This is a genomic window from Gilliamella sp. Nev3-1 (genome assembly GCF_001690435.1).
GTDB lineage: Bacteria > Pseudomonadota > Gammaproteobacteria > Enterobacterales > Orbaceae > Gilliamella > Gilliamella apicola_C.
The window spans coordinates 1-57,671 of the sequence record NZ_LZHN01000044.1 but is presented as its reverse complement, the minus strand read 5'-3'; the positions used below and the strand labels follow the sequence as shown (position 1 = coordinate 57,671).

Sequence of the window (57,671 nt, the reverse complement as noted above, 5' to 3'; positions counted from 1 at the left end):
ATCCAACAAACTGTTCGTGAAGTATTGCCTGAAGGATTTCAACGGAGTGAGTTTTTACTTGAAAAAGGCGCCATTGATATGATTATTCATCGTAAAGATATGCGACCTAAGATTGCCAGTTTAATAACAAAGCTGATGAAACTGCCAGATCCTTTTAATGATGTTACTCTAAACGAGACAGTTTAATTGAGTATGCAAAACAAACAACCCAATGCCATGTCCGATTTAAGTACATGGCTTTGTTATTTAGAGCAATTACATCCTACAACTATTGATTTGGGTTTAGAACGAGTCAAAACGGTAGCTCAACGCCTAAATTTATTGCAACCTGCACCTTATGTTTTTACCGTTGCAGGCACTAATGGCAAAGGCACAACATGCCGAACTCTTGAAATGATATTGCTTGAGGCTAACTTACAAGTTGGTGTTTATAGCTCACCTCATTTATTACGGTTTACAGAACGTGTACGTATTAATAATCAAGAGTCAAGTGAACAAAACACCATAAAAGCCTTTGTAGAAATAGAAAAGGCCAGAGACGATATATCGCTTACTTATTTTGAATATGCAACACTGGCTGCGCTTTATCAATTTAAACAAGCAAAATTAGATGTTGTTATCTTAGAAGTTGGGCTTGGTGGGAGGCTTGATGCAACTAATATTGTTGATGCTGATGTAGCCGTAGTTACCACAATTGGCATTGATCATGTTGATTATTTAGGGGAAAATCGTGAAAGCATCGGACGTGAAAAAGCAGGTATTTTCAAGCCGAAAAGTATTGCTATTGTAGGCGAGCCAGAAATACCTGAATCTATCTTAAATGCAGCTAAATTAGCCTGTTGTCCTATCCATGCGGTCAATGGCGATTGGCACTATCAACAAGTTAGCAAAGATGCTTGGGCATTTAAATCACCAATAAAGCAATATGACAATCTACCTATTGCCGATGTCCCTTTAGCTAATGCCGCAACCGCAATTGCTGCTTTAAGTTACTCACCACTTAAAATAACCAAAGACCAAATAACTAAAGGTTTGGCAAAATCTAAATTGATTGGGCGCTTTCAAATTATTCAGAAAAAGCCTCTTGTGATCCTTGATGTCGCGCATAATCCACATGCCGCAAGCTATTTAACACAACAATTGGAAAAACTAAAAATGGAATATCCAAGTATTAGTGAAGTTAGATTTGTTGTTGGCATGCTTAAAGATAAAGATATTAAAAGTACGTTGTCCATTTTAAAAGGCGATAAATGGTATTGCGCTTCACTTTATGGTGAGCGAGGTTGTAGCGCAGCAGTATTAAAACAGCACTTATTAAGTAAAGGTGAGCTTAATATATCAACATTTGATACGGTTTCTACTGCTTATCAAACAGCAATACAAGATGCTAAAGAGGATGATATTATTGTGGTATGTGGCTCATTTCATACGGTATCAGAGGTTTTAGCTGAAACAGAGCATTAAGTGAAATTGAACATGGTGAACAATCAAAAAATTAGCCCCAAAAACCAAAATAGAGTAAGGAATCGCCTTGTAGGTTTTGCTACATTATTGCTTATTATCGCAGCAATTATCCCTTCCATTATAACGGATAAATCCAACTTACGAACTTCGACAACACCTATTTTGCAACCAGAAGTGATTACTCAGCAAAACCGTGAAGTAGAATCCTCAGATGATTTCGATGGTAATTTAACCAATGATATGTCAAAGGATCCTTATATCTCTGACTCAGAGCAAAATCCAAGTTCATTTGTTTCGCCAGATATTGTTGATAATGATATCGATACTTCAACAACGATAGCTAATTCTTCAGCTTCGCAACAAGAACTTAAACCTTATATGATCCAGCTTACCGCTTTGAAAAATAGGCAAAAAATAGAAGAATTAGTTGCATTATTAAGGTTAAATAATTATAACGTTAGAACAATACCTCAAAAGCCTGAACCGAATCAATTAATAAAATTACAGGTTGGTCCATATGCTAATAAAAAGCAAGCAGAACAAGTCATTATTAACTTAAATAACCTAACAAAATTAAAAGGTATGATCGTTGCTAATTAATTGCTGTTTTATTGGTTGCTATCGTTTTTTTATGTTGTAAATAGTAATTAAAATAAAATATTATTAATATAAAATTGTGAATTATTATGTTGAATTGGATTGATTTTACGATTATCGGAGTGATTGCATTCTCGGCATTGATTAGCATTGTGCGAGGATTTATACGAGAAGCATTATCATTAATTAGTTGGATCTTAGCTTTTTTTATTTCCAGCCGATTTTATATCTATATTACCGATTATTTAACTTATTTTGATAGCGATATAATACGTATTGCTGTGGCTATTGTTCTCCTTTTTATTACTACACTATTGGTTTGTGCGATAGTGTCTTATGTTATTGGTCAATTAGTTCAAAAAACGGGATTATCTGGCACTGATCGCATATTAGGTATCTGTTTTGGTGTGCTACGAGGAGTTTTGGTTGTTGCAGCAATACTCTTTTTAGTTGATACCTTTACGCCGTTATCGCAATCACCTTACTGGGTGCAATCACAGTTAATTCCACATTTTCATTTTATTATTCGTTGGTTTTTTGATTTTATACAGCAGTCTTCTTCTTTTTTAGTACAACAAATAGAGGTAACTATAGCATGTGTGGTGTTGTTGGTATTGTAGGGTATAGTACAGTTAATCAATCGATCTACGATGCATTGACTGTTTTGCAGCACCGAGGGCAAGATGCCGCAGGGATTGTGACTATTGATAATCAAAATCGCTTTCGTTTACGCAAAGCAAATGGCTTAGTTAGAGATGTGTTTCAAGAACATCATATGCAACGGTTGCAAGGTAATTTGGGCATAGGGCATATTCGTTATCCAACAGCAGGTAGTTCCAGTCCATCCGAAGCGCAACCATTTTATGTTAATTCACCTTATGGTATTGCTCTTGCCCACAATGGAAATTTAACCAATACTGAACAAATACGCAATAAAGTATTTGAGCTAGCAAGAAGGCATATCAACACGAATTCTGATTCTGAAGTTTTACTCAATATTTTTGCTCATGAACTCGACAAATTCCCAACTTATCCACTAACCGCAGATAATATTTTTACCGCAATACATAATGTACATAATATTATTAAAGGCGCCTATGCTTGTGTTGCGATGATTATTGGTCATGGCCTTGTTGCTTTTCGTGATCCTTATGGGATTCGCCCTTTAGTGATAGGCAAACGTACTCTTGAAAATCAAAAAGTCGAATATATGGTTGCATCTGAAAGCGTCGCATTAGATATTCTTGATTTTGAATTTATGCGCGATGTCGAACCAGGCGAAGCTATCTATATTACTCAAGATGGCCAATTATATTCTCAACAATGTTCTAACAACCCTCAATATTACCCATGCATTTTCGAATATGTTTATTTTGCAAGACCAGATTCATTAATGAATGGCGTATCGGTTTATCAATCACGTATTTTGATGGGGCAAAAGCTTGGGCAAAAAATAGCGAGAGAGTGGAAGGATATTGATATTGATGTTGTCATCCCTATCCCCGAAACATCATGCGATGCGGCTTTTGAAATAGCACGTATTTTAAACAAACCTTATCGCCAAGGATTTGTTAAAAATCGCTATATTGGTCGCACTTTTATCATGCCAGGACAAAGCGCACGTAAATTATCAGTAAGAAGAAAACTCAATGCGAATAGTATTGAATTTGAAGGTAAAAATGTACTATTAGTTGACGATTCTGTTGTTCGTGGCACAACCTCAAAAGAAATCCTTGAAATGGTGCGTTCAGTTGGTGCCAAAAAAGTTTATTTAGCATCTGCTGCACCAGAAATTAGACATCCCAATGTTTATGGGATCGATATGCCTGTTGCCAGTGAACTTATTGCCTATAATCGAACGGTTGATGAAATAGCAAAAGATATTGGTGCTGATAAACTTATTTTTCAAGATTTATCTGATTTAATTGATTCAATTACACAGCAAAATCCCAATATTCATCATTTAGAGTGTTCTGTTTTTGATGGAAAATATATTACTGAAGGGATTGATGATAACTATTTGTCATTATTAGAACAAAAAAGAACTGAAAGTAAAAAATCTTCAGAATCTAAAGAGCCTGAAAACTTAGAGATTTATAATGAAGGACAATAAAACAACAATAGCTGTTGTAAAAGAGCAGAAATATTATATAAAGACCTAATCCCAAAATTTAAGTTTTTATTGAAATAGTATTTTTAGCTTATTATTTTTAACTCTTTTTATATTATGCTAGGTAAAACATGGGTGTTATTTAATCATTATTTTTCATAAAGATATAATCAAATGTAATGAAATTAACAAAAAAACACAAATTAATGGATTGAATTATATTGATAAATTCTAAACTATTAAAAAAAGATCAAAAAAAAGTAATAAAATATTTTGATAAATGACTTTTTTGTAATAAAATTGCAAAACTTAAGAAAGCTTTGTAAAGAAATGTAAAGCACAAAAGAATAAACTGTACTCTAAAATATATTAATAAATAATAACATTGATATTTAATAAAGATAAATTGATATTGGCTATAAGTTTTATGTTATGACCATTGTCGGTGGAATATAAGGACTATTAAGATGAGAAAGAATCTTAATTTAACAATTATCTCTGCATTTGTAATTGCCACATTAGGTTGGCAATCTGCTTATGCTACTGATGCTCAGGTATCGCAAGGTCCTGTAGATAGCAATACGATAATTGAATTAAAAGATGGCTCAAAAGCTCGTGAAATGATTAATAATCAGCAACGTAGTCTTTATCAGATTGCGCTTTTAAGTAGTATCTCTATTTCAGAATTACGTGCAATGAACGCAGGGCGTTTTGATAAAAAAGATGTTGTTAATGTCGGTGAGCGTATTGTTTTGCCTGAAAACTCTCCTTTATTGCCAGCAATTAAAATAAAAGATGACAAAGATGACAAACATGTTAATTTGCCTCAGCTTGGTTCAGATGATAACTATGATGTAAAAAAAGACAAAGATGCACTTTCAACGCAAATTGCTTCAACTTTGCAAACTTTAGCTAGTCAGGATTGGAAACAGATAACTTCGCCAGACAACGGTGGTATATCAGGGCATTTAAAAAATAAAGGTAGAGATTACGCCGAAAGTTATGTACGCAATGGAGTTAAAAGCCAAGTAGTTGATCCAGTTCGTAACGCTGTGCAGGATTTTTTAGGACGGTTTGGTACCGCTCAGTTGCAATTTGATCTGAGTGATAAAGGGCAATTTAATAACGTTAACCTAAAATTATTTAGTCCATTATATGATTCTGAAGATACGTTAATATTTAGTCAAATATCGTTTCAAGAATATGAACATAAGCGCCGCATAGGTAACTTTGGTATTGGTCAACGTTGGGATGTTGCTGATAAAACATGGTTACTTGGTTATAACGTATTTTTTGATCATGATTTCCAGCGTGATCACAACCGCTTAGGTATTGGTGCTGAAGCGTGGAGTGATTACATGAAATTTGCGGTTAACTATTATCACCCCTTATCTGATTGGAAAGATTCTAAGGATTTCGATGATTATTTAGAGCGTGCAGCAAGAGGTTTTGATATTCGCTTCCAAGGGTATTTACCACAATATCCACATTTAGGTGGATCATTGATGTATGAGCAATACTATGGTGACAAAGTAGCTTTATTTGGTAAAGATAATCTACAAAAAGATCCAAGAGCAGTTACTGTTGGCCTTGATTATACGCCAGTTCCTCTTTTCACGATTAAAGCTGAACATAAACGAGGTCAAGATAATAAAAAGGCAACTAAAGCAGAATTAACGATGAACTATCGTATAGGCACACCATTAAAAGATCAACTGGATCCAGATATGGTTCAATCAGCTCGTTCTTTAAAGGGTAGCCGTTATGATTTAGTTGACCGCAATAACTATATTGTTCTTGAATATAAAGAAAAGAAAATGTCTGTCGATCTAGGGCTTGAACAAACGCAGTTGATCGAAGGACAAACTTATCCATTAAGTATTAGTGTGCATAATGCTAAGAATCTATCTAGCTTATCGTGGACAGGCGATATGCTGGAAATAGATGCAGGTGGTGGTTTTTTGTGTGTAGCAACAGGTGCATGTACTGCTTCTTCGTGGCTTAATCCGCCAGTTGACACGAATAACTGGCAAATTGTTGCACCGAGTTATGTTGATCAAAATGGCCAACGTCGCCCAGTGAGTACAAATGGTAAATATTCTTTATCGGTATCGGTTACAGATAGTCGTGGTAAATCCGCAACATCTAATGCAGTCAGCTTTGAGGTATTGCCCGATCCAGCAATGCGTAAAGTTGGCGTCTGGGCAGTTGATAGTTCAGGGAATAAAACAACCTTGGCGACTCAAAGAGCTGATGGTTTAAGTAGTTTGACAGTATTGGCAACGCTTGTTAAGCCAAAGGTAGATAACGGTTCAGTCAACTCATTTGATGATGTAGATGGCTTTAGTGATAATGAAATAATGGATCGTATACCAGGAACATTTAATGAATTTTCAGCGTTATGGACTGCAACGAGTAACGGTGAAAAAATAGCTTTAATTAATGGTACATCGGGCGATGTGAACGAGTGTCCAGAACAAAAACCTTGCGTGATTGTTAAATCATTTGAAAAAGTTGCAAAAGGTCAAAAAGTGTCATCTGATGCATCAACAGCTGCGGGTATAGAAGTGATTGGTGACAGTTATACTTTAGATGTGGCTTCAAATATTGAGGGAATAGTTGATTTTTCAATTTCGTTAGATCAATACGGTTTTGGTTCATCATTTAATAAAGCTGCTGTTAATTTTTCTGGCGGTAAATCAGGTTACATTGAAGTTTGGAAGGCAGATGGAACATTAGTTGCTAAAAGTGAAGGGGCTATACTTCAGTTTACCCCAGCAGGACCAAAAGAATGGTTAGTTGGTCATGAATACTATGTTAAAGCGTTTACCACAAACAATACACCAATTGCTGATCCGTTTGTTATTTGGTCATTAGTTGGTTCAAATGATAAAGCTTGTCCTGGTACTCATGCGACTTTATTGGAACATGATGTTATTAGTCATCCTAAAGGACCATGGTTTAACGTTGCTATGGGTAAAGATGCACCTTACAAAATAAGGGGGATAAATGACAGTTATGCAACATCAGGCACTAGTATTCAAGCTGTAGCAGATGCGCCAACCAGTTTATTAGATTTCAGCCCAATTTCGGCACCATCTTCTGCGTGTGCAGGCGATCAAGGATTTAAATTACAAGTAACTGTCTTGTAATAGAACAAGAATTTTGATTACCGAGCCGTATCGTTAATCAAAAGGAAACACCAGTAAAAGTGGTGTATTTATATAAATACAACATGTTAATTGATAGAAAAATAGGAAGTTAAACATGAAAAATTTTACAGTAAAAAAAGTTGCGTTAGGCTTGCTTTTGGCTGGCTATGCAGCAAGTAGCGCATTTGCAATAGGTGGGACAACCCAAGCAGTTATCGCCGGTAATGCACCTGTAATGAAAGCTGACGACTCATCAGCAGAGCATACAATGGCGGTCTCTTTCAAACGTGATGGACGTCTTCTTACTAGCAACGACACGCTTAAAGTTAACGATACAATTCACATTCAATATAAATTGATCGATGCAGATGGTGATACAGATACTTCAGGAATAAAAGACTCCTTAAAAGTTTTTGTTAAAGATACAAATGGTCAATGGCTTCCTGTAGCTATAACAGCCAGTACAACGTATAATAATGACGGAGTAGGTGAAATTTCATTCGCTATTACTAACGATTTTGCTGGTAAAACTGAAATTGGTTTTAAAATTTTAGAAAGAACAGATTTTGGTTACCCTCTATCAAACCAATGGATAACTGTAAGTGATATTTTTGCTAGTAATCCTCCAGATGTAACGCCAACTGATCCGACTAACCCGGGTCCAGGCCCAGAAAACCCAGGCAACCCACCACAACCAACAGGTCCTGGTAAGCCTAATCCTGATCACCCTAGACCTGGACCAATCGAATCTGATTCGTATAAAGTTTATATTTACAAGCTAGATGTAGCTGGTAATCTAGAAGAGGCTGTTGACTATGCATCTACAGCGGTTAGTCCTAAATATGGTGAAAAATTTGCTGTAGTAGTGAAAGATACAGCGGATAATGGGGATTATACCTCAAGATTTACTTATGAATGGTACGTGACTGGTACATATGAGACAGTAGAAGCAGTAGATACAGCTCTATCTGGCGCATATAATAAAGTAGGGGTTAACGATGCTATCTTATTAGGTTCAGATTCTGGAGCTAAGCATAATAGCCTGTACTCAACAGATTATAAGGCTGGTATTCAAGGTTATAAACTTGCAGTTAGAACAAAGTAAGTTAAGCCATGTTGCTATCAAAAACCACTCTTTTGAGTGGTTTTTTTGTTAGTGATGAAGCATTACTTTGTATGCTTTATATTATCGAAGCTTTGTTATAAAATAATTATAATTTGAATTTATTGTTATAATATATGATTATTCCTTGGCAAGACCTCGATCCACAAACATTAACTAATCTAATTGAATATTTTGTATTACGCGAAGGTACTGACTACGGTTTACAAGAAAAATCACTACAAGAAAAGGTTGATGAAGTTAAACTGCAATTAATTAATGGCTCTGTTGCAATTTTTTGGTCGCAATTGCACGAAACAATGGATATTAAGCCAATCAAATAATGGTTAAAATGATTGTTTGTATATAATTTATTGTGTAACTTTGTTATAGTGTTATTGTTGTAAATTAAATGGAGAGGTGGGAATAATGATTGGTAAACAGCAATCGGATACAACGTTAGAATGGTTTTTATCTCATTGCCATATTCATAAATATCCAGCTAAGAGTACTCTTATACATCAAGGCGAAAAAGCAGAAACTCTCTATTACATTTTAAAAGGTTCTGTAGCAGTATTGATTAAGGATGATGAAGGTAATGAAATGATTTTATCTTATTTAAACCAAAATCAATTTTTGGGCGAGTTGGGACTTTTTGAAGAAGGTACTGAGCGAACTGCTTGGGTTAAAGCCAAAACAAGTTGTGAGGTTGCAGAAATTTCGTATAAAAAATTTAAACAGCTTGTTCAAGTCAATCCAGATATTTTAATGCATCTTGCCAGTCAAATGGCAAGTCGATTACAAGTCACATCTGAAAAAGTCAGTAATTTAGCCTTTTTAGACGTTGCTGGGCGTATTGCGCAAACGCTTTTAAACCTTGCTAAACAACCTGATGCTATGACACACCCTGATGGTATGCAAATAAAAATTACACGCCAAGAAATAGGTCAAATTGTTGGTTGTTCGCGTGAGACGGTGGGGCGAATTTTAAAAATGCTTGAAGATCAGCATTTAATCTCAGCTCATGGCAAGACAATTGTTGTTTATGGTACGCGTTGATTGACCAAGATGATATAATTAATACAATGATTAATACAATACGAGATATCGCATGACACAAAAAAGAGGTATTCCAAGTCATGTGGCTATAATTATGGATGGTAATGGTCGTTGGGCTCAGCAACGTAACCAGTTACGCGCTGTTGGTCATCGGGCAGGATTAAAAACGGTACGGAAAATTGTGGCTTACGCGGCAACTTTAAAAGTTAAAGTTCTTACTTTATATGCATTTAGCAGTGAAAACTGGAGGCGCCCACCCAATGAAGTTTCCGCTCTAATTTCCCTTTTTATCTATGCATTAAAACGAGAAATCAAAAGTTTGAATAAAAATAATGTTCGCTTGAATATTATTGGTGATATATCTCGTTTTAGTGATAATTTACAAAATATGATTATTCAAGCGCAAAATTTAACCAAAAACAATTCGGGTTTAGTACTAAATATTGCCGCCAACTATGGTGGGCGTTGGGATATTTTGCAATCGGCAAAAAAAATGGCTACCCAAGTGACTAAGGGGGAGATCACTTTAGATGAAGTAACAGAAGATCGTTTTGCTTCAATAATGTGTATGGGAGAATTTCCTAATGTTGATTTAGTTATCCGTACTGGAGGCGAATATCGAATCAGTAATTTTTTGTTATGGCAGATTGCTTATTCTGAACTCTATTTTACCGATACCTTATGGCCTGATTTTAACCAAGCTTTATTTGATGAAGCAATCAATGCTTTTAATGCCAGAGAGAGACGCTTTGGCGGCATTCGCAATTAAGGATCATTTATGTTAATTCATCGTATACTTGCTGCAGCTGTGCTTATTCCACTTGTCATAGTCGTTCTTTTTTTTGTTCCTTTATCTGTATTTTCTCTAACTATTATTTTGGTTTGTGGATTAGCTGCATGGGAATGGGCTCAGTTTCTTCATATTACTAAAAAACATTCAAAATTAATATTTGCTCTTTCAATCGTTGTTTTATTAACTATACTTTATTTGATTCCAAATTCAGTTGAATTAAAAATAAAGCTATACACCGTGATTTTATCTTTATCAATTATATGGTGGCTAATTGCTTTGTATTTGGTGGTTAGCTATCCAGATACAACCAAATACTGGAGTGATTCAACGGTTATTCATTCAACTTTTATAAAGCTACTATTTGCCTTTTTTACGATAGTGCCATTTTTTATTGGTATGATTGAACTAAGAGCAATTAACTATATGTCTAATTCTTATACTGGTGCAGTTTGCTTACTTTATGTTTTTGTGTTGGTCTGGGCAACAGATACAGGTGCTTATTTTGCAGGACGCGCATTTGGTAAACGAAAATTAGCTGCAAAAGTTTCTCCAGGTAAGACCATAGAAGGGTTTATCGGTGGTATAAGTGTGGCTATCATAATTAGTATCATTGCCTATATGCTTAATTTATTTGATATGACATTTAGTACATTTTTTATTAGCTCTTTATCGGCAATTTTTGTTTCGGTTTTAGGTGATTTAACTGAAAGCATGTTTAAGCGTGAAGCAGGTATAAAAGATAGTGGTCACTTAATTCCAGGGCATGGTGGAATTTTAGATCGTATTGATAGTTTAACTGCTGCTGTTCCTGTTTTTACTACATTATCTTTTTATTTATTATAAATGGAGATTGATTTTGCTGTGGTCACTGTTATTATTTGTTATTACGATTAGTATACTAGTTACTATACATGAGTTTGGGCATTTTTATGTTGCTCGCTTATGTCAGGTTCAAGTTGAATGTTTTTCAATTGGTTTTGGTAAAAAATTATGGTCACATAAATTTTCAAGTGGAACAGAATTGGTAATTGCTATGATTCCACTTGGTGGTTATGTTAAAATGTTAAATACCAGATCAACAGCATTATCAAGCAATAGCAATAGCAATAGCAATAGCAATAGCAATAGCAATAGCTTGGCATTTGATCAAAAGAAAATTTGGCAAAGGGCTTCAATTATTTTTGCAGGTCCGTTTGCTAATTTTGTGTTAGCTTTGATAAGCTATTGGATTATTTTTTTAATGGGTGTAAATGTTTATCCCGTTAAAATAAAGGAAGTGATACCTAACACACCTGCTTCCACAATAGCAATTCCAGTTGGTGCTGAATTGGAAACTATTGATAATATCAAAATTGAAACATGGCAAGATGTAAACTTGGCTTTAATCTCTCTAATGGGAAAGAATGATATGTCTTTCACCTATATTGATGGTACCAATAATAGCGATCAAAAAAAAGAAGTTAAGAAAAGTGTAGATATTAGTAATTGGTATTTTGATATAGAAAAAGACTCAGCTATTACCGCATTTGGTTTTGTTCCTAAAGAGGTGGAAATTTATCCAATTGTGAGTAAAATTGTATCAGGTTCGGCAGCAGAACGTGCGGGTTTGCGTGTTGGCGATAAAATTATTGGTTATAATGATCAGCTATATACAAATTGGCATGATTTTTCCAACACGATTAAAAAAGCTCAAACAATGACGTTGAAGGTTAATCGAGAAAACAAAGAAATTTATCTTACACTCGAGCCAACCGTTCAAAAAAACGGGGAAGGTGTTGTGGGCTTATATCCTACAACTGATGTAAAAGTTGTGCAGTATGGTTTTTTCGAAGGGTTTAATAAAGGTATAGCGCAAACGGCGTTAACTACAAAGTTAACTATTCGTTCGCTTTATCAATTATTAACGGGGGTTATTGGTCTAGAACATATATCTGGCCCAATAACAATAGCAAAAGGCGCAGGGCAAACAGCAAGTTATGGTTTTACTTCTTACTTATATTTTCTAGCCTTTATAAGTATAAGTTTGGGAGTTATCAATCTTGTTCCATTACCTATATTAGATGGGGGACACCTTGTTTTTTTATTACTTGAAAAGATAAGAGGGCGAACCTTATCAAATAAAGCACAAGAGCGTTTTTCTCGTATTGGCTTTTTTTTATTAATGGTAATAATGGGAATTGCACTATTTAATGATATTTTACGGTTGTGATGGAATGAGGGCATAAATATTTACGATGAAAATAAATAAATTACTTATAGCATCTTTGTTGCTTAGTACTACAGCAGTATATAGTTCTAACGCATTTTGTATTGATGATTTTGTGGTAAAAGATATCAAATTTGAAGGTTTACAGCGTGTTACTGTTGGGGCAGCATTGCTTGAAATGCCAATCCAAGTTGGTGATTATGTTAATGAAGCGGATTTAGGGCGTATAATTAAATCGCTTTATTCTAGTGGAAACTTTGATAATATTACTATTTCTCGTGATGGTGATCGGTTAATTGTTCATGTTCAAGAACGCCCAACTATTGCTAGTATAAGTTTTTCTGGTAATAAGTCAGTTAAAAATGACATGCTTAAGAAAAATCTAGATAGTTCAGGCATTCGTGAGGGTGAAGCATTAGATCGCACTATGCTTTCAGGTATTGAAAAGGGCTTAGAAGATTTTTATTACAGTGTTGGTAAATATAATGCTCAAATTAAAGCTGTTGTAACTCCATTATCTCGTAATCGTGTCGATTTAAAATTAGTTGTTGCTGAAGGTAAATCAGCATTAATTGATCAAATCAATATTGTTGGTGCTAAGGCTTTTTCATCAGAAGAACTTATTTCGCGTTTTACCTTGCGTGATGAAGTACCTTGGTGGAATATGCTTGGTGATCGTAAATATCAAAAACAAAAATTAGCCTCCGATTTGGATGAATTACAAAGTTTTTATTTAAATCGTGGTTATGCTCGTTTCAATATTGAGTCAACACAAGTTAGTTTAACGCCAGATAAAAAAGGTATTTACGTTACAATTAATATCCATGAAGGTGAACAGTATAAGCTTTCTAAACTTGAGTTTATGGGTAATTTTGCAAACTATAAAGAAGCAATTGCTAAAATCGCTAACGAAAAAGTAACCATTGGTGAGCTTTATAATGGTAAAAAAATTACTGAAATTGAGGATAGCATTAAACGTTTACTTGCTAATTTTGGTTATGCATATCCAAAAGTTTCCATTCAGCCAGAAATGGATGATTCAGAACATACGGCTAAATTAGTTGTTCTTGTTGATGTTGGTGAGCGTTTTTATGTTCGCAATATTAAGATAGTAGGAAATACCATAACAAGCGAAAGCGTAATCCGTCGTGAACTTCGGCAAATGGAAGGAGCTTGGTTAAGTAACGGGTTAGTCGAATTAGGTAAAGAACGTTTAAATCGACTTGGCTTTTTTGATACTGTTGAAGCAAACACCGAGCGTGTGTCTGGTGTTGATGATCAAGTTGATATTATTTATAAAGTTGCTGAACGTAATACGGGTAGTATCAAATTTGGTGTTGGCGTCGGTTCTGATAGTGGTCTTAGCTTCAATGCCGGTATCTCTCAAGATAACTGGTTAGGCACAGGTAATAGTGTCTCATTTGATATTAACACTACTGATACAGATAAAACAGCATCTGTTTCTATTGTTGATCCTTATTTTACTGTTGATGGTGTAAGTTTAGGCGGTAGCATTTACTATAACACCTATAAAAACGATGATAAAGATGATGAGTCAGAATATGCGAGCAAGACTTGGGGCGCTTCAGCTAATTTAGGTTTCCCTATTAGTGAAAATAATTTTGTTCGTTTTGGCACTGAATACGCTAATCATAATTTGTCCGATATGCAAGCGCAATATAGTATGTGGCGTTATTTTGACTCCATGGGTGAAAATTTGAAAAATAAAAATTCTATTTCTTTCGATACCAATGATTTATTGCTAAGTGCTTATTGGACATATAATTCTTTAGATCGTGGGTTCTTCCCAACTGATGGCTTAAAAATGACAGCTAGCGCTAAATTCACTGCGCCATTATTTGATAACCGATTCTATAAACTAGTTTCAGATGCCTCTTACTATTATCCGATTGACAATGACCATAATTGGATATTCTTAACTCGGGCAAGAATTGGCTATGGAGGTGGTTTTGGTGGTAAAGAGTTACCATTTTACGAAAACTTTTATGCTGGAGGAGCATCAGTATTACGTGGTTTTAAATCCAATACTGTTGGTCCTAAAGCAGTATATCTTAATAAAAGTGGTGTGTGTGATAGTTTAGATAATACCTCTGGGTGTACAAAATCAAAAGATGCAGTAGGCGGTAATGCTATAGCTTTTGCTAGTACAGAGCTGATTGTTCCAACCCCATTTGCGGGTGAAAAATATGCTGATAATATTAGGACATCGTTATTTTTTGATGCAGGGACTGTATGGGATACCGAATGGAAACTAAAAGGAAATAATATTCCAGATTATAGTTCTCCATCGGATATTAGAATGTCGGCTGGTATTGCAGTGCAATGGATGTCACCATTAGGTCCTTTGGTCTTTTCTTATGCTCAACCACTTAAGAAATATGAGGGTGATTCAGCACAACAGTTCCAATTTAATATAGGTTCTACATGGTAATTCCATGTTATAAATAAAAAACACATAGGTGATTAAAGTGAAGAAAATTATATCTATTCTTGGTGTTAGTTTAGCATTTCTTTTTGCAGGCGTTGCAAATGCAGAAATTAAAATTGGTGTGGTTGATGTTATGTCAGTTTTACAACGTATGCCTCAACGTGAATCGGTCGGTAAGGCGTTGGATAATGAATTTGAAGCAAGAGCCAAATCATTACAAGTCGAAGAAAAGAAAGCTGGTGATGCCGCTGCTCGCCTAAAAAAAGATGGCTTAACTTTGTCTTCTTCTGAAAAAGCTAAACTAAATAAGGTGATTTCTGATTTTGAAAATAAAGCGAAAGCTTTTTCAGCTGATTATCGTAAACGTGAAACAGAAGAAGCAGGCAAATTATTAACTAAAATCCAAGAAGCTGTTAAAGATATTGTTGAGACAGAAAAGTACGATCTTATCTTAAAAGCCGAAGCTACATTATCAGCTTCAGATGCGGTTGATATTTCAGATAAAGTATTGGCAAAGGTTAAAAAATAATGTTTGCTTTTCGTTTAGAGCAACTAGCTAAGCAACTTGATGCTAAATTACACGGTGATGCTGATTTAACTATCACTGGTATTGCATCAATGAAAAGTGCAATGTCAGGTCAAATTACTTTTTTATCTGACAAAAAATTACAAAATAATTTGTTAGAGTGCAAGGCTTCTGCTGTTGTAATGACAGCAGAAAGCCTTAAGTTCTGGCATGGTGCAGCTCTGATTGTTAAAGATCCATATCTTGCATATGCAAAATTGGCACAATATCTTGATACTACGCCTGCTCCAGCTAAGGATATCGCTAGCTCAGCAGTGATTAATTCAACAGCTAAATTAGGTTGTAATATATCAATAGGCGCTAACGCAGTTATTGAAAGCGGTGTAGTGTTAGGCGATAATTGCGTTATAGGTGCTGGTAGTTTTGTAGGTAAAAATACCACAATAGGTGCAGGAACAAAATTATGGGCTAATGTTTCTGTTTATCATAATTGTGTTATTGGCGACAATTGCTTAATTCAATCAGGAACTGTAATTGGTGCAGATGGATTTGGTTACGCTAATGATAAAGGTAAGTGGATTAAAATTCCTCAACTAGGTCGAGTTGTTATTGGTAATAACGTTGAAATTGGAGCTTCAACGACAATCGATCGGGGAGCGCTTGATGATACTATTATCGGTAATGGCGTTATTATAGATAATCAATGCCAGATTGCTCATAACGATATTATTGGGGATCATACAGCGGTTGCTGGTGGCGTTATTATGGCAGGGAGCTTAACTATTGGCCGTCATTGCTTAATTGGTGGTGCAAGTGTTATTAATGGGCATATGGAAATATGTGATCAAGTTACCATAACTGGTATGGGTATGGTTATGCGCCCAATTACTGAACCAGGGGTTTATTCATCAGGTATTCCATTGCAAGAAAATAAAGTTTGGCGAAAAACGGCTTCATTAGTTTTACATATTGACGAAATGAATAAACGTTTGAAGGCACTTGAGAAGAAACAGTGAAATGTCTCGACGTAAGCGGTTGCGATCGGTATAATGCACGCCTATTTTTAAATTTTTTAGCTCAGTTATCGTTTTTATATAAATATGGGCAGATAATATTCAATAATTTCGAGGTATAAAGATGCAAGTTTCGGTAGAAACAACACAAGGTTTAGGTCGACGTTTATCAATTACAATTAAAGCTGAAGATATTACGAAAGCGGTTGATAAAGAACTTATTAATACGGCAAAAAAAGTACGTATTGATGGCTTCCGTAAGGGAAAAGTGCCTTTAAAAATTGTTGAACAACGTTATGGTGCTTCTATTTTACAAGATGCATTAAGTGACTTAATGCAACGAAATTTTATTGAAGCAATTATTCAAGAAAAATTAAATCCGGCTGGTGCTCCAACTTATACACCACAAGAATATAAAAAGGGCGAAGATTATACCTTTACTGTTGAATTTGAAGTTTATCCAGAAGTCAAAGTTGAAAATTTAGATAAAATTGAAGTTGAAAAACCTATTGCTGAGGTAGCTGATGCGGATGTTGAAACTATGATTGAAACCTTACGCAAACAGCAAGGTGTTTGGAAAGAAACTGGTAAAGAAGCTAAAGAGCAGTATCGTGTCACTTTGGATTTTGTTGGTAAAGTTGATGATGCCGAATTTGAAGGTGGTAAGGCTAATGATTTTGCATTAGTATTAGGGCAAGGTCGTATGATTCCTGGTTTTGAAGATGCAATTATAGGGCATAAAGCGGGTGATCAGTTTGAAATTAATGTGACTTTCCCTGAAGATTATCATGCTGAAAATCTAAAAGGTAAGCCAGCTGTATTTGCAACAACACTTAAAAAGGTTGAAGAGTTAGAATTGCCAGAACTTACTGAAGAGGTCATTAAACGCTTCGGTATTGCTGATGGCACTATTGAAAGCTTACGATCTGAAGTTCGTAAGAACATGACAAGAGAGCTCAATGCGACAATTCGCAATAAAGTCAAAATTCAAGCTATTGATGGTTTGGTTAAAAATAATGAAATTGATGTGCCTGAGGCATTAGTTAACCGTGAGGTTGATGTATTACGTCAGCAAGCTTTATCTCGTTTTGGTGGTAATGTAAAACCTGGTATGGAATTACCAAAAGAATTATTTGAAGCTGAGGCTAAAAAACGCGTTGTTACTGGTTTGTTGTTTAGCGAAATTATTGAAAGCAATAAATTAACAGCAGATGAATCGCATGTTCAGGCATTAATTGATGAAATTGCAACTGCATATGAAGATCCAAAAGAAGTTTTAGAATATTATCGTAAAGATAAAAAAGCGATGGATAATATTCGAGCGGTAGCACTAGAAGATCAAGTTGTCGATCTGTTGTTGGCTAGTGCCAAAGTAACAGAAAAGAATTATTCGTTTTCCGAATTAATGAATCAGCAAACAGCTTAACTTACTAGTCTTTTCATTTTATATAAAAAGATCACTATAAAGCCCAAATAAGAATTGTCTGTTTGGGCTATTTTGTTAATTAGGAGATAAAAATGCCTTTAGAATCATATATGGGTGTTGTTCCAATGGTTGTTGAGCAAAATTCTCGTGGTGAGAGAGCTTATGATATTTACTCACGATTATTAAAAGAGCGAGTTATATTTTTGACTGGGCAAGTTGAAGATAATATGGCAAATCTGATTATCGCTCAAATGTTATTTTTAGAAGCTGAAAATCCTGATAAAGATATCTATTTATATATTAATTCACCTGGTGGTGTCGTTACTGCTGGCATGGCTATTTATGACACAATGCAATTTATAAAACCCGATGTCAGCACGATTTGTTTAGGACAAGCATGTTCAATGGGATCATTACTTTTAACAGCAGGCACTAAAGGTAAACGTTATTGCTTACCTAATGCCCGTGTAATGATTCACCAACCATTAGGTGGCTTCCAGGGGCAGGCTTCAGATATCCAAATACATGCACAAGAGATTTTACAGGTAAAAAACCGCTTAAATAATATTTTAGCCATGCACACCGGCCAAGATATTAGTGTGATTGAAAAAGATACCGATCGTGATAATTTTATGTCTGCCGATAAAGCAGTTGAATATGGTCTAGTTGATGCCATATTTAGTAAACGATCTTAATATTAGGTAGGTGGTAAAAGTGAATAAGAAAAGTTCAGAAAAATTACTTTATTGCACTTTTTGTAGTAAAAGTGAGCATGAAGTCCGTAAACTTATTGCTGGGCCAGAATCTATTTATATTTGTAACGAATGTATAGGCTTATGCAATGAGATATTAAAAGAAGAAACGAAAAGTTCTCTTTCCTATGAAGAATTTATTAATAAGACACTGCCAACACCACATGAAATCAGAGAACATCTTGATGAATATGTAATTGGTCAAGAGAAAGCCAAAAAAGTTTTATCTGTCGCTGTCTATAATCATTACAAACGATTACGTAATCATGTGAGTCGCAGTGATGTTGAATTAGGCAAAAGTAATATCTTGCTCATAGGACCTACTGGTAGTGGCAAAACGTTATTAGCTGAAACACTAGCTCGTTTTTTAGATGTGCCTTTTGCCATGGCTGATGCGACAACATTAACTGAAGCTGGTTATGTTGGTGAAGATGTAGAAAATATTATTCAAAAATTATTACAGAATTGTGATTATGATGTTGAAAAAGCCCAGCGGGGTATTATCTATGTTGATGAAATTGATAAAATTTCACGAAAATCAGATAATCCATCTATTACCAGAGATGTATCAGGCGAAGGCGTTCAACAGGCTTTATTGAAGATTATTGAAGGTACTATTGCTTCAGTTCCTCCAAAAGGTGGGCGTAAGCATCCTCAGCAAGAGTTTCTACAAGTTGATACTTCAAAAATTCTATTTATTTGTGGTGGTGCATTTAGTGGATTGGATAAAGTTATCGAAAATCGTGTATCAACTAATACAGGAATAGGTTTTGGTGCTGAGGTTAAAAGTACTAAAAATAAAGTTTCTGAATCGGAACTATTAGCTCAAATCGAGGCTGAAGACTTAGTTAAGTTTGGCTTAATTCCAGAGTTCATTGGAAGATTACCTGTTATTGGTACATTATCTGAATTGGATAAAAATGCCTTAATTAATATACTAACTGAACCTAAAAATGCCCTCACTAAGCAATTTAAAACGTTAATTGAGTTAGATGGTGTAGAGCTTGAGTTTACTAAAGAAGCTCTAGATGCTATTGCTATAAAGGCGATGCAACGAAAAACAGGAGCACGAGGTTTGCGTTCAATTGTGGAAAATATATTATTGGATACAATGTATGACTTACCATCAATGAATACTATTAAAAAAGTGATTGTAGACAAAGACACTGTTGAAAGATCTCAAGTTCCGAAATTAGTACATAGTGAAGATGATGAACTTTCTGCTTAAAATATAAATTTGCCATCATAAGTATGATGGCAAAATATGTAAACTAAGAATTAATATTAAAGTTGCCAATACTGCTAATAATGTTTCATAACTAGTGTAGTTTTAATCAAAAAAGATAGGCTTGAATATCTAAAAACGATCCCAATATTTATCTAATGGGTTTGTACTACTAGAGAGAATAAAATGAATATAAAACGAACTAAACATATAATTATGCCTATTTTACCATTACGTGATGTTGTTGTATTTCCACATATGGTAATCCCTCTCTTTGTTGGTCGAAGTAAATCAATACGTTGCTTGGAAAAGGCAATGGAAATGGATAAACAAGTCTTTCTTGTAACCCAAAAAGATCCATCTCAAGATGATCCTGCTATAGATGATTTATATGAAGTTGGAACTGTAGCTAATGTTTTACAGCTACTAGAATTACCAGATGGAACAGTGAAGGTTCTTGTTGAAGGTATTGAACGGGCAAAAATGCTTGATTTAGTTGAGCATGATGACAATGAATTTTTTATTGCCGAGGTTAAACCATTAAGTGAAACAAAAATGGCTTCAGATATAAGTGAGGCTATGATTCGCTTAACTTTATCTAATTTTGATGAGTACTCAAAGTTTAATAAAAAAATAGCTCAGGAAGTGGTTGATTCTATTCGTTTACTTAAAGAGCCATCTCATTTAGCTGATTCTATTGCTGCTACTCTATTTTTAAAAGTTAATCAAAAACAAGAGATTTTAGTAACAGTTAACCTTGCTAAGCGTTTTGAATTGCTTATTTCATTAATGGAATCAGAAATTGAATTATTACAAGTTGAAAAAAATATACGGCAACGTGTTAAACAGCAAATGGAAAAAGCTCAAAAAGAGTATTATCTCAATGAGCAAATTAAAGCTATCCATAAAGAATTAGGTGATATAGATAATAAGACTGATGAATACGAAGAGCTAAAAGAAAAAATCACTAAAGCTAAAATGCCAAAAGAGGCTGAGGATAAAGCATTAGCTGAACTTAATAAGTTAAAAATGATGCCAGCAATGTCCGCAGAAGCAACGGTTGTTCGAGGTTATATTGATTGGATGATTCAAGTTCCTTGGTATAAGTGTAGTAAAGTTAGAAAAGATATTGAAGGGGCACAAAAAGTTTTAGATAAAGATCATTATGGGCTTGAACGTGTAAAAGATAGAATTTTAGAATATTTAGCAGTTCAAAGTCGCGTTAATAAAGTGAAAGGACCTATTTTATGTTTGGTTGGTCCCCCAGGAGTAGGTAAAACATCACTGGGTCAATCGATAGCTAAAGCAACAGGACGTCAGTATATTCGTATGGCATTAGGTGGCGTGCGCGATGAGGCTGAGATTCGAGGGCATAGGCGCACTTACATTGGTTCGATGCCAGGTAAATTGATTCAACGTATGGCAAAAGTGGGGGTTAAAAATCCATTATTTTTACTAGATGAAATTGATAAGATGGCAACTGATATGCGTGGTGATCCTGCATCAGCATTATTAGAAGTACTTGATCCAGAACAAAATAATGCATTTAGTGACCATTATTTGGAAGTTGATTACGATTTATCAGATGTAATGTTTGTTGCAACTGCTAATTCTATGAATATTCCAGCGCCATTATTGGATAGAATGGAAGTTATTCGCCTTTCTGGTTATACGGAGGACGAGAAGCTGAATATTGCTAAGCAACATTTGATCGCTAAGCAGATAGAAAACAATGGTTTAAAATCAAGAGAAATTAGTATTGATGACTCAGCCATTATTGGAATCATTCGTTATTATACGCGCGAAGCAGGCGTTCGAGGCTTAGAAAGAGAGATTGCAAAAATTTGCCGTAAAGTTGTTAAACAATTAGCGTTAGATAGCAAATTGAAGAAAGTTATTGTGACACAAGGTAACTTAAAAGATTTCTTGGGGATACAGCGTTTTGATTATGGTAAAACGGATAATGAAAACCGTATCGGTCAAGTTATTGGTCTTGCATGGACAGAAGTAGGTGGGGACTTACTTACTATTGAATCAGTAAGTGTAATTGGTAAAGGGAAATTAACTTATACAGGTTCATTAGGTGATGTAATGCAAGAGTCAATTCAAACGGCATTGACAGTTGTTCGATCTCGTGCAGAAAAATTGGGTATTAATAATGATTTTTATGAAAAACGCGATATCCATGTGCATGTGCCTGATGGCGCAACGCCAAAAGATGGACCAAGTGCAGGTATTGCAATGTGCACTTCACTTATTTCCACATTAACTGGTAATCCTGTTCGTTCTGATGTTGCGATGACGGGTGAAATAACATTACGTGGAGAGGTATTACCTATTGGGGGACTAAAAGAGAAGTTATTAGCTGCTCACCGAGGCGGGATTAAAACGGTATTGATTCCAATGGATAATGTTAAAGATTTGGAAGAAATCCCTGATAATGTGAAATCTGAAATTGATATACACCCAGTAAAGTGGATTGATGAAGTGCTCACAATTGCGCTAAAAAACAATCCATTAGGTATAGAGTCAATAGATAAAAAAGTCACATTGAAGCAACCAGCGAAAAAAGCTATAAAGAAAGTAAAAAATAATGTTGGGAATTCTGTTAGATTAAATTAATCTATCTTATAATTTCAAAAAAGATCAACTTATGTTGATCTTTTTTTTGAGGCTTAACATTCTGGCAATAGCCAATTTGGTTAAATATGCTATACTTTCGAAATTCAACATTAGGTATATGGAGAATCGCAAGAAATGATGGAAACAATCCGAACAGCAGCAAATAATATTTTTGTTAAGATTATTTTTGCAATAATTATTTTATGTTTTATTTTCACAGGCGTCGGATTTTTGGGCTTTGGCGGCGGTAATAGCCCACGAGATCAGCAGCTGTACATTGCAAAAGTTGATGGTGAGGGCATTAGTAGAGCCGAATTTGAAGCCCAAGCAAGGGCTGTAACAGCAAATGCTGGCGGTGATAGTTCTTTTATTAAACAGCTACGCCGTAATGTATTATCTCATCAAATTGATAATTATTTAGCTTATAAGTTTTCGCAAAGTATTGGTGTAGCTATTAGTAATGATCAGATTAAAAAGTTTATTAAGAAACAAAGAGACTTTTTCAAAAATGGTAAATTTGATAATCAAACTTATTTAAATCTTCTTGCTGAAAATCATTTCACTCCAGATAGTTATGCCGAAATTATAAGAACCGTATTACAACAACAACAAACTGTTGATGCTATAGTAAATAGTGGCTTTGTTTTGCCAAATGACTCCGAAATAGACTCACTCAAAAATCAAACTAGAAGTGTATACGCTACTTTAGTTGATACTTCTATAGGTGGTATTGATGAATTAAATGTTACGTTAGATGATGAACAAAAATATTATGATGAACATCCCAAAGAGTTTTTTAAAAGTGAACGAGTAAAAGTTAAATATATCGTGGCTTCTGAAGACTTAATAAGAAAAACAATTGTTGTTACTGAAAGTGATTTAAGAAATGAATATGATAAAAACATTAAAAATTATTCATATCCAGCAAAGAAAGCTTACAGTATAATTTTTGTAACCGATAAAGAACAAGCTAATAAAATTGCTAAAGAACTTTCTTCTGGAGCTGATTTCGAAAAGATGGTTAAAACGAACCAACAAGATAATCATATCTCTCCATATGGTGAAAAGAGTTTTTTGGGCTGGTTTGCTGATGATGATTCTTTACCTAAATTTCTTAAAGATGCTAAGTTGAATAAAGTAGGTAAAACTTCCTTGCCAATCGCTGTGGATGATGGGTATGTGATAGTAAAATTGGATGGTATGCAACCTAAAAAATTTATGGATTATGATTATGCAAAATATCAAATTGATTCAAAGTTAACTAAGCAAAAAATACAACAAGCTTTAGAAAAGCAAGAAAAAATGATTAATGCTGCTTTGAAAAAATCTCCTAAGAGCATTGAAGAACTTGCTGAAAAAGTTGGTCTTGAAGTAAGAACTTCGGATTGGATCACTTTCAATGATAAGTTTTCGATTGCTTCTCATCCTGAAGTGAGAGATGTCATTTTTAGTGACGAAATGATTGTTGATGAGAAAGCAACTAATAAAATTTCTGATTTAATAACAGCGGATAGAAATTATGGAAAGTATGATTTTGTTGTACAAACCGTTGATTATCGCCCTGAAGGCATTGCCTCTTTTGATGAAGTTAAAGATGAAATCCATAAAAAGCTTTTTGCAGAAATGGCTAAAAAACAATTTAAATCAAATATTGATAATGCATTGGTTCAACTAAATGAAAAAGGAAGTGCTAAAAACGTACAGTTTGCAAAAAAATATACGTTGAATCGAAATTCAACCGAAATTGATCAAAACGTTGTTAATATGGTTTTTAATTTACACCCTTTAGCATCAGGAAAACCTGTTTATGGTGCGGAACTTTTGGATGATAAAACAGCGTATATTGTTGCGCTAACTAAGGTAGATACACCAAAAGAATACAAAGATCTTTCTTCAGAACTATTACCTATATTACTTAATGATATGCGTTATTATCTTGCCGCAGATATACGTTCTAAGGCTAAGATAGAAATTATGCCCGATGCTAATTTGTGATTTAACTTCCAAAATAGTAGAAATAATAGCAAAAATGGAAAGTCACTTAGGTGACTTTTCTCATTTTTATTATTCATGAAATTTTTTCATTTGATTAAGTGAGATAGTTGTAAAGCAAATTTATTTGCGTAACTATGTTAAGAGGTTAATCAAATGAAAGTATTTCCATTATTATGTATTATGCTATCAAGCTTTATTTTTTCAAACACAAGTTTTGCCGATTCGGCTTCTACAACACCAGAGCCAATAAAAAAGGAACAAAAACAAATTGTTCAAGTGAATATAAATACTGCAACAGCAGAAGAGCTATCAAAAGTGTTGAGTGGAATTGGTCCGAATAAAGCTCAGAAGATTATAGAATATCGAGAAAAATTTGGGCCTTTTGTTTCAGTTGAGCAGTTAAAAGAAGTTTCAGGTATTGGGCAGGCAACACTGGACAAAAATGCTGGTAAAATAACATTATAATTTATTATTTCCACCAATTGGTATTGGTGGAAATAATATTACGCTAATTATCGATAGGATCTACATCAATACTCCATTTCAATTTTGATGTTTCACTCCATTTAGCGATTGTTATTAATAATTGATCTAATATTTGCTGTAATTGTTGTCTATTTGTATGTTGAAGGAGTAATTGCCAACGATGGTAACCTGCTTTCTTTGGTTGGCTAGCTGGCATTGGTCCAAGTTGCCATAAAGCAGGCTCATAATGTACTTTTAACCAATCATGAATATGCTGTAAAAATGCAGGAGCATAATGGTTATTCCGATCTGCAGCACGAATTAATACTTGATAACTAAATGGCGGTAATTGTGTTTGTTTCCGTTCTTGCAGTGTTAGTTTAGCAAATTGTTGATAGCCTTTAGTTAGTAAAATGTTCAACAAAGGGTGATCTGGATGATGAGTTTGTAAAATAACTTCCCCCGCTTTTGCTTCACGACCAGCCCTTCCTGATACTTGAGTATAAATTTGAGCAAATCGTTCAGTTGCTCGAAAATCGCTTGAAAATAAAGCACCATCGACATCAATAATTCCAACTAAAGTAATATCGGGAAAATGATGTCCTTTAGCTAAAATTTGTGTACCAACTAAAATATGTGCACCACCTTGTTGAATAGTTTGTAGATAGGTATTTAATGAACCTTTTTTACTTACTGTATCGCGATCAATACGGCTGATCTTGATGTAAGGAAAAAGCACTTTAAGCTGTTGTTCAAGTTGTTCCGTTCCAAATCCAATTGGCATTAAATGTGTAGAGCCACATTTTGGACACTGTTTGGGCACTGCTCTTGGCGTATCGCAATAGTGGCAAATCAGTTTTTTTTGTTTTTGATGAAATGTGTAAGGCCTATCACAACGAGGGCACTCGGCAATCCAACCGCAATCATGGCATATCAATAGTGGTGAAAATCCTCGACGATTTAAAAATAACATTACCTGATTATTGTTAGACAAATGTTTTTTTATTTGTTCAATTAAAGGTTGAGATAAGCCAGAAGTAAGCACTAACCCACGTATATCCAAAATCGATTGTTTAGCTAGTGTTGCATTACCTGCTCTTTCCGTTAATTGCAATAAATGGTATTTTTTGTTTTGCGCATTATTAAGTGTTTCAAGAGATGGGGTTGCTGAACCTAAAATAATTGGAATATTATCAAATTTAGCTCGAATAATAGCTAAATCTCGTGCATGATAACGCCAACCTTCTTGCTGTTTATAGGAATTATCATGTTCTTCATCAATAATAATCATTCCTAGTTTTTTAAATGGGGTAAAAAGTGATGAACGAGTACCAACAACAATAGCATTTTCTCCATTTTTACTTCTTAGCCAAACAGATAGCCTTTCTTTATCAGTTAATCCTGAGTGTAAAATATCAATTGGCGCATTAAAACGTTGTTGAAAACGTTTTATTGTTTGTGGTGTTAAGCCAATTTCTGGAACTAATACTAACGCTTGTTTCCCTGCTGCTAAAATAGTCGATAGTACATTTAGATATACTTCTGTCTTACCCGATCCAGTCACTCCTTCTAGCAAAAATACCTTAAATTGGTTATTTTCCTCATTCACTGCATTTATAGCATGGGCCTGTTCTTTATTTAGTTGAATAGAGCTAGCATTAGTTGAAAAATTTGTTTGCCATTGAACATTACTTGGCAGATAGGTGACTTGTTCTATAAGCTGTTTCTTTTGTAATTCGTTATACGTGGCACTACTTACATTCGTGTCAGGTATAGTATTATTTCTAAATGAAGATAATAATAACTTTTGTTTTGGAGCACGAGATAGCGATTGCAGATCTATATGCTTTCCCAATGCAGTTAATTGCCATCGTTTTGCCTCATCTTTGACCGCTTGGTGCCCTTGTCTGAGTAAAATAGGCATAGCATGAAATAAAACTTCACCAATAGGATAATGGTAATAACTAGCCGCCCACTCTAATAATTGCCAGATAGAAGGGGGGAAAACAGGCTCTGTATCAATAATTGCTGTAATTGATTTTAAGTTTTTAATATCAAACTCAGTTTTTTCATCAATACTAACAATAATTCCTATTATATTACGTTTGCCAAAAGGCACTTTCACCCGCATTCCAATCTGAGCAGGCTTCGTCAATTGATAATCAAACAGCTGGTAAAGTGGTACAGGCAAGGCTATATGAGCAATAAGCATCAAAATCACAAATATTACGGTTAATATAAAGCTATATTGTACGCAGTTTTTACTTAACCCGCAAAAGCCATCAAGGGTAATTTATTATTACAGATAAATTTGTTTGCTCAACGATATATATTAGTTGGTAAATTAATATGCAATAGTGGTAACTATTAGTAAAATTTGCTATCTTGGCTATAGTTAATGAGAATAAATTGTAAAGGATTAAATAATGCTCGAATCATTTTCGCATATTAATCAGCGTGGTGATGCTCATATGGTTGATGTTTCAGATAAGCAGATAACAATGCGAGAAGCAAGTGCTGAGTCATTGGTTTTAATGAAAACTGAAACACTGAATATGATTATTGATGGTAAACATCATAAAGGAGATGTTTTTGCAACGGCAAGAATTGCCGGTATTCAAGCGGCTAAAAAAACATGGGAGCTTATCCCGCTTTGCCATCCGCTTTTTTTGAGTAAAATTGAAATTAAGATCGAGCCAGATCGAATAAACAATTGTGTTAAAATTCAATCTTTTTGTCGATTAAATGGGCAAACCGGTGTCGAAATGGAAGCAATGGTTGCCGCCTCTGTCGCTGCTTTAACTATTTATGACATGTGTAAAGCTGTACAAAAAGATATAGTGATTTCTCAGGTGCGCTTACTGACCAAAAGTGGTGGTAAGTCGGGTGATTTTATAGCCTAAAAAGTTAGTAGAGATAAGATGAATAAAGTTATTTTTTTTGCGCAAATTAGAGAGTTAGTGGGTGCTACGTGTGTTATGTTAGATGCTAATGAACTTTCAGTTTCTCATCTTATTGAGCAGTTAAGTCTACGCGGTGAACGGTGGCTATTGGCCTTTAAGGAAAGTACTGTTTTATGTGCAGTAAATCAAACTTTGGTTGATCTTGATTATATTATTCAAGAAGACGATGAAATTGCATTCTTTCCACCTGTAACAGGAGGATAGTATTATGGATCTTATCAAAGTTAACAACGAACCTATTGATGTTAATCAGCTTAATGATTGGCTTTCACAATTACCGCAAGATGGAGCTATTGTCACTTTTACGGGCAAAGTTCGTAGTCTTGAAAAGCAAACGATAAGCCTATTTTTAGAACATTATGCAGGTATGACAGAAAGGGTGTTAGCTAATATCGCAGCTCAAGCGAGAGAACGTTGGCAATTAAGCCGAATAGCAATAATTCATCGGGTAGATGAAATTAATGCCAATGAGCAAATTGTTTTTGTGGGCGCGAGTAGTGCACATCGCTCAGATGCATTTGCTGCCACAGAGTTTATTATGGATATATTAAAGAGCGAAGCACCTTTTTGGAAGAAAGAACGAACGTCTCAAGGAGAAAATTGGGTTCAGACAAAAAAAACGGATAAAGAAGCATTGAAAAAATGGTATTAGTATTTATTTAGGATATAATAATACCCAGTTATATCATTCTTTTTTAATGAGAGGTAATTAATGAACAATTATTCACCTAATGGTTCAATTATTGAACAAACAGGTAGTCGAATTCAAACGTATATGAGCCATGTTTATGGTTGGATGACTGTCGGTTTAGTCTTAACAGGGATTGTTGCTTGGTTTGCCTCGTCTAGCCCTGCAATGATTCAATTATTGTTTACTTTCAATCCAAGAGGTTATATTTCTCTTAGTGTATTTTCTTGGATTTTAATTGTAGCCGAATTAGGTTTAGTTTTTTTCTTGTCTGGTATGATTGGGCGTTTGTCAGGTAGTACTGCAACAACATTATTTATGCTTTATTCAGCTGTCAGTGGATTAACATTAACTTCTATTTTTATTGTATATTCTCATTCGTCTATTGTTAGTGTATTTTTTATCACGGCAGGCATGTTTGCTGCATTAGCTTGTTATGGTTATACCACTAAACGTGATTTGTCTGGTTTTGGTCGTTTTTTCTTTATGGGATTAGTGGGTATTGTAATCGCTTCACTAGTTAATATCTTTATGCAAAGTCAACCTTTAATGTGGGCAATTACTTATATTGGAGTATTTGTTTTTGCTGGGTTAACAGCTTATGATACGCAAAAACTGAAAGAATTAGGTAATCAATTATCACAAGATGATCCTAATATGTTTAGACGATTTGTTATTTTAGGTGCATTAACCCTTTATCTTGATTTTATTAACTTATTTTTAATGTTATTAAGAGTTCTTGCAGACCGTCGATAATTTTATTTAAACTAAGATAAAAGGGCTCTAAATTGGGCCCTTTTTGTTAAGATATTATTAGTAATTTATTTCCGTAGTGCTAGTTTGTTAAAAAATTTGAGGAAAGCGCTAGGGTTAAGTATAAAATGCTGTAAGATTCTTATATGTAGAGTCAATTATTTAATAGCAGATACTATGAAAAAATTATACCTCTTTGTTCTAATTAATATCTTGATTTCATCAATAATAGCAATTCGTTTCTTCCTTGTCCCTGGAATTGCATTTTATTGGGTTGGGGTAACATTTTCTGTGCTTGCTGTTTTGGGGCATTTTTTCTCAGCCTATCTATTACTTTTAATTGTTTGCATCCCTTTGCTGTGGTTACAAAAATCTGTGCGTACTATTATTCTTGCTATACTCTTCAGTTTTTTTCAAATTGGGTTATATGTTGATACTATTGTTTTCCAGCAATACCGTTTCCACATCAATCAATCTGTTTTATCGATGGTTTTTTCTGGTCAGATTGTTGATTTTTCAATGTTGACTTACCTTTTAATGCTTGTGCTTATTGTTATTTCATTTTGTGCAGAGTATTTCATTCTTTATTTTGTTAATAATAAATTGGTTTTATCGCAAAAAAAATCAAAGATTATCTTACTATCAACAATATTTCTTTTTAGTTCATTTTTGATTAGTCATGTAGTGCATATGATCGCATTTTATTATGCTTATTCGCCTATTATGGCGGTAAAAGAATATATTCCACTTTATCGCCCATTTACATCAAAAAAAATTATGAGTTTTTTTGATGCAAATGGGCAAAGAAAAGTTGTGTATAATAAGGACAATAGTAATGCTAGTGTTTATTATCCAAAAAAACCACTGGTAATTAATCCAGATAATAATAAACCTAAAAATATTATGTTTATTGTTTTAGATTCTTGGCGATATGATACATTTAGTGAAGAAATTTCTCCTAATACATTTCGTTTTGTTAAGCAAAATAATGGTGTAGTTTTTGATAACCATTATTCAACGGGTAATGCAACACGTACTGGTATTTTTGGATTATTTTATGGTATTCCTGGTACCTATTGGGATGCGTTTTTACGAAATAGTATTCCTTCACTATTTATTACTACATTACAGAAAGAAAATTATAATATTGGCATCTTTACGTCAGCTAAAGTTTCTGCTCCTGAATTTGATCGAACCGTATTTGTCACTATCAAAAATTTAAGAATCAGTAGTAAAGATGGTTCGGCATCAAATCGAGATAAGCAAATCACAGACGATTGGTTGGCATGGTATAAAACACGAGATGCTTCTAAACCAACATTTTCATTTTTATTTTATGATGCTCCTCATGCTTATGATTTCCCTGCCGATTCATTGGTAAAATTTAAACCTATTGGTGATTTAAATTATATGACATTGAATAATGACACCGATCCTTTGCCAATTTTTAATCGCTATAAGCAAAGTGTTTATTATGACGATTCTTTATTGCAAAATGTCTACGATGAACTAGTTAAATCAAACTCATTAGAAGACACAATAGTAGTCATTACTGGCGATCATTCTCAAGAGATGAATGATAATAAATTAGGATTTTGGGGGCATAATGGTAATTATACGGATGCGCAAACAAAAGTTCCTTTTATTATCATTGGAGGAAAAGAGTTAGAAAAAATCAAAGGTAATAGCAGAAAACTAACCAGTCATGAAGATGTTGTTCCAACCTTAATGAAACACTATTTATATGTGAAAAATGATATAAGTGATTATTCGACAGGTTATGATTTATTTAGCTCCATCGTCGATCGTAACTGGCTTTTGATGTCAAATTATAGTTCTTATGCGGTAAAGACATCTAGTGATATTTATCTTGTGAATCGATTAGGTATTAGTCATCATATGGATTTACATAATCGTGAAATTAATGAAATACCGAATTATCAATACATTTATGAGGCCATGAATCATATGCGCTATTTTTTTCAACCAGAGAAAAATAGTTTAAGCAATAAATTAGATTAAATTAGAGGAAATATCCGCCATTAGGCGGATAAATTATTACTAACGCACATCGGCGCAATTCAAGCAGTAAATATATCGATTTTGAGAGTCGTGAAACTTATTCCATAAAGAAACCTGCTGTTTAAGTTGTTTTGCTTCAGGTAGTTGTTCAAAAACTATTTCAGCAGTTGATTGAGGCAACATCGCTATCATATTTGAATAAAATGCATTAAACCAATTTCCATTTGGTTTTTGCCAGTCAATTTCGTAATCGGTTATATGAGCCAATGTTGCAGCCGTTTCAATGGCGTCATCGAAGTCGCCTAACTTATCAACAAGCCCAATTTTGTTTGCCTCTGAGCCTAACCAAACTTGGCCTTGTCCTATTTTATCAACTTGCTCAGTCGTCATATTCCTTGCGTTTGCTACTAAAGAAATAAATGTTTGATAGCCATTGTCGATATTCATTTGAATTAGTTGATTCATTTCGCTAGGTAGTTCTTGCGTTGAGCTATTTCCCGCTAACGGTGAGGTAGCTACTCCATCACTGTAAACACCAATATGAGATAATGACTTTTCAAATGTTGGAATAATACCGAAGATACCAATAGAGCCTGTAATGGTATTTGGGCTTGCAATAATGTAATCAGATGCGGTTGATATCCAATATCCACCTGATGCAGCCATTCCTCCCATAGAGACGACAACAGGAATTTTATAGCTACGTAATGCATCCAATTCACTACGGATTGCTTCTGATGCATCTACGCTGCCTCCAGGGCTATTTACTCGCAATACTACTGCTTGTATGTTATGTTTAGTTAAATTTTTACGAATATTTCTTAATTGTTCTACAATGTCTTGACTACCAGCAATATTACTACTGTTTTCTCCATCGCTAATAGTACCGTTGACAAAAACAACTGCAATAAGTGGCTTGTTATCATTATCTGGCTCTTTATCTTTTGATTTAAGTTGATAATCATAAATGCTTAATTGATGTTTCTGAGTCAATTCGGACTCAAATTGGTAGTTAGATGCAATGACATCAACTAATCCATTAGATATAGCATATTGAGCCATGTTTCCATTCGCTGCTTTTAAATTAGCTAACATAGTATCTGGTGCCGGAACCAATTGTGTGTTAGTTTTTTTTCGTTGCGTTGATATATCGTCAAGATAGTTATTCCACATAAGTGTTAGCCAACGAGTCGTATTGCTTTTTGCTTCTTCAGACATATCATTACGAATGAATGGCTCAATGGCAGACTTATAAGTACCCACTCTAAAAACGTGTGTGTTGATTTTTAAATTATCAAGTAGGGTTTTATAGTATAGGTTGTTGGCTGCTAATCCATATACATTAACAGCGCCAATAGGTGTCAAATAGATTTTATCTGCATAGCTTGCTAAATAATATTGGCTTTGATTAAAGCTCGAACCAAAAGCGTAAATTGGTTTATTAGCTTCGCTAAATTTAGCCAAATATTTACCCATATATTGAAGAGCGCTCATGTCTGCGCCAACAAAATTATCTAATTTTAGGACCATACTGGTAATCTTTGGGTCATTTGCCGCTTGAGCTATTTTTTGCGTCAATTCGAATAAACTATTTTCACGGGAGCTATTTATTTTTTTGCCGTAAATTTTATTTTGTAAGGCATAAATTTCATCACTATAGAGTGTGTTATCAACAATAATCCCTTCAATATCCAAAACCAAAGCTCCATATTGTGGAACAATTTCTTGTTTTTGTGTTTCTTTGATTAATGTGATAACACTAAAAATTAAAATAATAATAATTAGAAATATTAGATTAAGAAATATTTCTCTAATAAAGTTAATTATTTTCCATATTGATTTAATGACAGATAAAGTAGACATCATAATTGGTCCTTTTTAGTAGTAACTTTAACTTTTTGTTTCAATATTACGTTTCTTGAAATATTTTTTATCTTCAAATCGTAAGCATGTTAATTTTCCGCCCCAACAACACCCTGTATCAAGTGCGTAAATGGTTTCAGGTGTGCCTTTTCCGTTTAACGCAGCCCAATGCCCAAAAACAATACTATATTCTTTTGGAATTTTACTTGATAATAAGAACCAAGGTTTAAGCTTTGAAGGTGCTTGCTCTGGCGACTTTTTACAATAAAAATCTAAGCGACCATCCTCATAGCAAAAACGCATACGAGTTAATGCGTTAGCAATATAGCGCAGTCTATCTAAACCTTTTAGTTCAGGTGACCATTCATCAGGAAAGTTACCATACATTTTATCAAGGAATAAGGCATAAGAGTCACTAGATAACATAATGTTCAAGTCATTGGCACATTTTTTTAGTGTTTCAAGATCCCATTGTGGTGAAATACCAGCATGGGCCATAATTAGTTTTAGTGACTCGTCAATTTGAACCAATGGTTGTTTACGTAGCCAATTCATTAATTCATCAAAATCAGGCGCATTAATTACGCATTCAAGATTATCTTTCTTTTTAGAAACAGTAACACCTGCATAAATTGATAATAAATGTAAGTCATGATTACCTAATACTAATCGAATTTGATTGCCATTATGTTTAACAAACCTTAGGACGTCTAATGATTTTGGTCCTCTGGCAACGAGATCACCTGTTAGCCATAAGGTGTCTGATGATGAGAATTTTGCTTTTTCAAGCACTCGCATAAACTCATCATAACAACCATGAATATCGCCAATAAGTAAGTTTGCCATACTGTTAATTCCATGAATTTGCAAGTTGACAATATTGTTGAACTGTTAAATTTTCAGCACGTAAACTTGGATCAATATTTAAATCCTCTAGCTGTTCAGCAGTAAACATGTTGCTTAAACTGTTACGAATAGTTTTACGTCGTTGATTAAATGCTTCCATCGTAATACGAGAAAGTATTTTTATATCATTAACAATATAAGGCTTTTCTTTATAAGGAATTAATTTAACAACAGCTGAATCAACCTTTGGTGCTGGCTTAAATGATGTTGGTGGAACTTCAAGAACAGGTATGATCTGACAATAATATTGAGCCATGACGCTCAATCTACCATAATCTTTACTATTAGGAGCGGCAACTAAGCGAGTTACTACTTCTTTTTGTAGCATAAAATGCATATCAGTAATGATATTTGCATATTCGAATAAATGAAACATTAAAGGTGTTGAAATATTATAAGGTAAGTTTCCAAATACTCTTAATGGTTTGTCTAATTGCTCAGCTAGTTGATTAAAGTCAAAGGTCAGTGCATCTTGTTCAATGACAGTTAGTTTATTTTTCAATAGTGGGTTTTCCACTAATCTGTTGGCTAAATCTCTGTCGATCTCTATAACGGTCAAATGATCAACACATTGACTTATAGGTACAGTTAATGCTGCAAGGCCAGGGCCTATTTCGACTAGAGCCTGCTCTTTTTTGGGCTGTATAGCTGCAACTATATTTTCGATAATATAATTATCATGTAAAAAGTTTTGCCCAAATCGCTTGCGGGCAAAATGCCCTTGATGAACACGGCTATTCATGTTTATCTTCACCTGTAATTTTAATATAGGCATCACCTTTTATTTCTTGAATCCACACTTGGGCCTCTTCAACAAATTTACGATTAAAAATAAGTTGATAAGCTTGTGCCTTTTCCATGGCATTCTTCCCATCAATCCGCCTTGTATCGATTAATTCGATTAAATGCCAACCATAAGATGATTTTATTGGTTGACTTATTTCCCCTTTTTTTAATTGAGCTAGTGCATTTCTAAAACCGCTATCATAAATCTCAGGACGGTTCCAACCTAAGTTTCCCCCTTTACTCGCTGTACCTGTATCCTCAGAATTAGCTTTAGCAGCTGCTTCAAAAGTTGTTGCACCACTAGTAATTGATTTACGAATATCAGTAAGTTTTTGTTTTGCATTTTGGTCTGTGACTAACACATTTGTTTTAATCAAAATATGACGAGCATTTACTTCTTGAACTGTAATTGTTTTTGGTGCTTCTGAACGTGTATCATCAACTTTTAAAATATGCAGACCCACACCAGAGCGGATAGGGCCAATAATACTGCCTTTTGCTGCACGTATTAAGCGTTCTTCAAAAATAGTCGGTAACTCATTAAGTTTACGCCAACCCATACTACCACCTTTTAAAGCAAGATCATCGTTTGAATATGAAGTGGCTAATTTAGCAAAATTTTCCCCTTTTTGAGCTCGATTAATAATATCCCGTGCTTTATTTGTTGCATTATCTATTTGTTGTTTTGATGCTCTTTCTGGAATAGAAATCAAAATATGGCTAATTTTTACATCAATATTATTAGTTGGTTGACGAGCAATGTTTTTAGCTAAGTTATCAACTTCTTTTTCTGAAACTTTGATTCTTGGTCTTACTTCATGCATTCGTGTTTCTTCAATCAACATGTCATTATGGATTCTTTCACGATACGATCCATAGCTGATCCCCATTGTTGACAACTTGCTTCGAAGCTGATCGATAGTCATACCATTTTGGGCAGCAATTCTGCTAATAGCACTAGTTACCTCGTCATCACTAACAGTGATTTTAGCTTTAGCTGCTTTTTGTAAAATTAGGTTTTCTATAATGAGACGATCAATGATTTGTTGTCTGAGCACCTTATCATTGGGTAAGTTTCTAGAATCGGTACTAGCTTTAATTGTTTTTAACATGTCATTAACGTCACTTTCTAAAATAACGTTATTATTTACAATTGCAGCGACTTGCTCTACAACTTTAGGTGCAGCATTGGCAGACAATGGCGTTAAAATACCTAAACTTACGCTTAGGTTTAAAGCGATAAATAGTTTTAATAATTTCATCTTCACTCAACTCATTTTGTTGTTGTAACATTTACTGCTTGCAATAAATTTATTGGTTATCTATTATTTTCCAGAAATATCTTATTCAAATGTTGTTGTATATGGTAGTTTTCCGAAATTTAGCATTTTGGCTTTGGTGTCTCGATTGTTGCCTAATCCTTGCAATTCGAAATTAATAGACAATTTATTTTCATATTTGCTTCTACGAGAAGTATTGTTCCAATCTGTTAATTTTCTACCATACTGTATTGTTGTTCCCCAACAACAATCACTATAATGTAATCCGACAAAACCATCTGCGGATTGACCTAATTTTACATCATAATAATATGATCCAACAGCGCTGACTGTTTGTGATAATGGCCATGCTGTCATCACTCCTGCTTGGGAGATATCTTGTTTGTAACCTCTATAAGCAGAATTTTTATCGACAGTGTCAATATAGTTACGATTTGCGTAGCGATAAGATAATTGTGCTAACTTATCTGCAGACGGTCGATATTCAAATGTTACATTAGCTAATGAAATTGTATCAATTCGAGTATCATACTGGACGCCACTTCTAAAGATCATGTCATCATTTATGCGCCAAAAATTATCTGATGCCCAAGTAATACTACCAGTATCAGAGTTTTCGTCTAAATCATTATTGTGTTCGCTCGTTTTTGATTTGGTAAAATAAGTAATTTGTCCAATTGATAAGTTGAATTTTTCAACTTTATTTTGATTATAAATTCGTGTTGTTACACCCGTTGATATCTTATTAGTTGAAGCAATTCTATCTAGACCACTATAAGGCTGATCTCTGAATAAGCCAATATAATCTGATTGCAGTATAGTGGAATCATATGCCCAAATATTTGATTGTTTTCGATATGGAATATAGATGTATTTTACTCGTGGTTCTAAGGTTTGAGTATAGTTATGGAGATAAGGCATATCCCGTTCAAAGATGACTTTACCGTCAATACTAAATTTAGGTAAAAAACGATTTACGTTTTTGTCTAAGTATTTATATTGATCAATATAATTTTTAATATTATCTTGTTTATAGTGAGTAGCCATAAAACCCGCTTCGGTGGCTAATGATGACCAAGAATTGGTTAAGGTATAATTAAGCGTTGGTTCAAGATGTGCTCGCCATGCTTTAGGTTTCTTTCGACCCGATGTCAAGAAGCGGGATAGTTGAGAAAATGCTCTAAATTTGAAAGGTCCCAAATCATTATTATAATAACCAATATCTAATTGTGGCTCGGTTTGGTAAAGTGAATTTTTTAATTCAGAGTGAAATGGCTGAAAATGCTTATAGCCTAGCGTAAGATCCCAATTTTCGTCATTATAAGCAATTTTATAGAACTGTGTTAAGTAGCCAGCAGTTTGAGATGCATATTTAGAGTTTAGATTGGTAAGATACTGATTGTCACTGACACGCGTTGTATCAGTATAGAAACGCCAATTATAGTTAATTAATTCTTCATTTTTCCAATGGAATAACCAACGATGTTTATTGTCATCATAATTGTTGCCATTAAAATGATTTTTTCTATCTTCGTCATATTGTCTATCATGTTGCAACCAAGAAAAGGCAAGTGTGCCTAAACCTATTTCATTTAAATAACGAAATTCTGTTTGTAATTGTACACCTCGTTTTTGTAAAACTCTGGGCGTAAAAGTTGCATCATAATTTGGTGCAATATTCCAATAGATTGGTATTGAAAAATCAATGCCATCAATGCTGTCATAGCCAAAATTAGGCATCAATAATCCAGAACGGCGTTTATCACCAGTTGGTAATTGTAAATAAGGTGAATATAGAACAGGGACTTTACCAACACTAAATACCGCATTCCAAACTTCTAGTAGTTGTTCTTCATTGTCATGAATAACCGTTGTTCCCTTAATATTCCATGTACTATCATTAACAGGACAAGATGTAAAACTACCATTTTTTAAAATAACATAGCGGTTCTTTTCAAGATTCATCTGATCAGCATTACCGCGACCAAGTCGATTAACAAGGTGATATTGGCTTGGGCTCATATTGGCATCATTGTTATTGAGATTCATTGATGCATTCTCGCCTTTCATTTTTATCAAATTATCTTGATAATTAATATTCCCTTCTAATGTTACAGTTCGATTATTATCATCATTGGTGTCAATGGTTACTTTGTCTGCTTGAACAGTGCGGTTACCTTGCTCAATAAATACTTCACCTTGATATATGGCAATATTTGGATAAATCGCTTCAAATTGATTAGCTTCAGCATTGACTGGTAAGGTATTTATATTTCCATTGACTAAAGGGCGATCAAACCTAGGTACGTCCACAAGGCATTGAGGATTATTGCTAACAGCTTTCGGTAAATCTATAGCATAACTAGCGTTGTTATACAAAGAAATAGTGATGGTTAGTGCAATAAGAGAAGGCGTTAATTTTTTCATCAATGATTATAAAATTATTATGATTATTTTAATTTCAACATTATAACGATTATTTATAAAAGTGCGAATTAAAAATTAACGTTTCACTTTGCGTTTATTGATTTTATTAAGTTGTTTTACCATCAATATTCTTTTTTCTACCGAAGAGTATTGGAATTCATCCCACCATTTAGCCAGTTCTAAGAGTTCTCCTTTTTCGATTGAGGCTCGCATTTCTAACAGATCATAAGCTGCTCGAAATTTAGGATGTTCTAATATAACAAATGCTCGTTTACCTTCTCGTTTTTTCATACGTAGCTGCAAGCGCCAAATATCTCCCATTGTAGAGGTAAAACGTCGAGGTATGGCAATATTTTTGCATTGCTCACTTAGCACTTCGTTAATTGTCATCGAAAATGAATCATGGAATGGTAAGCCACTTTCTACGCAGGTTGCTTGTGTTTGCTCAATAATTGGGTACCAGAAAAATGCAGCGAATAAAAATGCAGGGTTGACCCGTTTATTGTTGGCAATACGATAATCGGTATTTTTTAGAGCCTGCGCAATGATTTTTTCTAGGTAACCATTTTGATTATTGGTAAAAAACCGCCCAATAATCGGAAATAATTGCTCAAAAAGACAATATTCTCTCAGTAGTTCATAAGTTTTGTAGCCATTGCCTGCTTGTAATAGTTTAAGAGACTCATCAAAAAGCCGAGCAGATGGAATATTTTTTAATAAAGGTGCAAGGTGTTTAATTGGTTCAGCAGTAGCTGGTTCAATTGCCATATTTAATTTAGCAGCAAAACGAACAGTTCTTAACATTCTAACAGGATCTTCTCGATAACGAGTCTGTGGATCGCCGATTAATCGAATAATACCTTTTTGTAAATCTTTCAATCCTCCGCAATAATCACGTAAAGTGAAATCATTAATACTATAATAAAGGGCATTCATGGTAAAATCGCGGCGAATTGCATCTTGTTCAATGGTTCCGTACACATTATCTCGTAACAGCATACCTGATTGTGAACGTTTAGATATATTAGTTTGTCCTTCTTGGGACGCATGATCTCCACGAAAAGTCGCAACTTCAATGATTTCTTTGCCAAACATAATATGAGCGAGGCGAAATCGTCTTCCCACTAGACGACAGTTACGGAAAAGCTTCTGAATTTGCTCGGGCGTTGCATTAGTCGTGATATCAAAATCTTTTGGTGTTTTGCCTAAAATGAGATCTCTAATACATCCACCTACTAAATAAGCTTCATACCCTTGTTTATTTAATCGATGAAGGACTTTTAATGCATTTTCACTAATTTCTTTGCGGGATATAGTATGTTCATTACGTGGAATGGACACATAGCCCATTTTCTGTTTATCTTCATGACGGAAAAACTTTTGATAAAAACGTGAAACTTGTTTAAAAATAGCACACCTCAAAAAAGTATCTTGGCTTAAAAATAGTTATAGTGCGTGATTATATCGCAATTGCTAATAAGTTTCCATGTTTCTTAAAATTGATGTTTTTCTCTCAATAAAATGATTTTTCCAAAATGATTTAAATATTATATTTGATTTTTTGAACATAATTATCAACAATAGCACTTAATATAGTAATATTAGTAATACCTAATTAAAAACGACAAATTTCGTTTTGCTTTGGTTAGTGTTTTTGACTAACTGATTAAGATGAAATAAAACTATACTCAGAACTTCTTCTTGTTTATTTGTTTCGTAGGATATTATTTATAAAGCATTATAGTTTAAGAAATTATAACGCGCATTTTTAATGCTATTAATCTTACATATGGAAGCTATTTGAGTATATACCATTAACTAATAACTTATTGGGGATATTATGAATATTCGTGATTTGGAATATTTTGTTTCGTTAGCTGAATTTCGCCATTTTCGTAAAGCAGCAGATGCTTGCAATGTGAGTCAACCAACTCTTAGTGGCCAAATTAGAAAATTAGAAGATGAATTAGGCGTAATGTTATTAGAACGTACGAGCCGCAAAGTATTATTTACACAAACAGGTATGATGCTAGTTGAACAGGCTAAAGAGGTTTTGCGTAATATTCAAATTCTAAAAGAAATGGCAAGCCGTCAAGGTGAAGAAATGTCAGGACCGATGCATATCGGATTAATTCCTACTATAGCGCCTTATCTTTTACCTCATGTTATTACCGTTTTACATGAATCTTTTCCAAAATTAGAACTTTACTTACATGAAGCACAAACGGCTAGCATTGTTGCTCAGTTAGAAAGTGGTAAACTTGATTGTGCTATTGTTGCGCAAGTTAAAGAGACATCTCAATTTATTGAATTGCCTTTATTTGAGGAACCGATGTTTTTAGCTGTTCGATCTGATAACGAGCTAGCAAATAAAAAGACCATTAAATTATCTGGCTTAAAAGGACATAAATTTTTAATGTTAGAAGATGGCCACTGCTTGCGTGATCACGCAATGGGGTATTGTTTTCAAGTTGGCATTGATGAAGATAAACAGTTCAAAGCGACTAGTCTTGAAACGCTTAGGAGTATGATTTCTGCGGGTCGTGGTATTACTTTATTTCCAGAACTTGCTGCGCCTAATGAGCGAATTCGTGATAATATCTGTTATATCCCTTGTACAGACCCAGTGCCATCACGTAGTATTACTTTGATTTATCGTCCTGGTTCGCCATTACGCTCTCGCTATGAAACAATAGCTAAGACTATCCGTGAGCATATGCCAAAAGTACTTGCTGAAAAAGAGCAATTATTGAAATCAGCAAATTAATGTTCGAGGATGTAGGAATATCAGAATTGAGCTATTAGATGAAAAATATCAAGACAGGTGGTGTTCGAGCTCAACAGAAAGAAAGAACTCGTCGTACTTTAATCGAAGCCGCATTTAATCAACTTAATGCAGAGCAAGGTTTTGCTAGTTTAAGCCTGCGAGAAGTAGCGCGTGAAGCAGGAATAGCCGCTACTTCATTTTATCGGCATTTTCGTGATATGGATGAGCTTGGTTTAGCCATGGTTGATGAAAGTGGCTTAACGCTTCGTCAATTGTTGCGCCAAGCGCGTAAACGTATTGAAAAAGGCGGTAGCGTATTACGGACATCAGTCACCACATTTATTGAATTTATTGATAAAAACCCAAAAGTCTTTTTATTACTTCTTCGCGAAAAAGCGGGGACGTCAGCCGCTTTTCGTTCTGCTATTGCTCGAGAAATTCAACACTTTATTGTAGAGCTTGTCGATTATCTTGATGATGCCAACCAAATGCCTCACCATTACAACGAAGCTCAAGCAGAAGCGATGGTCACTATTGCATTTAATGCGGGTGCAGAAGCGATTGATTTTGATTTGGTACAGCGTGAAAAATTAATTGAAGATCTTATTTTCCAACTTCGAATGGTATCTCGAGGTGCTTATTATCTTTATCATAAAGAACAAATCAAAAAAGATAATCATTAATATAAATGCTATTTTATACTGAAACACATACTTTCCTGAAACTATTTAACAAAATAAAATATGTATTTAGTGAGTAATAAATAGATTAATTGTAGGAAAACATCGGGTTGTTTATTTGTTATGATTAAAATAATCCTCTAAAAATGCATAAAGTATTTTACTGGGAACCGCTTTATACGGTTGAACCACATTATAAAAGTGAATAAATCACTTAATCTTTTGTTTTCTATCTTTTTAATCGCTAACGATTTGTTGATGATGCCACCTTGCCATGAAAGTCCGTATCACGCTTTTCGGCTTGCTCATTCATTTATTAACTGGTGGTTTTTGCGAATTTCTGATTGATACTATGGCTATTTCTTGTTTAACCAATCGATGTTGTGAATTCTCAATTAACCGCGAAACGGTATAGAATCCTGAATATTTTTTACAAAAATTTAACCTAAAAGTGAATATCACATCTCCATTAAAGTACCTATCGCTTTCGGCTTGCTCATTCATTTATTAACTGTCAGGTTTTGCGAAGTTTTGATTGATACCATGGTTATTGCTTGTTTAACCGATAGATGCTGTGAATTCTCATTTAATCGCGAAACGGTATAGAATCCTGAATTTTTTTTACAAAAAATATAACTAAAAAAGTGAACAGTTGTGTAAATATCCCATAGTGAGTACAAAACTCACGTAAAATATTACGTTGCCTGTATTCATGTTTTATATTCAATCGATTTTCCTATTTTAACCAGATGTTTAATACCATAACTCATGTTTTTATAACGTTTGCTCTTATTGGTTAAAGAGGATAAATAGTTTCAATTGGGCTTTTTTAGCACATTATAGATGGTCGGTCGACTAACCATAAAGCAGCTAAATCGGTAATGGTTATCTTTTCTTTATGATATAACTGTTATATCTCTCGTTTGTGATACGGCATTAGTTTTGTTTTTTCTGTGTATTCGTTACAGTATTTTCTTCAATTACTGTCAATGGGCGAGTAATTTCTACAGATGAATATTATTTGGCTAGCTGAGTTATTATCAATAGTATGAATTTTATTACTCAAGTTTGCAGATAAGTGGTAAGGACATATATCCAATACTATTGTGGAAAATGCCACAATAGTATTGGTTGAGGTTAATTAAAGGTTTTGTAATACTTTTTCAACACTATCTTTCGCATCGCCAAATAACATATAGCTATTTTCTTTAAAGAATAGTGGATTTTGTACACCTGCATACCCGGTATTCATTGATCGTTTAGAAATAATGACCGTTTTTGCTTTCCAAACTTCAAGAACAGGCATGCCAGCAATTGGGCTATTTGGATCTTCTTCAGCAGCTGGGTTTACTGTATCATTTGCACCAATAACCCAAACGACATCCGTATCAGGGAAGTCATCATTGATTTCATCCATTTCAAGAACGATATCATAAGGTACTTTGGCTTCTGCGAGCAACACGTTCATATGACCAGGTAAACGTCCAGCAACAGGATGAATACCAAATCTTACTTCAATATCCATTGCGCGTAGTTTTTCGGTAATATTACTTACAGCACCTTGTGCTTGTGCAACAGCCATACCATAGCCAGGAACGATGATAACAGAACGCGCCTCTTTTAGTGTTTGTGCTACTTCGGCTGGTTGCATTTCACGGTACTCACCTTGTTCTTCATCAGATGAACTAGCTGTGCTACCATCACTACCAAATCCACCCGCAATAACACTGATAAATGAACGGTTCATTGCTTTACACATAATATATGAAAGAATGGCACCTGATGAACCAACTAATGCACCAGTTACAATAAGAAGATCATTACCTAGCATAAAGCCGGCCGCTGCCGCTGCCCAACCCGAATAAGAGTTTAGCATTGAAATAACCACTGGCATGTCAGCACCGCCAATTGAGGCAACTAAATGGAAACCAAAAACGAATGCAATAATTGTCATGATGAACAAACTAATTGTAGCACCTATTCCATTTTCGCATTTAACGAAGACAAACATTAAAATGGTAGAAACAACAATTGCAGCTAAGTTCCAATAATGCTTATTTGGTATGGATAATGGTTTCGAGCTAATGCGTCCATTTAATTTACCAAATGCGACAATAGAGCCTGAGAAGGTTACTGCGCCGATAAAGACGCCAACAAAAATCTCTACTAAATGTACAGTCAGTTCACCACCGTGAAAATCTTGAATGTGAGAATCTAAAAAGCTATTTAAGCCAACAAGAACCGCAGCCATTCCCACGAAGCTATGAAGTAGTGCAACAAGTTCTGGCATTTGTGTCATTTCCACTTTTTTGGCCAGATATAGACCAATTGCAGCGCCAATAACCATAGCAATGATGATCCAGTGTAATCCACCTTTGATACTAGCAACTGCCGCGATAAGTGCAATTGCCATTCCAATCATACCGTAGATATTTCCTGATTTGGCCGATTCTTGGTTAGAAAGACCTCGTAAGCTAAAGATAAAAAGTAACGCAGCAATAACATAGGCTGCTTGAATGATTCCATTACTCATAATGTATGCTCTCCTTTACTTGCCACGTTGGAACATTTTCAGCATTCTTTGAGTAACAAAGAATCCACCAAAAATATTGATACTAGCAATCAAAATAGCAACAAAGGCAATCGCCGTAGTTAAACTATTATCATCGCCGACTTGTAATATTGCACCGACTAATATAATCCCAGAAATTGCATTTGTTACCGACATCAGAGGTGTATGTAAAGAGTGTGTGACATTCCATACTACGTAGTAGCCAACAACACAAGATAATGCAAACACAGTAAAGTGACCTAAAAAGCTTTCAGGAACGGAATGAGCCAGCCAGAAGAAAGCAATAATAGCCAAAGCTAAAATACCGTATTTTTTACGAACATCCATTGGTTTAGGTTCAGGTTTAGCAATTGGTTCAGCTGCTTTTTTCTGGGGTTGAGCTGATACCTGAATTGGCGGTGCTGGCCAAGTAATTTCTTTGTCTTTAACCACCGTTACACCACGGATTACGACATCTTCAAAATTGATATCAATATTCCCGTCTTTTTCTTTAGCAAGTAGTTTTAATAGGTTAACAATGTTCGTACCATAAAGTTGTGATGCTTGCGCTGGCATACGATTAGCTAAATCAGTATAACCAACAATCTTTACGTTGTTATCTGTTTCGAAAATTTCACCTGGTTTAGTCAATTCACAGTTTCCGCCAGTTAATGCTGCTAAATCAACAATAACACTGCCAGGTTTCATTGATTCAACCATTTCTTTCGAAATGAGTTTTGGTGCAGGTTTGCCTGGAATTAATGCTGTTGTGATAATAATATCAACATCTTTCGCTTGCTCAGCAAATAGGGCCATTTCAGCTTCAATAAAGGCGGCTGACATCTGTTTAGCATAACCGTCACCAGAACCTGCTTCTTCTTCAAAATCTAACTCTAAAAAGTCAGCGCCCATGCTGTTAATTTGTTCGGCAACTTCAGGTCGGGTATCAAAAGCACGAACAATTGCCCCCAAACTCACTGCGGCACCAATTGCTGCAAGGCCTGCAACACCTGCTCCAATAACTAATATTTTAGCTGGAGGCACTTTACCAGCAGCAGTAACTTGACCGGTAAAGAATCGACCAAATTGATTTGCTGCTTCGATAACTGAACGGTAACCAGCAATATTAGACATTGAACTCAATGCGTCCAAAGATTGTGCGCGTGAAATACGTGGCACACAGTCCATTGCCATAACAGTAATATTTTTAGTGGCAAGTTTTTCTAATAGTTCTTTATGTTGAGCTGGATAAATATAACTGATAAGGGTTAATCCCTCTTTCATTAAAGCAATTTCATCATCTGTTGGTGCATGAAATTTTAAAATCAGATCATTTTGCCAAATTTCTTGCGCGTTTTGAATGGTTGCTCCAGCATCAATAAAAGCTTGGTCTTCAAAATGAGCAGCATGTCCAGCGCCCTGTTCTACAGAGACTGTAAAGCCAAGTTTTAACAGTTGTCCAACAGTTTGAGGCGTTGCTGCAACTCTAGCTTCATTGGCTAACCGTTCTTTAGGTATACCGATATGCATTTCGTTACGTCCTTATGTTAGTTTATAGATAGAATGTATACTGATTTTAGCATAAATAAGCGTTTGTGCGAGTACGGAATAAATAAATTCAAATTTATTTTTATACTGTTTAAAATAAAAAACAATTATAATGAATATGTTATTTATTAATTTTTATAGGTAAAAGTAAAATTATGAATTTACGATTTTAATTTGTTTATAAACTTTATTAATGCGCTATAGGTAAGGGATCTTAATTAGAGTAAAAATAAATTAAAAAAACATAAGGATATTATGATGGAAAAAAATAACTATAGAAGTTTTATTTTTATATATGTTATTTCTTTTTTATTTCTTTCAACTTTTTCTGTTCATGCTGCTAAATCCTATTCAGCGATCTCTCAAAAAGCAATTATTGGTAACGCACCTTATTTATTATTAACAGATCGAGTTACAAAACTATCAAATTTAAACCAACTTCAAGGCTTTAATATGCCGAGACGAGATGGCCGTGGTGGCATAGAATGGCTAAATGCGTGGGATTCCTCTGTCGCTATTCGTGCACCAGAACACATGCATTTTTCGGATGTATGGACATTAGTTCCTGCTGATGGAAATTTTCATAATGTTGCTGGTGTATTAATCGGTGATGATGATGGTGACGAAAAGGAGGGAACAATTTCGGGTACTATGAAAGCTACATGGTATGACAATAATATACCGATACCTAACGATCGTTTAAATTGGGAATTATGGAACTGTGGTGGTCCATATACCTTAAAAGTTGAGGTAAATGATGTAAGTGTAACTACCAGATATGGTATTCCTAATAGTCGGTTTTATGGTAGTGCTCCTCCTGTTGTATATACTTTTATGCCATATGGACAAGGTATTTGTTATCTTAAACCAAATGAGATGACTAATTATGGTGGGCACGATAGTAGTGTGTTTAATGAAATAAACGGTTTTAGTCGTTGGTCAGGTTTTCCTACAACTGGATTTAAAAAAGCTGGTTTTAGTTTAATTGGTTCAGGAGCCGATCAAACTCGATATCGTTGCTATTCTCATAATGGAGCAGGAAAGATTTCTTTATGGACTGCAGGAGGAATTGCACAAAACTGTTCTGTGATATATGAGTCGGCAACAAAAGGGGAGTTTATCCAAAATGGAACACCGACGATAACAATGGAATATTTTAATGGTCAATCATGGATATGGTTAGATAATTTTACTATTCCGGTCCCAAATAAATGGGCAAGAGCTGGTAGTTCGGAAATAGTCTTTGCAAACAATCGAATGTTAGCTTCTGCAACTCGTTTCCCAGCATTAGATTTTTGTCGAGGTTCAAGACAAGGAAGAACAACAAAAGAGGAAGCAATGAACTATAATTTTCGACGTCAATACTTGTATGATATCAATGAGCTAACTAATAATTGGGATCATTTTATTCGGGCTGTAGGGACATTTATGGGAGAATGGGGTATAACTCAAAGATATGGTGGAATTTGGAGTAAAGATGGTGAAAGATGGACCAGTGAGTTAGAGAAAATAAACGGTGGTTTTTTGGGGGGAAAAGTATATCGAGTAATGGGGCTTAGAGGTAACGTTTCTCTAGATCGTGCGAATTATCCTAGTACTATTGCGGTGTGCAGAGGCGATTAATTTTTATATTATTAGCGTGTGTTTATCTCTGATGGTAGTTTTTTAAATAGCATAGTGAACTTTATAATAATTTTGCCAAAAAACAACCATAACTTAGTTCACTATACCAAGAACAATGTTAACAGATAAGCAGTAAGAAACGATGATGAAAATAATGAAAAGTACGGTCAAGCTTATAATAAACCAGAATAATAGGGTGACATTTGAAGGAATACTGTTCCGAATAAGAACGGGTATTCCTTGGCAAGATTTACCAATTACATTTGGTTAATGAAATACATTCTATAGATGTTTTTATTTATGCCCTAGAAAAGTCATATTAATGTATATTTTCAAACAACTATTAAGTATAGCTGTTTTGAATGGGTTTTCCTCGATGGTTTTATTGTGCGAGCGCATCGATATAACTCAGTTGTAACAACTCAGTATTCACAGCAGATAAGAAAAAGCTGCGGGGCAATTCAACTAAAATCCATCTCGCTGTTGATAGTGGTAGTTTACCGATTTGTTTCGAGCTTTCGCAAGGATAACATCATGATATCGCTAGCACTTATACTTTTGTGGCTGCCAATGCATTGTTGATTAATATACGAACACAAAAGCTCAACAACTCTTAATTAACTTCATGTTATTATGACCAATATAAAAGTATTGGTCTTTTCAGATTATCTTATTTTTTATTATTATACCGTTAAAAGGCAATGTAAGTTAAATAATTATAGTTTTCGAGCTTTCATCGAATTCCATTACAAATTTACTCTATATTGTTATATAATTGGCGTTATTTTTGTTTCTACCTTGAGATATAAAACTTTGAGGTATGATTCGATTTTATCTCCTTAAATTAAGGATTTTTTATGATTGATTTTTCCCAATCAGTGCCAGAACTGGTCTCTTGGGCAAAAAAGAATGATTTTTCGATCGTCTTGCCTGTTGAAAGGTTAGCTTTTTTATTAGCTATTGCTGTATTAAACAGCGAGCGTTTTGATGGAGAGATGACAGAATCGGAATTAATTGACGCTTTTAGGCATGTTTCACAAATTTTTGAGCAAAGTGAAGATACCATTACTGTGCGTGCCAATAATGCAATTAATGATTTAGTCCGACAGCGGTTTATTACTCGATTTACTAGTGAAATGACTGATGGGTTTTCTATCTATCGTTTGACGCCATTGGGAATAGGTATTACTGATTATTATATTCGTCAGCGAGAGTTTTCCACCTTACGTTTATCTCTCCAACTTTCTATTGTTGCACAAGAGTTAAAACGTGCTGCCGATGCTGCGCTTGAAGGTGGTGATGATCTGCATTGGCATCGAAATGTTTTTGCGCCGTTAAAATATTCCGTTGCTGAGATTTTTGACAGTATTGATATCACGCAACGTGTTATGGATGAGCAGCAGGCAGATGTGAAGCAAAACATTTCAGCCTTATTAAGCCAAGATTGGCAAGCTGCAATTAGCAGTTGTGAAGGTTTACTTACCGAAACATCGCAAACATTGCGCGAATTACAAGACACTTTAGCAGCGGCTGGGGATAAATTGCAAGCCAGTTTGCTTTTAATACAAGATGCGACGCTTGATAATCCTGATCTTGATAAAATTAACAATGTTGTTATGGATTTACAAGGTAAACTAGATCGAATTATTGGTTGGGGGCAAAAAGCGATAGACCTTTGGATCGGTTATGATCGCCATGTCCATAAATTTATTCGTACTGCTATTGACTTAGATAAAAATCGTGTGTTTTCACAGCGTTTACGTAAATCGATACAAGGATATTTTGAGTTGCCTTGGTCGCTGACTTTTGCTAATGCTGATCGCTTACTTGATATGCGTGATGAAGAACTAGCTTTACATGAAGCAGAAGTAACAGGAGAATTACCGTCAGAACTTGAATTTGAAATGATTGAAGAGATTCAAGAACATATAATTGCTCATATTGAGCAAAATTTATTGGTCTTTAAGCAAGAACATAAACCACTTGATATAGGTCTTGCCATTTATAGCTATTTGGAACAGTTCCCACGCGAACAACACTTTGATATTGCAAGATTATTTATTGAACAAGCTATTCGTCTAGGTATTGCCGAAGATGATTTGCTTGGAATTCCTGCTGAGTGGAAGCCTATTAACGATTATGGAGCTAAGGTGCAAGCACATGTCATCAACAGATATTAACGATTTTGAAACACAACGAACCGCACATCATCTTGATGAAGTTAAGGAGCGTATAGCCACAAGTTCTCAAGCATCTATTGATAAATATATGTCAGTTAAATTGGCGCAAGCAATTGCTAATCCTATCTTTCCTGAGCTTGATAGTTTACTGCGATCTGGGCGCCATATTGGTATTGATGAACTTGATCATCATGCATTCCTAATGGATTTCCAACTTGAGCTTGAACAATTTTATCAACGTTATAATGTAGAATTAATTCGAGCGCCAGAAGGTTTTTTTTACCTACGCCCTCGTTCTACAACATTAATTCCTCGCTCAGTTCTTTCTGAACTTGATATGCTTGTTGGCAAGGTACTTTGCTATTTATACTTAAGCCCAGAACGATTGGCTCATGAAGGCATTTTTACCCTACAAGAATTGTTTGATGAGTTAGTTTCGTTAGCTGATGAAAGTAAATTACTTAAATTAGTGAACCAACGTTCAACAGGATCTGATTTGGACCGCCAAAAACTCTTTGATAAAGTGAAAACAGCGTTAAATCGTTTACGCCGGCTGGGTATGATCTTTTTTATTGTTGGTAACGATAGTAATCGTTTTCGTATCAACGAAGCTATTTTCCGCTTTGGGGCAGATGTACGTAGTGGTGATGATGTACAAGAAGCCCAATTACGCTTAATTAGGGATGGAGAAGCAATTAAAATTGAATCATCACTTACCTTAGATAATGATAATAATGAAGAGCAATATGAAGACGTTAATGAGGAGACAGAATAAATATGATTGGCCACGGTAAATTTCACTCATTAACGCTAATTAACTGGAATGGTTTTTTTGCGCGAACTTTTGAGCTTGATCAATTAGTCACAACGCTATCGGGTGGTAATGGCGCGGGTAAATCCACCACGATGGCAGCATTTGTAACCGCATTAATTCCCGACTTAACCTTATTACATTTTAGAAACACAACCGAAGCAGGGGCAACATCAGGATCGCGAGATAAAGGATTGCATGGTAAATTAAAACCAGGTGTTTGCTATTCTATGCTTGATGTAATTAACTCTCGTAACCAACGAATTATTTGTGGTGTACGATTACAGCAAGTAGCAGGGCGTGACAAAAAAGTTGATATCAAACCATTTTTATTGCAAGGCTTATCGGTAAATATAAGCCCAACTGAATTAGTAACAGAAAGATTAAATGACAAACAGGCACGTATTTTGTCGTTGCCAGAGTTAAAAGAAAAAGTTGAATTGATGGAAGGCATTATCTTTAAACAATTTAACTCTATTACTGATTATCATTCGGTCATGTTTGATTTTGGTATTTTACCAAAACGATTACGTTCACCATCAGATAGAAGTAAATATTACCGATTGATCGAAGCCTCACTTTATGGTGGTATCTCAAGTGCTATTACCCGCTCACTGCGTGACTATTTATTACCTGAAAATAGCGGTGTACGTAAAGCCTTTCAAGATATGGAAGCGGCATTACGTGAAAACCGAATGACTTTAGAGGCTATTCGAGTCACGCAATCGGATCGTGATTTATTTAAACATCTTATTAGTGAATCGACTAATTATGTCGCCGCTGATTATATGCGCCATTCTAACGAACGCCGAGTGCATATTGAATCAGTACTTGGTTTGCGCCGTGATATGTTTAAAACACAAGATTTGCTTATTAGCAATCAATATCGTCAAGTTGAAATGGCTAAAGAGCTTAAAGAACATCAAGCAGCGCAAAGCGATTTAGAAACGGATTTACAAGCTGCTAATGATCACCTGAATTTAGCGCAAGCCGCATTGCGTCAACAAGAGAAGATCGATCGTTATCAAGCTGATTTAGATGATTTAAATTTAAAGCTTGAAGAGCAAAACGAAGTGGTGCTTGAAGCAAATGAACAATATCAAACTTATCGTGATCAAGTTCAACAAACTGAACAAGAAGTTGATGAAATCAAAACCCAGCTAGCAGATTATCAGCAAGCACTTGATGTTCAACAAACACGTGCAATTCAATATCAACAAGCCTTGCAAGCACTAAAAAATGCGCAATCATTATGCCAACTACCAAAACTAAGCATTAGTAATATTGAAGATCATTTTGCTGTATTTGATGAAAAGCAAAAAGAAATTACCGAACAAGTGCTTGAGCTAGAACAAAAATTAAGTGTATCTGATGCGGCAATTAATCAGTTTGATCGTGCTTATCAATTGGTGGTTAAATTAGTTGGTGATGTGACTCGTAGTGATGCGTTTGCTGCGGCAAAAGAATCGTTAAGAAAATGGCCATCACAATGTTACCAAGCCGAACAAGCCGAACATTTACAGTTACAACTAGATGAACTTGAACAACGTTTTTTTGAGCAGAAAGAGGCGGAATCATTATTAACACAATTTTGTAAACGCGTTAATCGTCAAGTTAATTACGATGAGCTTGATGATTTAAAGCAAGAGCTTGAAATGCAATTAGACGAAGTCGCAGAGCTTGCTAACAAATCGAGTAAAAAAAGAATTGAATCTAGACAAGAGTTTGAACAGATTCAATCGAAAATTGCTGATTATCGCCAAAAAGCACCATTATGGTTAAAAGCTCAAGATTCCCTAATTGCTTTGCAAGAACAAACAGGCGAAACTTTTAGTAACAGCCAAGATGTTACACAACATATGCAAAAGTTACTTGAGAAAGAGCGTGTGCTTGTTGCTGAACGAGATCAAATTAGTTTTAGACGTAATCAATTAGATGTTCAAATTGAACAACTGAATCAACCTAGTGGCGTTGATGATGGTCGACTATCTGTGCTTTCAGAGCGATTTAATGGGGTCTTACTCTCTGAAATTTATGAAGATGTAACCATCGATGATGCCCCTTACTTTTCAGCGCTTTACGGCCCAGCAAGGCAAGCGATTGTTGTACCAGATTTATCGCTAGTTAAACAGCAGTTAGAAAGCCTGACCGCAAGTGATGAGGATTATCCAGAAGATATTTATTTTATCGAAGGAGATCCATCATCATTTGATGATAGTGTTTTTGATTGTGAAGAGATGAATAAAGCGGTGTTAGTTAAAACCGGTGAGCGCCAATGGCGATTCTCAAGTTTTCCTAATGTACCATTATTTGGTCGTGCAGCACGTGAAATTCATCTAGAAAAATTATCTGCTGAACGAGATGAATTGCATGAACGTTATGCAACTATTTCATTTGATTTACAAAAGTTACAACGCATTGAGCAAAATGTTGGACAATTTATCGGTCAATATCTTGCCGTAGCTTTTGATATTGATCCAGAAGCTGAAGTTCAAAAATTAACAATGAGACGTAGTGAAATTGAACGCCAACTCGCATCTCAAGAAAGTATCGATCAACAAAACCAACAACAAGTTGCTAATTATAAAGAGCAATTAGCAACTATTAATAAACTTGTTGCCCAGATGCATCTACTTGCTGATGATGATTTAGCTGATCGTGTTGATGAATTGCGTGAACAATTAGCCGAAGCGCAAGAGTCAGTGCAATATGTTAACCGTAATCGTAACACAGTTTCTGAACTTGAACCGATTGTGACGGTATTACAAAGCGATCCAGAGCAAAATGAAGCATTGCGAGAACATTACAATATAGTCAAAGCACAGCAACAAACCATTCGGCAACAAGTCTTTGCATTAACTGAAGTGATACAACGCCGTGCTCATTTTAGTTATGAAGATTCAGCGGGCATGTTAAATGAAAATAGCGATTTAAATGAACAATTACGTTCTCGCTTAGAAATCGTTGAAGCTCAAAAAGTTGCAGCACGCAGCCAAATGCAACAGTACCAAGATAAATACAATCAATATAATCAAACGCTTGCATCGCTAAAAAGTGCTTTTGAAACTAAGCGCGATATGCTAAATGAACTACATAAAGAAATTGAGCAAATCGGTGTAAAAGCCGATGCGATTACTGAAGAGCGGGCACGAGCTCGCCGTGATGAAATCTATCACAAATTAAATAGTAATCGCCAGCATTGTACATCGCTTGAAAAACAACTGATTATGTGTGAAAGCGAAATGACGCAAATGCAAAAACGCTTAACTCAAACGTTGCGTGATTATAAACAGCTTCGAGAACAAGTAGTGCAAGCGAAAGTGGGTTGGTGTTTAGTACTAAGACTAGTTAAAGATAATAGCGTTGAACGCCGTTTACATCGTCGCGAGCTTGCTTATTTAAGTGCCGATGAGCTGCGTTCAATGTCAGATAAAGCATTAGGATCATTACGTTTAGCGGTTAACGATAATGAACATCTACGGGATGTCTTAAGATTATCTGAAGATCCAAAACGTCCAGAACGCAAAATTCAATTTTATATTGCAGTTTATGCGCATTTACGCGAACGAATTCGCCAAGATATTGTAAAAACTGATGATCCAATTGAAGCTATTGAACAAATGGAAATTGAGTTATCGCGTTTGACCGAAGAATTAACATCTCGAGAGCAGCAGTTAGCGATAAGCTCCAAAAGTGTGTCAAATATTATCCGTAAAACTATTCAACGTGAGCAAAACCGTATCCGACTACTTAACCAAGGATTACAAGCAGTGGCATTTGGTCAAGTTAATGGGGTACGCTTGAATGTTAATGTTCGAGAGGCGCATTCCTCACTTTTAGCTGCACTTGCTGATGAAAAAAATGAACATCAAGATCTGTTTAGTAACAATCGTATTACTTTCTCAGAGGCTTTAGCTAAACTTTATCAGCGCTTAAATCCACATATTGATATGGGACAACGAACCGCTCAAAATATTGGTGAAGAGCTACTTGATTATCGAAATTATCTTGAAATGGATGTTGAAGTCAATCGGGGAGCTGATGGTTGGTTACGTGCTGAAAGTGGCGCATTATCAACGGGCGAGGCCATCGGTACTGGTATGTCAATTTTACTCATGGTGATTCAAAGTTGGGAAGAAGAATCCAAGCGGCTACGTAATAAAGATATCTTACCATGTCGTTTGTTATTCTTAGATGAAGCGGCTCGATTAGATGCAAAATCCATTGCAACATTATTTGAGTTATGTGAACGTTTGGAGATGCAATTAATTATAGCTGCCCCAGAAAATATCAGTCCTGAAAAAGGTACAACGTATAAACTTGTGCGTAAAGTTATCAATAACCAAGAACATGTCCATGTGGTTGGTTTGAAAGGTTTTGCGTAATAATTTTTAATTATATTTACTTATTTTTTCGCCGACATTGTCGGCGAATTTTTAATGATAAGTGATAAAAATATACCTTCTTCCAACCAAACCAAAAAAGCGCCAATGTTATCACTAGATCTTTGTTAATTTTACGGCTCGACTTCTTCAGTATTATTATCTCTTTTCGCTTTTATTTTTTTGACATTTTCAGTTGCTACCGAGGCCATTCTTCCCATAGTATCTCTAAGAATTTTTCCATCATCGGTTTTAAATGAAGCAAGCTGTTCTATACCATTTTCATCGACTTCAAAATAGGTTGCTTCAACAAACCCCAATTTACTTGCATAGAATAAATGAGGAATACTACCACGAGTTGAATTATAGATCTGAACTGCCGCATTATAATCTTCTCTTCTTTTTAAAATCGTGTTTTCAATCTCATCAAGTTGCACCATTAATTGCTGATAAGTCGAGTTTGCTTTTAAATCAGGAAAACGATTTGCTAGCATTTGAACATTACCGATAACTCGAGATGCTTCAGATGCAACATTATTTGCGGTAGCAATATTATTACTCTCAGTCACGGTAAAGTGAGTTAACTTTTCATGATCGCCATAACTAGACGCGATATCAGACAATCTTTGTGCTATATCGTGCCTTTTCTTTATCGTTACATAAATATTTGATTGTTTTTGTTTTACATTTTCAGCTAAGCTCCTAAGCTTATTGTATGCAAAAAATAGCCAAACTAAAACAGCAATGACCAAAATAAAAAATAAGAAAAACATATTATTGCCTCTTTGTTGTAATTAAATTTCTATAATTTAGATAATTAATATTTCTTTATATTTCATTGTGAAGATATGATAAAAGCAAGCCAATATGAAACGGGTTTGAATAAATATATAGAATTGAGCATATATTACAGCTGGCTTATTGATATTAGAAGTATCACCTATTCAGTAAATATGGCTCGCATCAAGCCCGTTATAACCTTGCTAATTAATAGGCACGTTATCACACATTCTTGTTACTTTCAACTTATGTTAAAACAATAACTTATTTTATTTATTCAGTAAATAAGGTCTGTAGATAACAGGTGAGATAAATGATGGAGTTTTAAACCTAACACTGTTCATTAGTTTGAAATAGTGTGAATGAATTTTTTTCAAAATAAATTTTATTTCATAAGTTAAAGAATTTGTTCGCAAATAGAACATATGTAAATTATTTATACTATTTTTTATAATTATCCACCCGCGTTAACTACCGATTTATTCATTATAATTAAATTTATATTTATATTCTTTATTTTAGATTCTTTTCTGCTTTCTTACAGTGCTTGTTTATTACATAGTTTCAATAATAAATATCTAAGATCTGTTTATATACAAAGATTTTGTTGGCTTTGACTGATTTGCATTGATATGTTATTGATGCGCAATTCATCTATTTGCTTTCTAGCGTGTAGTAATGGAATTCCAGAATAACTACAAAAGTTAATGGATGAACTAGCCTAATAATAGGGCAATAATAATTAAACCACCTACTTTTTACACATTAATTTTTATCAATAAAGATAATCTGTTACCACCTAACAATCAATAATCTTTACCCAGTGGTCTGGTTGTTTTGATTTGAAAGCCTGTCAATAGGGTGGTTATATGGTTTTCGTTATATACTATCTGTATAACAAATCACATAGCTAAAGCGATGGTTGTAAATGTACCTTACTGATACTTAATGGGCAATAAAATAGACTTTAAGGCTTGTTATTATTGGGGTTGATGTGCTTTGTAGGGGTTAAAAGAATGTTGCTGTTTATTGTTTTGGCGCTTTTCACGAACTCAAGAAACCTACTTTTAAAATTCAACCCCATGTAATGATTAGTACGCATTAAAAAACGGTTTTCGCTGCGCACTGAGTGCGCATTTTTGCACTGGCTTCCATTAAAATAGTTTTTTGACTGGAAACTAGAATTATTGCTAATCAAGAAAAATGATTTAATCTTTTTGGTGGCGTTAATCCCGTCAAAATAGCAATTTAAGCGATTATTTAGAGATTGGGTAGCTAGGGTGTTAAATGAGCATGTAGTCATCATAATTAAGCCACCTGTGCCATATGACGGATCAAATAAGCATGAGATAACTTTATTAGCTCAGCTTTTCTCTGATGATAGTCGTAACCAATATGGATTAATGTTATATTTGCGTTCTCAAGGTATGCGATATGGTTTAATTCAAATTCGTTTAGGTGGTCACGAATATTACCAGTAAGATTATTGGCTTTCTTGTATTTGCTTGATGTAGTACCTAATACGATGCGGTTAATCATATCGAATTCATTAGTAAATACGGTGTTATTTGCGCTTTTTCCCAGTGCTTTACGTTGCTCTGTTAAAGCGTCACACATAGGACGGCTATAATCTGCGACTTTTAAACGTGCTTTTAATCGATTAAGCGCTTTCTTCTGGATTGCTGGTGCGATTTCTTTAAGGTGT

General features: G+C 34.7%; 42 protein-coding genes and 2 pseudogenes (1 of these 44 running past the window's edge). 33 read left to right on the top strand and 11 right to left on the bottom strand.

Annotated features, from left to right (window positions below):
- From accD to A9G40_RS07340, 21 genes are all read left to right on the top strand, one after another.
- Positions 1 to 186 carry the final stretch of an acetyl-CoA carboxylase, carboxyltransferase subunit beta gene (gene accD, locus A9G40_RS07440; RefSeq protein WP_065582527.1) on the top strand. The gene continues 705 nt to the left of window position 1, outside the view, so only the last 186 of its 891 coding nucleotides appear in the window; the start codon falls outside the window, past its left edge; it ends in the stop codon at positions 184 to 186.
- Between the two features lie 6 nt (positions 187 to 192).
- Entirely contained in the window at positions 193 to 1,464 is a 1,272-nt protein-coding gene (folC, locus tag A9G40_RS07435; RefSeq protein ID WP_065582553.1) for a bifunctional tetrahydrofolate synthase/dihydrofolate synthase, read from the top strand.
- Positions 1,465 to 1,476: 12 nt separating this feature from the next.
- Positions 1,477 to 2,064 (top strand): SPOR domain-containing protein, encoded by a 588-nt coding sequence (locus tag A9G40_RS07430; RefSeq protein WP_065582526.1) that lies wholly within the window; start codon positions 1,477 to 1,479, stop codon positions 2,062 to 2,064.
- Positions 2,065 to 2,150: 86 nt separating this feature from the next.
- Positions 2,151 to 2,681, top strand: coding sequence for a CvpA family protein (locus A9G40_RS07425; RefSeq protein ID WP_218057974.1), 531 nt, complete (start codon positions 2,151 to 2,153; stop codon positions 2,679 to 2,681).
- Positions 2,657 to 4,174: an amidophosphoribosyltransferase gene (purF, locus tag A9G40_RS07420; RefSeq protein ID WP_065582525.1), complete on the top strand. Its 1,518-nt coding sequence runs from the start codon at positions 2,657 to 2,659 to the stop codon at positions 4,172 to 4,174. Before A9G40_RS07425 ends, purF begins: the two co-directional genes overlap by 25 nt.
- A 464-nt stretch (positions 4,175 to 4,638) precedes the next feature.
- Positions 4,639 to 7,323: an inverse autotransporter beta domain-containing protein gene (locus A9G40_RS07415; RefSeq protein WP_065582524.1), complete on the top strand. Its 2,685-nt coding sequence runs from the start codon at positions 4,639 to 4,641 to the stop codon at positions 7,321 to 7,323.
- 157 nt (positions 7,324 to 7,480) lie between these two features.
- A complete protein-coding gene (locus A9G40_RS07410; protein ID WP_141675219.1) occupies positions 7,481 to 8,428 on the top strand; it encodes a hypothetical protein in 948 nt (315 codons plus the stop codon).
- A gap of 134 nt (positions 8,429 to 8,562) precedes the next feature.
- Positions 8,563 to 8,769, top strand: coding sequence for a YheU family protein (locus tag A9G40_RS07405; protein WP_065566873.1), 207 nt, complete (start codon positions 8,563 to 8,565; stop codon positions 8,767 to 8,769).
- An 82-nt stretch (positions 8,770 to 8,851) separates the two neighbouring features.
- Positions 8,852 to 9,484: a cAMP-activated global transcriptional regulator CRP gene (gene crp, locus A9G40_RS07400; protein ID WP_065566905.1), complete on the top strand. Its 633-nt coding sequence runs from the start codon at positions 8,852 to 8,854 to the stop codon at positions 9,482 to 9,484.
- A gap of 52 nt (positions 9,485 to 9,536) precedes the next feature.
- Positions 9,537 to 10,253: an isoprenyl transferase gene (locus A9G40_RS07395; protein WP_065582522.1), complete on the top strand. Its 717-nt coding sequence runs from the start codon at positions 9,537 to 9,539 to the stop codon at positions 10,251 to 10,253.
- 9 nt (positions 10,254 to 10,262) lie between these two features.
- Entirely contained in the window at positions 10,263 to 11,120 is an 858-nt protein-coding gene (locus tag A9G40_RS07390; RefSeq protein ID WP_065582521.1) for a phosphatidate cytidylyltransferase, read from the top strand.
- Between the two features lie 13 nt (positions 11,121 to 11,133).
- Positions 11,134 to 12,486, top strand: a complete 1,353-nt coding sequence (gene rseP, locus A9G40_RS07385) for an RIP metalloprotease RseP (protein WP_176700450.1) — start codon at positions 11,134 to 11,136, stop codon at positions 12,484 to 12,486.
- Between the two features lie 25 nt (positions 12,487 to 12,511).
- Complete coding sequence (bamA, locus tag A9G40_RS07380) at positions 12,512 to 14,935, top strand: outer membrane protein assembly factor BamA (RefSeq protein ID WP_065582519.1); 2,424 nt, start codon at positions 12,512 to 12,514, stop codon at positions 14,933 to 14,935.
- Positions 14,936 to 14,972: 37 nt separating this feature from the next.
- Positions 14,973 to 15,461, top strand: coding sequence for an OmpH family outer membrane protein (locus tag A9G40_RS07375; RefSeq protein ID WP_065566868.1), 489 nt, complete (start codon positions 14,973 to 14,975; stop codon positions 15,459 to 15,461).
- The gene (gene lpxD / locus A9G40_RS07370; RefSeq protein WP_065582518.1) at positions 15,461 to 16,474 is read left to right on the top strand and encodes a UDP-3-O-(3-hydroxymyristoyl)glucosamine N-acyltransferase; all 1,014 of its coding nucleotides are present in this window, start codon (positions 15,461 to 15,463) and stop codon (positions 16,472 to 16,474) included. Before A9G40_RS07375 ends, lpxD begins: the two co-directional genes overlap by 1 nt.
- Positions 16,475 to 16,595: 121 nt before the next feature.
- Positions 16,596 to 17,897 (top strand): trigger factor, encoded by a 1,302-nt coding sequence (gene tig, locus A9G40_RS07365; RefSeq protein WP_065582517.1) that lies wholly within the window; start codon positions 16,596 to 16,598, stop codon positions 17,895 to 17,897.
- Positions 17,898 to 17,989: 92 nt separating this feature from the next.
- On the top strand, positions 17,990 to 18,592 hold the full coding sequence (gene clpP / locus A9G40_RS07360; RefSeq protein ID WP_065582516.1) for an ATP-dependent Clp endopeptidase proteolytic subunit ClpP: 603 nt from the start codon (positions 17,990 to 17,992) through the stop codon (positions 18,590 to 18,592).
- Positions 18,593 to 18,611: 19 nt separating this feature from the next.
- Positions 18,612 to 19,877, top strand: a complete 1,266-nt coding sequence (clpX, locus tag A9G40_RS07355) for an ATP-dependent protease ATP-binding subunit ClpX (RefSeq protein ID WP_218057973.1) — start codon at positions 18,612 to 18,614, stop codon at positions 19,875 to 19,877.
- A 183-nt stretch (positions 19,878 to 20,060) separates the two neighbouring features.
- Positions 20,061 to 22,496, top strand: coding sequence for an endopeptidase La (gene lon, locus A9G40_RS07350; RefSeq protein WP_081302185.1), 2,436 nt, complete (start codon positions 20,061 to 20,063; stop codon positions 22,494 to 22,496).
- A 138-nt stretch (positions 22,497 to 22,634) separates the two neighbouring features.
- The gene (locus A9G40_RS07345; RefSeq protein ID WP_176700449.1) at positions 22,635 to 24,491 is read left to right on the top strand and encodes a SurA N-terminal domain-containing protein; all 1,857 of its coding nucleotides are present in this window, start codon (positions 22,635 to 22,637) and stop codon (positions 24,489 to 24,491) included.
- A gap of 153 nt (positions 24,492 to 24,644) precedes the next feature.
- Positions 24,645 to 24,956: a ComEA family DNA-binding protein gene (locus A9G40_RS07340; RefSeq protein WP_065582513.1), complete on the top strand. Its 312-nt coding sequence runs from the start codon at positions 24,645 to 24,647 to the stop codon at positions 24,954 to 24,956.
- 43 nt (positions 24,957 to 24,999) lie between these two features.
- Here the strand turns inward: A9G40_RS07340 and priA are convergent, their stop codons facing one another.
- Positions 25,000 to 27,168 carry a primosomal protein N' gene (gene priA / locus A9G40_RS07335; RefSeq protein WP_065582512.1) on the bottom strand — a complete coding sequence of 723 codons (2,169 nt, stop codon included), beginning with the start codon at positions 27,166 to 27,168 and terminating at the stop codon, positions 25,000 to 25,002.
- Positions 27,169 to 27,382: 214 nt separating this feature from the next.
- On the opposite strand from priA, the gene moaC reads away from it, so the two are divergent.
- From moaC to A9G40_RS07310, 5 genes are all read left to right on the top strand, one after another.
- Positions 27,383 to 27,859 carry a cyclic pyranopterin monophosphate synthase MoaC gene (gene moaC / locus A9G40_RS07330; RefSeq protein ID WP_065582511.1) on the top strand — a complete coding sequence of 159 codons (477 nt, stop codon included), beginning with the start codon at positions 27,383 to 27,385 and terminating at the stop codon, positions 27,857 to 27,859.
- 18 nt (positions 27,860 to 27,877) lie between these two features.
- Positions 27,878 to 28,123, top strand: coding sequence for a MoaD/ThiS family protein (locus A9G40_RS07325; protein ID WP_065582510.1), 246 nt, complete (start codon positions 27,878 to 27,880; stop codon positions 28,121 to 28,123).
- Positions 28,124 to 28,127: 4 nt separating this feature from the next.
- The gene (moaE, locus tag A9G40_RS07320; protein ID WP_065582509.1) at positions 28,128 to 28,571 is read left to right on the top strand and encodes a molybdopterin synthase catalytic subunit MoaE; all 444 of its coding nucleotides are present in this window, start codon (positions 28,128 to 28,130) and stop codon (positions 28,569 to 28,571) included.
- 60 nt (positions 28,572 to 28,631) lie between these two features.
- Positions 28,632 to 29,363, top strand: coding sequence for a Bax inhibitor-1/YccA family protein (locus tag A9G40_RS07315; protein ID WP_065582508.1), 732 nt, complete (start codon positions 28,632 to 28,634; stop codon positions 29,361 to 29,363).
- Positions 29,364 to 29,537: 174 nt separating this feature from the next.
- The gene (locus A9G40_RS07310) at positions 29,538 to 31,382 is read left to right on the top strand and encodes a sulfatase-like hydrolase/transferase (RefSeq protein ID WP_065582507.1); all 1,845 of its coding nucleotides are present in this window, start codon (positions 29,538 to 29,540) and stop codon (positions 31,380 to 31,382) included.
- A 39-nt stretch (positions 31,383 to 31,421) separates the two neighbouring features.
- On the opposite strand, the gene sppA is transcribed toward A9G40_RS07310, so the two are convergent.
- The 6 genes from sppA to pcnB form a co-directional block, all read right to left on the bottom strand.
- On the bottom strand, positions 31,422 to 33,245 hold the full coding sequence (gene sppA, locus A9G40_RS07305) for a signal peptide peptidase SppA (protein WP_081302184.1): 1,824 nt from the start codon (positions 33,243 to 33,245) through the stop codon (positions 31,422 to 31,424).
- 27 nt (positions 33,246 to 33,272) lie between these two features.
- On the bottom strand, positions 33,273 to 34,091 hold the full coding sequence (gene apaH / locus A9G40_RS07300; protein WP_065582505.1) for a bis(5'-nucleosyl)-tetraphosphatase (symmetrical) ApaH: 819 nt from the start codon (positions 34,089 to 34,091) through the stop codon (positions 33,273 to 33,275).
- Positions 34,092 to 34,095: 4 nt separating this feature from the next.
- On the bottom strand, positions 34,096 to 34,893 hold the full coding sequence (rsmA, locus tag A9G40_RS07295) for a 16S rRNA (adenine(1518)-N(6)/adenine(1519)-N(6))-dimethyltransferase RsmA (RefSeq protein ID WP_065582504.1): 798 nt from the start codon (positions 34,891 to 34,893) through the stop codon (positions 34,096 to 34,098).
- Positions 34,886 to 36,199 carry a peptidylprolyl isomerase SurA gene (surA, locus tag A9G40_RS07290; RefSeq protein WP_065582503.1) on the bottom strand — a complete coding sequence of 438 codons (1,314 nt, stop codon included), beginning with the start codon at positions 36,197 to 36,199 and terminating at the stop codon, positions 34,886 to 34,888. Before surA ends, rsmA begins: the two co-directional genes overlap by 8 nt.
- A gap of 81 nt (positions 36,200 to 36,280) precedes the next feature.
- The gene (gene lptD, locus A9G40_RS07285; protein WP_065582502.1) at positions 36,281 to 38,644 is read right to left on the bottom strand and encodes an LPS assembly protein LptD; all 2,364 of its coding nucleotides are present in this window, start codon (positions 38,642 to 38,644) and stop codon (positions 36,281 to 36,283) included.
- 75 nt (positions 38,645 to 38,719) lie between these two features.
- Positions 38,720 to 39,994 carry a polynucleotide adenylyltransferase PcnB gene (gene pcnB / locus A9G40_RS07280; protein WP_065582501.1) on the bottom strand — a complete coding sequence of 425 codons (1,275 nt, stop codon included), beginning with the start codon at positions 39,992 to 39,994 and terminating at the stop codon, positions 38,720 to 38,722.
- Positions 39,995 to 40,484: 490 nt separating this feature from the next.
- On the opposite strand from pcnB, the gene oxyR reads away from it, so the two are divergent.
- Together oxyR and fabR are read left to right on the top strand one after the other, a co-directional pair.
- Entirely contained in the window at positions 40,485 to 41,411 is a 927-nt protein-coding gene (gene oxyR, locus A9G40_RS07275; protein WP_065582500.1) for a DNA-binding transcriptional regulator OxyR, read from the top strand.
- Between the two features lie 38 nt (positions 41,412 to 41,449).
- Positions 41,450 to 42,094 carry an HTH-type transcriptional repressor FabR gene (gene fabR, locus A9G40_RS07270; protein ID WP_065582499.1) on the top strand — a complete coding sequence of 215 codons (645 nt, stop codon included), beginning with the start codon at positions 41,450 to 41,452 and terminating at the stop codon, positions 42,092 to 42,094.
- A 1,138-nt stretch (positions 42,095 to 43,232) separates the two neighbouring features.
- Here the strand turns inward: fabR and pntB are convergent.
- Both pntB and pntA read right to left on the bottom strand, forming a co-directional pair.
- Positions 43,233 to 44,624, bottom strand: coding sequence for a Re/Si-specific NAD(P)(+) transhydrogenase subunit beta (pntB, locus tag A9G40_RS07265; protein WP_065582498.1), 1,392 nt, complete (start codon positions 44,622 to 44,624; stop codon positions 43,233 to 43,235).
- Positions 44,625 to 44,639: 15 nt separating this feature from the next.
- Positions 44,640 to 46,172 carry a Re/Si-specific NAD(P)(+) transhydrogenase subunit alpha gene (gene pntA, locus A9G40_RS07260; protein WP_065582497.1) on the bottom strand — a complete coding sequence of 511 codons (1,533 nt, stop codon included), beginning with the start codon at positions 46,170 to 46,172 and terminating at the stop codon, positions 44,640 to 44,642.
- 276 nt (positions 46,173 to 46,448) lie between these two features.
- On the opposite strand from pntA, the gene A9G40_RS07255 reads away from it, so the two are divergent.
- The 5 genes and pseudogenes from A9G40_RS07255 (at position 46,449) to mukB (ending at position 55,189) form a co-directional block, all read left to right on the top strand.
- Positions 46,449 to 47,813, top strand: a complete 1,365-nt coding sequence (locus tag A9G40_RS07255) for a hypothetical protein (RefSeq protein WP_065582496.1) — start codon at positions 46,449 to 46,451, stop codon at positions 47,811 to 47,813.
- Between the two features lie 142 nt (positions 47,814 to 47,955).
- Positions 47,956 to 48,340 (top strand): annotated as a pseudogene (locus A9G40_RS15865) (transposase); the annotation flags it as partial.
- A 330-nt stretch (positions 48,341 to 48,670) separates the two neighbouring features.
- Positions 48,671 to 49,993, top strand: coding sequence for a chromosome partition protein MukF (gene mukF / locus A9G40_RS07250; RefSeq protein WP_065582495.1), 1,323 nt, complete (start codon positions 48,671 to 48,673; stop codon positions 49,991 to 49,993).
- 88 nt (positions 49,994 to 50,081) lie between these two features.
- Positions 50,082 to 50,768, top strand: coding sequence for a chromosome partition protein MukE (gene mukE, locus A9G40_RS07245; RefSeq protein WP_065582551.1), 687 nt, complete (start codon positions 50,082 to 50,084; stop codon positions 50,766 to 50,768).
- A gap of 2 nt (positions 50,769 to 50,770) precedes the next feature.
- A complete protein-coding gene (gene mukB, locus A9G40_RS07240; protein ID WP_065582494.1) occupies positions 50,771 to 55,189 on the top strand; it encodes a chromosome partition protein MukB in 4,419 nt (1,472 codons plus the stop codon).
- A gap of 131 nt (positions 55,190 to 55,320) precedes the next feature.
- On the opposite strand, the gene A9G40_RS07235 is transcribed toward mukB, so the two are convergent.
- Both A9G40_RS07235 and A9G40_RS14970 read right to left on the bottom strand, forming a co-directional pair.
- On the bottom strand, positions 55,321 to 55,959 hold the full coding sequence (locus A9G40_RS07235; protein ID WP_065582493.1) for a LemA family protein: 639 nt from the start codon (positions 55,957 to 55,959) through the stop codon (positions 55,321 to 55,323).
- A gap of 1,315 nt (positions 55,960 to 57,274) precedes the next feature.
- Positions 57,275 to 57,671 (bottom strand): annotated as a pseudogene (locus A9G40_RS14970) (antA/AntB antirepressor family protein); the annotation flags it as partial.

What these genes read in the sequence shown, in the direction of transcription:
- folC (WP_065582553.1), top strand. Translation starts at nt 193, where the DNA reads ATGCAAAACAAACAACCCAATGCCATGTCCGATTTAAGTACATGGCTT.
- A9G40_RS07430 (WP_065582526.1), top strand. Translation starts at nt 1,477, where the DNA reads ATGGTGAACAATCAAAAAATTAGCCCCAAAAACCAAAATAGAGTAAGG.
- A9G40_RS07425 (WP_218057974.1), top strand. Translation starts at nt 2,151, where the DNA reads ATGTTGAATTGGATTGATTTTACGATTATCGGAGTGATTGCATTCTCG.
- purF (WP_065582525.1), top strand. Translation starts at nt 2,657, where the DNA reads ATGTGTGGTGTTGTTGGTATTGTAGGGTATAGTACAGTTAATCAATCG.
- A9G40_RS07415 (WP_065582524.1), top strand. Translation starts at nt 4,639, where the DNA reads ATGAGAAAGAATCTTAATTTAACAATTATCTCTGCATTTGTAATTGCC.
- A9G40_RS07405 (WP_065566873.1), top strand. Translation starts at nt 8,563, where the DNA reads ATGATTATTCCTTGGCAAGACCTCGATCCACAAACATTAACTAATCTA.
- A9G40_RS07395 (WP_065582522.1), top strand. Translation starts at nt 9,537, where the DNA reads ATGACACAAAAAAGAGGTATTCCAAGTCATGTGGCTATAATTATGGAT.
- A9G40_RS07390 (WP_065582521.1), top strand. Translation starts at nt 10,263, where the DNA reads ATGTTAATTCATCGTATACTTGCTGCAGCTGTGCTTATTCCACTTGTC.
- bamA (WP_065582519.1), top strand. Translation starts at nt 12,512, where the DNA reads ATGAAAATAAATAAATTACTTATAGCATCTTTGTTGCTTAGTACTACA.
- lpxD (WP_065582518.1), top strand. Translation starts at nt 15,461, where the DNA reads ATGTTTGCTTTTCGTTTAGAGCAACTAGCTAAGCAACTTGATGCTAAA.
- tig (WP_065582517.1), top strand. Translation starts at nt 16,596, where the DNA reads ATGCAAGTTTCGGTAGAAACAACACAAGGTTTAGGTCGACGTTTATCA.
- clpP (WP_065582516.1), top strand. Translation starts at nt 17,990, where the DNA reads ATGCCTTTAGAATCATATATGGGTGTTGTTCCAATGGTTGTTGAGCAA.
- lon (WP_081302185.1), top strand. Translation starts at nt 20,061, where the DNA reads ATGAATATAAAACGAACTAAACATATAATTATGCCTATTTTACCATTA.
- A9G40_RS07345 (WP_176700449.1), top strand. Translation starts at nt 22,635, where the DNA reads ATGGAAACAATCCGAACAGCAGCAAATAATATTTTTGTTAAGATTATT.
- A9G40_RS07340 (WP_065582513.1), top strand. Translation starts at nt 24,645, where the DNA reads ATGAAAGTATTTCCATTATTATGTATTATGCTATCAAGCTTTATTTTT.
- priA (WP_065582512.1), bottom strand. Translation starts at nt 27,168, where the DNA reads ATGCTTATTGCTCATATAGCCTTGCCTGTACCACTTTACCAGCTGTTT.
- moaC (WP_065582511.1), top strand. Translation starts at nt 27,383, where the DNA reads ATGCTCGAATCATTTTCGCATATTAATCAGCGTGGTGATGCTCATATG.
- A9G40_RS07325 (WP_065582510.1), top strand. Translation starts at nt 27,878, where the DNA reads ATGAATAAAGTTATTTTTTTTGCGCAAATTAGAGAGTTAGTGGGTGCT.
- moaE (WP_065582509.1), top strand. Translation starts at nt 28,128, where the DNA reads ATGGATCTTATCAAAGTTAACAACGAACCTATTGATGTTAATCAGCTT.
- A9G40_RS07315 (WP_065582508.1), top strand. Translation starts at nt 28,632, where the DNA reads ATGAACAATTATTCACCTAATGGTTCAATTATTGAACAAACAGGTAGT.
- A9G40_RS07310 (WP_065582507.1), top strand. Translation starts at nt 29,538, where the DNA reads ATGAAAAAATTATACCTCTTTGTTCTAATTAATATCTTGATTTCATCA.
- sppA (WP_081302184.1), bottom strand. Translation starts at nt 33,245, where the DNA reads ATGTCTACTTTATCTGTCATTAAATCAATATGGAAAATAATTAACTTT.
- apaH (WP_065582505.1), bottom strand. Translation starts at nt 34,091, where the DNA reads ATGGCAAACTTACTTATTGGCGATATTCATGGTTGTTATGATGAGTTT.
- rsmA (WP_065582504.1), bottom strand. Translation starts at nt 34,893, where the DNA reads ATGAATAGCCGTGTTCATCAAGGGCATTTTGCCCGCAAGCGATTTGGG.
- surA (WP_065582503.1), bottom strand. Translation starts at nt 36,199, where the DNA reads ATGAAATTATTAAAACTATTTATCGCTTTAAACCTAAGCGTAAGTTTA.
- lptD (WP_065582502.1), bottom strand. Translation starts at nt 38,644, where the DNA reads ATGAAAAAATTAACGCCTTCTCTTATTGCACTAACCATCACTATTTCT.
- pcnB (WP_065582501.1), bottom strand. Translation starts at nt 39,994, where the DNA reads ATGGGCTATGTGTCCATTCCACGTAATGAACATACTATATCCCGCAAA.
- oxyR (WP_065582500.1), top strand. Translation starts at nt 40,485, where the DNA reads ATGAATATTCGTGATTTGGAATATTTTGTTTCGTTAGCTGAATTTCGC.
- fabR (WP_065582499.1), top strand. Translation starts at nt 41,450, where the DNA reads ATGAAAAATATCAAGACAGGTGGTGTTCGAGCTCAACAGAAAGAAAGA.
- pntB (WP_065582498.1), bottom strand. Translation starts at nt 44,624, where the DNA reads ATGAGTAATGGAATCATTCAAGCAGCCTATGTTATTGCTGCGTTACTT.
- pntA (WP_065582497.1), bottom strand. Translation starts at nt 46,172, where the DNA reads ATGCATATCGGTATACCTAAAGAACGGTTAGCCAATGAAGCTAGAGTT.
- A9G40_RS07255 (WP_065582496.1), top strand. Translation starts at nt 46,449, where the DNA reads ATGGAAAAAAATAACTATAGAAGTTTTATTTTTATATATGTTATTTCT.
- mukF (WP_065582495.1), top strand. Translation starts at nt 48,671, where the DNA reads ATGATTGATTTTTCCCAATCAGTGCCAGAACTGGTCTCTTGGGCAAAA.
- mukE (WP_065582551.1), top strand. Translation starts at nt 50,082, where the DNA reads ATGTCAGTTAAATTGGCGCAAGCAATTGCTAATCCTATCTTTCCTGAG.
- mukB (WP_065582494.1), top strand. Translation starts at nt 50,771, where the DNA reads ATGATTGGCCACGGTAAATTTCACTCATTAACGCTAATTAACTGGAAT.
- A9G40_RS07235 (WP_065582493.1), bottom strand. Translation starts at nt 55,959, where the DNA reads ATGTTTTTCTTATTTTTTATTTTGGTCATTGCTGTTTTAGTTTGGCTA.